Source organism: Xanthomonas vesicatoria ATCC 35937, from assembly GCF_001908725.1.
GTDB classification, from domain to species: domain Bacteria; phylum Pseudomonadota; class Gammaproteobacteria; order Xanthomonadales; family Xanthomonadaceae; genus Xanthomonas; species Xanthomonas vesicatoria.
Genome location: NZ_CP018725.1, coordinates 3,769,391 through 3,827,061, shown reverse-complemented (window position 1 = coordinate 3,827,061; position 57,671 = coordinate 3,769,391). Strand labels below are relative to the sequence as shown.

Annotated in this window: 45 protein-coding genes and 1 pseudogene (2 of these 46 running past the window's edge); 8 read left to right on the top strand and 38 right to left on the bottom strand. The window is 65.5% G+C overall.

The genetic code is table 11. The features are described from left to right. The 17 genes and pseudogenes from BJD12_RS16565 to BJD12_RS16490 form a co-directional block, all read right to left on the bottom strand. Positions 1–187: the 5' end (the start) of a glycosyltransferase family 2 protein gene (locus tag BJD12_RS16565; protein WP_039424824.1), read on the bottom strand. The gene continues 644 nt to the left of window position 1, outside the view; only the first 187 of its 831 coding nucleotides appear in the window; its start codon is at positions 185–187; its stop codon lies off the left edge, out of view. A 54-nt stretch (positions 188–241) separates the two neighbouring features. After that, entirely contained in the window at positions 242–385 is a 144-nt protein-coding gene (locus tag BJD12_RS24340) for a hypothetical protein (RefSeq protein WP_155616356.1), read from the bottom strand. Further along, positions 382–897 (bottom strand): hypothetical protein, encoded by a 516-nt coding sequence (locus BJD12_RS24335; protein WP_126936556.1) that lies wholly within the window; start codon positions 895–897, stop codon positions 382–384. Before BJD12_RS24335 ends, BJD12_RS24340 begins: the two co-directional genes overlap by 4 nt. 145 nt (positions 898–1,042) lie before the next feature. Next, positions 1,043–3,379, bottom strand: a complete 2,337-nt coding sequence (gene gspD / locus BJD12_RS16560; protein WP_005988791.1) for a type II secretion system secretin GspD — start codon at positions 3,377–3,379, stop codon at positions 1,043–1,045. Beyond that, positions 3,376–4,167, bottom strand: coding sequence for a type II secretion system protein XpsN (xpsN, locus tag BJD12_RS16555; protein WP_058563971.1), 792 nt, complete (start codon positions 4,165–4,167; stop codon positions 3,376–3,378). The genes gspD and xpsN overlap by 4 nt, the downstream gene beginning before the upstream one ends. After that, entirely contained in the window at positions 4,157–4,810 is a 654-nt protein-coding gene (gspM, locus tag BJD12_RS16550; protein ID WP_005988188.1) for a type II secretion system protein GspM, read from the bottom strand. The genes xpsN and gspM (BJD12_RS16550) overlap by 11 nt, the downstream gene beginning before the upstream one ends. Next, entirely contained in the window at positions 4,794–5,915 is a 1,122-nt protein-coding gene (locus tag BJD12_RS16545; protein ID WP_005988190.1) for a PilN domain-containing protein, read from the bottom strand. Before BJD12_RS16545 ends, gspM (BJD12_RS16550) begins: the two co-directional genes overlap by 17 nt. Beyond that, positions 5,912–6,763 carry a type II secretion system minor pseudopilin gene (locus BJD12_RS16540; RefSeq protein WP_005988191.1) on the bottom strand — a complete coding sequence of 284 codons (852 nt, stop codon included), beginning with the start codon at positions 6,761–6,763 and terminating at the stop codon, positions 5,912–5,914. The genes BJD12_RS16545 and BJD12_RS16540 overlap by 4 nt, the downstream gene beginning before the upstream one ends. After that, positions 6,760–7,395, bottom strand: coding sequence for a type II secretion system protein J (locus tag BJD12_RS16535; RefSeq protein WP_005988193.1), 636 nt, complete (start codon positions 7,393–7,395; stop codon positions 6,760–6,762). The genes BJD12_RS16540 and BJD12_RS16535 overlap by 4 nt, the downstream gene beginning before the upstream one ends. Beyond that, positions 7,392–7,808 (bottom strand): type II secretion system protein XpsI, encoded by a 417-nt coding sequence (gene xpsI / locus BJD12_RS16530; protein WP_005988195.1) that lies wholly within the window; start codon positions 7,806–7,808, stop codon positions 7,392–7,394. Before xpsI ends, BJD12_RS16535 begins: the two co-directional genes overlap by 4 nt. Further along, positions 7,805–8,311: a type II secretion system protein XpsH gene (gene xpsH / locus BJD12_RS16525; protein WP_042827591.1), complete on the bottom strand. Its 507-nt coding sequence runs from the start codon at positions 8,309–8,311 to the stop codon at positions 7,805–7,807. The genes xpsI and xpsH overlap by 4 nt, the downstream gene beginning before the upstream one ends. Before the next feature lie 9 nt (positions 8,312–8,320). After that, the gene (gene gspG, locus BJD12_RS16520; protein ID WP_039426219.1) at positions 8,321–8,752 is read right to left on the bottom strand and encodes a type II secretion system major pseudopilin GspG; all 432 of its coding nucleotides are present in this window, start codon (positions 8,750–8,752) and stop codon (positions 8,321–8,323) included. Between the two features lie 228 nt (positions 8,753–8,980). Further along, positions 8,981–10,198 (bottom strand): type II secretion system protein XpsF, encoded by a 1,218-nt coding sequence (xpsF, locus tag BJD12_RS16515; protein ID WP_005988200.1) that lies wholly within the window; start codon positions 10,196–10,198, stop codon positions 8,981–8,983. Positions 10,199–10,367: 169 nt separating this feature from the next. Continuing rightward, a complete protein-coding gene (gene gspE, locus BJD12_RS16510; RefSeq protein WP_005988202.1) occupies positions 10,368–12,095 on the bottom strand; it encodes a type II secretion system ATPase GspE in 1,728 nt (575 codons plus the stop codon). Between the two features lie 129 nt (positions 12,096–12,224). Then, positions 12,225–14,109, bottom strand: a pseudogene (locus BJD12_RS16500) (S8 family peptidase). A 228-nt stretch (positions 14,110–14,337) separates the two neighbouring features. Then, positions 14,338–20,442, bottom strand: a complete 6,105-nt coding sequence (locus tag BJD12_RS16495; protein WP_005988209.1) for an ESPR-type extended signal peptide-containing protein — start codon at positions 20,440–20,442, stop codon at positions 14,338–14,340. A 416-nt stretch (positions 20,443–20,858) separates the two neighbouring features. After that, complete coding sequence (locus tag BJD12_RS16490; RefSeq protein WP_042827593.1) at positions 20,859–21,368, bottom strand: hypothetical protein; 510 nt, start codon at positions 21,366–21,368, stop codon at positions 20,859–20,861. A 463-nt stretch (positions 21,369–21,831) separates the two neighbouring features. Here BJD12_RS16490 and BJD12_RS24330 point away from each other — a divergent pair, with 463 nt between their 5' ends. Continuing rightward, entirely contained in the window at positions 21,832–22,116 is a 285-nt protein-coding gene (locus BJD12_RS24330; protein WP_126936624.1) for a hypothetical protein, read from the top strand. A 197-nt stretch (positions 22,117–22,313) separates the two neighbouring features. On the opposite strand, the gene purL is transcribed toward BJD12_RS24330, so the two are convergent. Both purL and BJD12_RS16475 read right to left on the bottom strand, forming a co-directional pair. Further along, positions 22,314–26,354, bottom strand: coding sequence for a phosphoribosylformylglycinamidine synthase (purL, locus tag BJD12_RS16485; RefSeq protein ID WP_005995954.1), 4,041 nt, complete (start codon positions 26,352–26,354; stop codon positions 22,314–22,316). Positions 26,355–26,869: 515 nt separating this feature from the next. Further along, positions 26,870–27,673, bottom strand: a complete 804-nt coding sequence (locus BJD12_RS16475; protein ID WP_005995955.1) for a DsbC family protein — start codon at positions 27,671–27,673, stop codon at positions 26,870–26,872. 588 nt (positions 27,674–28,261) lie between these two features. On the opposite strand from BJD12_RS16475, the gene xerD reads away from it, so the two are divergent. Together xerD and BJD12_RS16465 are read left to right on the top strand one after the other, a co-directional pair. After that, on the top strand, positions 28,262–29,233 hold the full coding sequence (gene xerD, locus BJD12_RS16470) for a site-specific tyrosine recombinase XerD (protein ID WP_039425027.1): 972 nt from the start codon (positions 28,262–28,264) through the stop codon (positions 29,231–29,233). 370 nt (positions 29,234–29,603) lie between these two features. After that, complete coding sequence (locus BJD12_RS16465; RefSeq protein WP_005995957.1) at positions 29,604–30,065, top strand: RDD family protein; 462 nt, start codon at positions 29,604–29,606, stop codon at positions 30,063–30,065. Positions 30,066–30,195: 130 nt separating this feature from the next. Here BJD12_RS16465 and BJD12_RS16460 read toward each other — a convergent pair whose 3' ends face one another. From BJD12_RS16460 to lptF, 3 genes are read right to left on the bottom strand one after another with little or no spacing between them, the layout of a single operon-like run. After that, positions 30,196–30,495, bottom strand: a complete 300-nt coding sequence (locus BJD12_RS16460; protein ID WP_005995959.1) for a hypothetical protein — start codon at positions 30,493–30,495, stop codon at positions 30,196–30,198. Between the two features lie 5 nt (positions 30,496–30,500). Then, positions 30,501–31,607 carry an LPS export ABC transporter permease LptG gene (lptG, locus tag BJD12_RS16455; RefSeq protein ID WP_005995961.1) on the bottom strand — a complete coding sequence of 369 codons (1,107 nt, stop codon included), beginning with the start codon at positions 31,605–31,607 and terminating at the stop codon, positions 30,501–30,503. After that, positions 31,604–32,686, bottom strand: coding sequence for an LPS export ABC transporter permease LptF (gene lptF, locus BJD12_RS16450; protein ID WP_005995963.1), 1,083 nt, complete (start codon positions 32,684–32,686; stop codon positions 31,604–31,606). The genes lptG and lptF overlap by 4 nt, the downstream gene beginning before the upstream one ends. A gap of 107 nt (positions 32,687–32,793) precedes the next feature. On the opposite strand from lptF, the gene BJD12_RS16445 reads away from it, so the two are divergent. From BJD12_RS16445 to BJD12_RS16415, 5 genes are all read left to right on the top strand, one after another. Beyond that, a complete protein-coding gene (locus BJD12_RS16445) occupies positions 32,794–34,266 on the top strand; it encodes a leucyl aminopeptidase (protein ID WP_005995965.1) in 1,473 nt (490 codons plus the stop codon). Beyond that, complete coding sequence (locus tag BJD12_RS16440; protein WP_005995967.1) at positions 34,266–34,628, top strand: hypothetical protein; 363 nt, start codon at positions 34,266–34,268, stop codon at positions 34,626–34,628. Before BJD12_RS16445 ends, BJD12_RS16440 begins: the two co-directional genes overlap by 1 nt. A 7-nt stretch (positions 34,629–34,635) precedes the next feature. Beyond that, entirely contained in the window at positions 34,636–35,061 is a 426-nt protein-coding gene (locus BJD12_RS16435; RefSeq protein WP_005995970.1) for a DNA polymerase III subunit chi, read from the top strand. A gap of 118 nt (positions 35,062–35,179) precedes the next feature. Further along, positions 35,180–38,020 carry a valine--tRNA ligase gene (locus BJD12_RS16430; RefSeq protein WP_005995972.1) on the top strand — a complete coding sequence of 947 codons (2,841 nt, stop codon included), beginning with the start codon at positions 35,180–35,182 and terminating at the stop codon, positions 38,018–38,020. A 934-nt stretch (positions 38,021–38,954) separates the two neighbouring features. Continuing rightward, positions 38,955–40,223: a multifunctional CCA addition/repair protein gene (locus BJD12_RS16415; RefSeq protein WP_005995974.1), complete on the top strand. Its 1,269-nt coding sequence runs from the start codon at positions 38,955–38,957 to the stop codon at positions 40,221–40,223. Positions 40,224–40,482: 259 nt separating this feature from the next. On the opposite strand, the gene BJD12_RS16410 is transcribed toward BJD12_RS16415, so the two are convergent. The 16 genes from BJD12_RS16410 to gspF form a co-directional block, all read right to left on the bottom strand. Further along, positions 40,483–43,059 (bottom strand): TonB-dependent receptor, encoded by a 2,577-nt coding sequence (locus BJD12_RS16410; RefSeq protein ID WP_005995977.1) that lies wholly within the window; start codon positions 43,057–43,059, stop codon positions 40,483–40,485. 891 nt (positions 43,060–43,950) lie between these two features. Beyond that, a complete protein-coding gene (locus tag BJD12_RS16405; RefSeq protein ID WP_229003561.1) occupies positions 43,951–45,267 on the bottom strand; it encodes a S41 family peptidase in 1,317 nt (438 codons plus the stop codon). Between the two features lie 374 nt (positions 45,268–45,641). Further along, positions 45,642–46,796 (bottom strand): N-acetylglucosamine-6-phosphate deacetylase, encoded by a 1,155-nt coding sequence (gene nagA, locus BJD12_RS16400; RefSeq protein ID WP_005995980.1) that lies wholly within the window; start codon positions 46,794–46,796, stop codon positions 45,642–45,644. Between the two features lie 2 nt (positions 46,797–46,798). Beyond that, on the bottom strand, positions 46,799–47,827 hold the full coding sequence (locus BJD12_RS16395; protein WP_005995982.1) for an SIS domain-containing protein: 1,029 nt from the start codon (positions 47,825–47,827) through the stop codon (positions 46,799–46,801). Positions 47,828–47,833: 6 nt separating this feature from the next. Further along, on the bottom strand, positions 47,834–48,901 hold the full coding sequence (locus BJD12_RS16390) for a LacI family DNA-binding transcriptional regulator (RefSeq protein ID WP_042828462.1): 1,068 nt from the start codon (positions 48,899–48,901) through the stop codon (positions 47,834–47,836). 40 nt (positions 48,902–48,941) lie between these two features. Further along, entirely contained in the window at positions 48,942–50,216 is a 1,275-nt protein-coding gene (locus BJD12_RS16385; RefSeq protein ID WP_005995987.1) for a sugar MFS transporter, read from the bottom strand. Positions 50,217–50,259: 43 nt separating this feature from the next. Then, the gene (locus BJD12_RS16380) at positions 50,260–50,982 is read right to left on the bottom strand and encodes a GntR family transcriptional regulator (RefSeq protein ID WP_172797207.1); all 723 of its coding nucleotides are present in this window, start codon (positions 50,980–50,982) and stop codon (positions 50,260–50,262) included. A 387-nt stretch (positions 50,983–51,369) separates the two neighbouring features. After that, positions 51,370–52,092 (bottom strand): type II secretion system protein N, encoded by a 723-nt coding sequence (gspN, locus tag BJD12_RS16375; protein WP_005990404.1) that lies wholly within the window; start codon positions 52,090–52,092, stop codon positions 51,370–51,372. After that, positions 52,089–52,547, bottom strand: coding sequence for a type II secretion system protein GspM (gene gspM, locus BJD12_RS16370; protein ID WP_005990401.1), 459 nt, complete (start codon positions 52,545–52,547; stop codon positions 52,089–52,091). The genes gspN and gspM (BJD12_RS16370) overlap by 4 nt, the downstream gene beginning before the upstream one ends. After that, the gene (gene gspL / locus BJD12_RS16365; RefSeq protein WP_005990399.1) at positions 52,544–53,632 is read right to left on the bottom strand and encodes a type II secretion system protein GspL; all 1,089 of its coding nucleotides are present in this window, start codon (positions 53,630–53,632) and stop codon (positions 52,544–52,546) included. Before gspL ends, gspM (BJD12_RS16370) begins: the two co-directional genes overlap by 4 nt. Further along, positions 53,629–54,621 carry a type II secretion system minor pseudopilin GspK gene (gene gspK, locus BJD12_RS16360; RefSeq protein WP_005990397.1) on the bottom strand — a complete coding sequence of 331 codons (993 nt, stop codon included), beginning with the start codon at positions 54,619–54,621 and terminating at the stop codon, positions 53,629–53,631. Before gspK ends, gspL begins: the two co-directional genes overlap by 4 nt. After that, complete coding sequence (gspJ, locus tag BJD12_RS16355) at positions 54,618–55,220, bottom strand: type II secretion system minor pseudopilin GspJ (RefSeq protein WP_005990395.1); 603 nt, start codon at positions 55,218–55,220, stop codon at positions 54,618–54,620. Before gspJ ends, gspK begins: the two co-directional genes overlap by 4 nt. Beyond that, a complete protein-coding gene (gspI, locus tag BJD12_RS16350; RefSeq protein WP_005990394.1) occupies positions 55,217–55,594 on the bottom strand; it encodes a type II secretion system minor pseudopilin GspI in 378 nt (125 codons plus the stop codon). Before gspI ends, gspJ begins: the two co-directional genes overlap by 4 nt. Beyond that, a complete protein-coding gene (locus BJD12_RS16345) occupies positions 55,578–56,021 on the bottom strand; it encodes a GspH/FimT family pseudopilin (protein WP_005990391.1) in 444 nt (147 codons plus the stop codon). The genes gspI and BJD12_RS16345 overlap by 17 nt, the downstream gene beginning before the upstream one ends. A 66-nt stretch (positions 56,022–56,087) precedes the next feature. After that, on the bottom strand, positions 56,088–56,552 hold the full coding sequence (gene gspG / locus BJD12_RS16340) for a type II secretion system major pseudopilin GspG (protein ID WP_042827782.1): 465 nt from the start codon (positions 56,550–56,552) through the stop codon (positions 56,088–56,090). Between the two features lie 27 nt (positions 56,553–56,579). Then, positions 56,580–57,671: the 3' portion of a type II secretion system inner membrane protein GspF gene (gspF, locus tag BJD12_RS16335; RefSeq protein WP_042827784.1), read on the bottom strand. The gene runs 108 nt beyond the window's last position; 1,092 of the gene's 1,200 nt are visible here — the last part of the coding sequence; the start codon falls outside the window, past its right edge; it ends in the stop codon at positions 56,580–56,582.

Genomic DNA, 57,671 nt, shown 5'->3' with positions numbered 1-57,671 from the left:
TGTGATGCGCCTGCAGCTGCGTGCGTGCCAGCCAGTGTTCGATCACCGCGCGCCCGCGCGGGCCGGCCTGCGCATCGTCGGCCAGCCACACCCGCGTGCCTGCAGGTGTGGCCGCATCCAATGCACCCAGGCACGCGTCCAGCGCCTCGTCGTCGGTGCCGACCGGCACCAGCACGACGGGAAGAATTATGTCCGTAATCAGGCTTGCGAAACCTCAGACGCAGGCTCCGACCCTAGCCGGTCATCTAACATAAACATTATCCAGATAAACCTCAGAGGGAACAGCTGTGAGCTCACCAATGCTATTGACAAAACTTGAAGTGTAGCCAGAGAAAGTGAGCTCAACCTGCTTTCCGGCATACTTTGAAAAATCAATATCGCTCACCTGAACAAACCTAGGGCACGTCCGCGACGCTGAACAAGTCGATCCTCCTTGTTTGCACCATTATAACTAGCCAAAGATTCAACCTGCCCTGTAGCCAAATCACGCACGGTCACGTAAAGAGAACCATCCCTGAATGTTCTCGGCGTGTATGCATGCTGAAAAATATCGCCTATCTTGTAAGCAAAGCTTAATTTCGCAGCAACTGGAACCACAAACGTTTGAGACACTCGGCCGCATAAGTTAAAACCCCCAACATCACCCCTATTCCCCAGAGAAACGATCGCTACGTAGCCGTCGGCGGGCGACTCTGTCGCCCCGCCCAGGCGAGCCCCACCTTGCGTGTAACTTGCATTTGCACAGCTGGAAAATGCATCTGCCTGGACTGATGCAAAACTCCACGCCCAAGGACTACCAGGCCTGTCGAAGCTTCCATTGACAACTTGGCACAGCGCATTGAACGAGAAGAGCATGGTTATGAAAGCCACAACTAATGAATAACCTTTTTTATACATGGCACTACCCTCGCTGGAAGTGATGAGACCACAAAAAGTCTAATACCAATCAAAAAGCATTACGCCGCCACTTAATTTTCATCAAAATAATTATAAAAACAATGATGGTAGTCGCAAATTCATCAATTAATCATGATGGAATTACTCACTTACCGCTTGACTTATTCATAGGCGTCATTGATTCGAATCGACGACCATATTCATCCGTGAGGTTTCGTGCCTCCATGGGATTCCGGACAATACTAGGAGTCAGCAGAACTATCACTTCACTGCGCCTCTTATTTTGGGTCTTCTGCCCAAACAAAGAACCTAAAACTGGCAGCTTACTCAAGAACGGAACCCCTGCTGAGCCATCGCTAGTACTATCCTGAATTAGTCCAGCTAGCATAATGGTATCGCCACTCTGAATTGCCGCCTCTGTCTTAATACGACGAGTGTTAATATCCACATTGCATGCGGCCTGATTAACTGTCGCCGTTGCGGATGCGCAGGCAGTTGGCCTATCGCCTGGACTACTGACTTCCTGCACGATATCCAGAAACACCATGCCGTCTTTGGTGACGCGCGGACGTACTTTAAGGATCACGCCGGTGTCGATGTACTGCACCGAGGAGAAGCTGCTGTCGCTACCCAGGCCGGTATTGATCGAGGTGGAATTGATCGGAATGCGCGAGCCCACGTTGAGCGTCGCTTCTGCGTTGTTGCGCACGAACACCGACGGGGTCTGCAGCAAACGTACATTGGTCACAGTATCCAGCGCGCTGATGATTGCAGCAGCGTTTTTCCCAAGGAAACTCCAAGCAAGCCCACCGCTGCCAACTTTGCCGGCAATATCACCCCAGATGTTACGTCCAGCCGCATTTGCGAGGCCAGCACCAAGGCCGATGCCGGTTCCATTCGTTACGCCATTATCGGTCGCGGCGCCAGGTGCGTTGACCGCATTTTCGAAGTACCAGTTCACGCCGTAACGTAGCTCGCCGGTCAGATTGACCTCCGCAATCTGCGCTTCGATATGCACCTGCATCGGCATCACGTCGAGCTTTTCGATGACGTCGCGGATCGAGTTCCAGGATTGCGGCGTGGAGCGCACCAGCAAGGTGTTGGTTTCGGCCACCGCCGACACGCCGACCTTGTCGCCTTCCACTTCCAGCGTCACCGCGCCATTGCCGTTACTGCGCGGCGACAGCTGCAGGCTGCCGTTACCCAGGCCTCCGCTGCTGCCGCTGCTTCCACCAACGCCGCTGCTACCACCGAAACTGCTTCCCGAACCACTGCTATCGCCGTTTTCGCCGACGCTGCCACCGGTCATGCCCGAGCTGCCGCCCATGCTGCTGTCGCGATTACCGAGCGCGCCGCCAAGCACGCTGCTCTCGGCACCCGGCGCCAGCGAAGCGTTGGAGTCACCATTGTTGCTGCGCCCACCGAATACTTCCGACAACCGATCGGCAAGGTCCTTGGCCTTGATGTATTTCAACTCATACGAGAACAGCCGCACGCCGCCACCGGCGCTGTCGATGCGGTCCAGCCACTGCTGGATCTGGTCCAGATAACGCGGCTGCGGGGTGATCACCAGCACCGCGTTGGCGTTTTCCAGCGGCATGAAACGGAACATGCCGGCGCTGGGCGTCTTGCTCTGCTCGCCGAACACCTTTTCCAGATCGGCGCTGACCTTTTCGGCCTTGCCGGACTGGATCGGGAACACGCCCACCGACATGCCCGACAACCAGTCCACGTCGAAGATCTGCACGGTACGCAGATAGTTTTCCAACTCGGCGCGGGTACCGCCCAGCGTGATCACGTTGCGGGAATTGTCGGTGCCGACGATGGCATTCGGGCGCGCGTATGGCTCGAGCACCTTCTTCATTTCGCTGGCGGAAATGAACTTCAACGGCACCACGCGCACTTCGAAGCCGCGCGCGGCCGACGGCGATGCGGTGCTGGGCGCGACGGTGCCGGCCAGCGCCTGATCGGCCGGCACGATGTTGTAGCGGCCACCGCTGAACACCATGCGGGCGTTGTTCCAGCCCAGCACCATTTCCAGCAGATTCAAGGCCTGCGCCGGCGACACCGGATTGGGCGTGGCCAGGGTCACGGTGCCCTGTACGCCGGGTGCGACGACGTAGTTCTGCCCGAGCATGTCGCCCAGGATTGCCTTGACCACCGCCTGTACCGATTCGCCTTCGAAGTTGAAGGTGGCCGAGCCGCTGCTGGCCATGCCCAGCGTCGGTGCCGGCGCGCCGGCCGCGCCCTGGTTGATCATGGTGCCAGTGCCACGACGGATCACCGGGGTGGGCTTGGCGCTGGTATTGCCATTGCCTTCGGCACGCTGCTCGGCACTGGTCTGGGTGGCGCCGGCAGCGCCGACTTGTGGGTCCAGGCGCGCATCGCGGCGCACGTCCGGCGGCGGAGTGGTGGCGCAACCGGCCAGCAGGCCAATCAGCAGGGACACGGGGAACAGGCGCGGCGTCATGCGTTCACTCATTGGGTCTGACCGGGGGTAGAGCCGCTCTGGCGCTGCTGTTGCAGCTGGCGGCGTCGGGCTTCGATACGTTCGCGGATGGCACGCATCTGATCGTCGGAGGGGCGTGGGGCTTCCTGGGCACCGTCGCTGCGCTGCGGCGGCACCGTCGGCGGGGCTTGCCCGCCGGGCTGCTGCTGCGTCGGCGGGGTGGCAGGCTGTGGCGGGGGCGGTTGCGCAGCAGCTGCGGCGTCGGGCGACGGTAACGGCGGGGCCGCGCCCGCCGCACCACGCGAGGCGGCGTTGGCGGTGGGCGGTTGCCCACCCTGGCCGTTGAACACGTGCAGCTCCAGCGTCTGGGTGCCACCGGGGCCTTCGATGGTGGCACTGCGCGGCTGCAGGGCCAGCAGGCGCCAGCCCTTGACCGCGTCGCCACCCAGCTGCACGCGCACCGAATCCTGCGGGTCCAGGGTCAGCGTGGCCATCTTGAAGGTTTCGGTCAGCAGCACGCCGGTCAGGCGCACCGTCGAAGCCGCGCCGCTGCCGTCGTTGCCGGACAGGAAGAACGGATGCGGCAGGCGGTCTTCGGCGAACGCGGGATGGGCGGCGATCTCCGAATATTTTTCGAAGGCGCCCAGCCGTTCGGGTGCGGGCGCCGGCAGCGTGGGCAGGCGTTGCACCAGCGCCGGGTCGTCCGGCAGCAGTTCCACGCGCTTGCCCAGCCCGGCCACGGCCAGGATGCAGACCAGCAGCGCCCAGCCGACCACGGTGGCCAGCAACCAGGTGCGCAACCCGATCAGGTCAAGGCGCATTGCTGGCCTCCCCGGCGGCTGCGGCGGCGGGCGCGGCATCGGTGTTCAACGGCGCAGCGCTGGCGCCGGGCCGCAGGTAACCGGCCAGTTCGAAGGCGATATCCAGGCCGTTGCCGCTTTCGTTGGGCGAGAGTTGGTAGCGCTGCGCCATCACGTTGAGGTTATCCACGAAGAGCCGCGGGGTGCCGTTTTCCAGGCTGTACAACACCGAGGCCAGCTCCGGCGTGCCGCAACGCAGGCGCACCTGCACGGCCACGCGGGTGAAGCGGTCCTTGCTCTCCGGCTGCAGCGGCGAGCGGTTGCTGATGGCGCAGCTGCGGTTGCCGGGGCTGGCTTCCACCACCGCGCGTTCCAGCCGCTGCACCAGCCCGGCCGACGCCAGTTCGGCGGAGGTTTCCGGCAGGAAGCCGGGGCGGCTTTCCAGGGTTTGGCGCGCCTGGCGCAGCCGTTTGCTGACTTCCGGCGCCTGCTGTAATTGCACGCGCACGCGCAGCTCGCGTTCGCGCAGCGATTGCAGTTCGTCCTGCACGGCGATCATCGACTGGGTAAACCACGGGTGCACCAGCACCAGGTACGCCACGCCGAGCGCCAGCAGCAGCAGACCCAAAGCGATCCAGCGATCACGCTTAACGCTGCGTGGCATCGGCGGCCTCCTTCGCATCGGGGCCAGCTAACTCGGCGGTGATGGTGAAACGGTCGACATTGCGGCCGGCATCGCTCTGCAGCACACCGGTCAGCGATGGCGTACGCCACAGCGGCGAGCCTTCCAGGCGACGCACCAGCGACGAGGCTTCGTTGCTCAAGCCGATCAACTGCAATTGCCCGCCTTCGACCGAGAATTTTTCCAGATACGTGCCGCCCGGCAGACGCCGGCTCAGCTCGTCCCAGATTTCCACCGAGGTCGGACGCGTGGCGCGTTGCTTCTGGAAGAAGGTAGCGCCTTCGACCAAGTCCATGAGTTGCTGTCGTTCGGCGGCAACCTGGCGCGCGCGCGCGGCGTTGGCCTGCACCTGGGCGCGCAGGTCGTCGGCCGCCTGACGGCGATTATCCAGCAGCAGCCAGCCGGCCACGGCCAGCAACACCACGGCGGTGGCGGCGAGCAGCAGATTCCAGCGTTGCATCGGGTCGCTGCGCCGCAACCGGCGTGCCGGCGGCAGCAGGTTCACCCCCAACGAGGCGCCCTGCGTATCGGCTACATCGATGCCGGACAACGCGTTGGCCCAGGCATCGGGTACACCGGCCGGGCCATCGATCATGCGCCGTGGCACCACCACCAGTTCGGCATCGAGCTGGCCGTCCTCGCGTATATCGAGCACGCGTGCGTCGAAATACACCTGGTCGGCGGTGAACGGGGTCTGCCGGTCGATTTCGAACCGCGCCACGTCCTGCAGCCGCGCGGCGGCGGCGGCGGGCAGGCGCAACGGGCGCCGCAACGCATGCGCGGCCGGCAACAGCCAATGCCGCGGCAGGCCATCCAGTGCCGTCGGCAGCACGGCATTGACTTCCTGCGGCTGCACCGGCCACGGCAGGCTGGCGATCGCCTCGCGGGTCTGGTCGCGCTGTCGCAGCAACTGCAAGGTGTCGCCATCGAGCTGCAACAGCAACCGCGCCTGCGACAGGCCCAATTGCCATTGCCAGCGCTGCGGCAGCCACGCCAGCAGCGATTGCTGCCACCAACGCCAGAAGCCTCCGGCTCCCGGCATGGCGCGTACGCCGATACGACCCAAGGTATCCCGCCATGCGGTCATTGCACTGCTGCTCCCTCTTCCCAACGCAACACGGTGTAGGCCGATCCCGGAACTGCGGACGCGCTTGTCGACACGACCGCCCGCAATACAGCCTCGCGTCCCTGACTCAGTCGCGCCCGGCTCTCGATACTATAAGTGTCTGACCCACCGACCGTCGCCTCGCTGCCCGGCAAACCCAGCGGCGCGTCACGCTGCGCAAGCAGTTGCCGCGCATCCAGACCCATTGCGGTCAACACCGGGCCAGGCGCAAAACGCGCTTCGGGCCGCGAGCGGCCACTGTACAAGGTGATGTTGGGCAGCAACTTGCGATACAGCTCGCTGTCCATGCCCAGCACCAGCCGCAGTTCGCCCAGGGTCTCGAACGGGCTGTCCTTTGCGCCGTACGGCAAGCCGGCATCGGCGTAATCGCGGTCTTCTGCGCCACCGCCGGGTTGGCTCAGCGAATCGCCATCGCGCCAATCGACGATGGCACCGGCAATGCGCGTATCGCGGCCTTGTTCGCCGCCCACGGCACGCACCAACCCGGCCAACAGCGCCGGCTCGGCCATGTTCAGATCCACCTTGCCGCTTTCGTCAGTGATACGGATCTCCACCGTGGCGTCGTCCATCTGCCAACGATAGCGTCGGCCGTCTGCACGCCAGCGTGCCTGGGTGTCGGCGCTCTGCAAGCGGGACAGTGCGTATTCCAGGCCAGCGCGCGCATATTCCTGCGCCTGCGCGCCGTTGCGCAGCATCGTGCCCTGCAAGGCTTCCACGCGCGCGGTAAGCGCAAACGCGCCGATCATCGCAGTGAGCAAAGCGATCAACCACAACACCAACACCAAGGCGGCGCCACGGACCCGGCTCATTGCCCCGCTCCAGGATTGCTGGATTGCGGCAGCGCCACCACCAACGGCGGCCATGCCGCGTCGCCACTGCGGATCTCGATGCGCACCAGCAGCGGCAGGCGGTCGTGCCATTCCCACTGCGGCAGCCATGCGCTCAGGCGGCCGTTCTGCGGATCCATGCCACGGTAACGAAAGCTCACCTGCTGCACGCCTTGCGCCAGCGGCTCCGGCAGCAATGTATTGCCCTCTTCGATCGACTTGCCCGATTGCAGCATCGTCAACGCAATCTGCAAGGTGCGTTGTTCGCCATCGCCGACCACCGACAGATCGTGCAGATACGGGCCACCGCGCCCCAGATAATCCGGCACATCGGCGGCAAAGCGCATGCGCTGCGGTTCGCCGACGAACAACATCGGCTGCTGGCTTTGCGGGTCGATGCTCATCGCCAGCGGCAACGCAGCGGCCAGCCGGCGGCGCAGGAATTCTTCCACCGCCCGCACCCGCTCGCTGCGCTGGGCAATCGCCTCGCCGCGCTGGCTTACCGCGCTGGCCGAGCGCAGTGTGGCGAAGGCCAATGCCAGCCCGCCGACCAACAGCATCGTGGCCAGCAACACTTCGATCAGGGTGAAGCCTGCGCTGCGCGAACGGATCACAGCGCGCTGTCCTGCGCGGTGGCGGCCACCAGGCGCAAGGTGCGCCATTGCAGCATTTGATTCGGCGCCTCGCCCCAACGCACCACCAGGGTCAATTGCAGCAGTTTGTGCGCGCCGGGGGGCACCGGCGCCTGCGGGTTGCGCCGCGGTTCGTCGTAGGGGCGCACATCCATCGACCAACGGAAATGCCCGTTTTCGAAGGTGCCTTGTTGTTGTTCGGGCACCAGCGGCTTGTCCATGCCTTGCACTGCCAGCAGCGATTGCGCATGCAGCGTGGCACGCGTGCTGTCGTCGGCCGCACGCACCTGACGCGCCGCCCCGGACAACGACCCTAGCAACAGGCTCAATGCCAGCGCGAGCAAGGCAAAGGCGACAATCACTTCGATCAGCGTGTAACCGCGTTGACGCTTCATGGCGCGGGCGTCCGCAGCGGGCCGGAACGCACTTCGCCGGTGATCCAGCCCACATCCACGCGCCAGCGCGCGTCCTTGACCTGCAGATCGATGCGGCCGCCGGTGGAGGCGCCGTCGGGGAAGAACTGGATGGCGCCTTGGTCTTCCCGCGACTGCACCTGGCGCGCGCCGGTGAAGCGTACCTGCAGCGACGCCGGCAGATCGCCTTGATGGCCACCGGGCGCTTCCCAGCGGCGCTGCAGCGGGTCGATCAGGAAGCGCTGCGGCGTGCCGGTGGCGATCGCCTGGGTGCGCGTATAGCGCAGTTGCGATGCGATCGCCTTGCCGGCGGTACGCAGGCGCATGCCATCGATACCGCCATTCAATGCGGCCGCGGCCAGCACACCGGCCATCGCGATCAGCGCGATGACCAGCAGCATTTCAAGCAGCGAGGTGCCACGCGTGCGGGTGCGGCCAGGACCGACTCCATGCGGATGACGCAACGGCTGACACGCAACGCGCATGGCGAGGACTTATTGGTACTTGATGTCCGAGTCGTAGCTGCTACCACCCGGGCGACCATCCTTGCCCAGGCTGATCAGATCGAACGGCTGTCCATCGCCCGGCGCGCGGTACTCGATGGTGTGGCCCCAGGGGTCATTGAGTTCGGCCGGCTTGGCGTATGGGCCCAGCCAACCGCTGCTGCCGCCGGGCTGGGTGACCAGGTCATCGAGCTTGCTCGGCAGCTTGCCGGTGTCGAGCTGGAAGTTCTCGATCTTGCCGGCCAAGGTCTGGATCTGCGACTTGGCCAGATTGGCCTTGCCGCGATCGGCGCCACCCAGCACGCGACTCCCCACCAAGGTGAGCACCGCGCCGATCAGCACGATGACGATGATGATTTCCAGCAAGCTCATGCCGGCCTGGCCTGCGCGCGACGGACTACGGGTGATGGAACGCTTGATCATGAACGATTTCCTTGCACGTCGATGAAAGATGCTGCCGCAACTAGCTGACACAGCGGCCATTGCATGGGTTCCCGCGTAGGTGCCGAGCGGTCACCGGAATGTTGTGGTGAAGACGCCGCCCAAGTGAAAGCGCTGCGTGCGGTTAAGGGAGTGTACGAGCGATGCTTGCCGATGCCGAGTCCCGCTTGCGCACGCCTGCCAGGCGCGCCGTCGCGTTGCCTGCAACCCTCAGCCGATTGCATTGGTGAGGTCATACAGCGGTACCAGCACCGAAATGATGACAAGCCCCACCACCGACGCCAGGACCAGCGTAATCAGCGGCACCAACGCTGCCAGCGCACGGTCGATGGCCTGCGCGGTTTCCAGCTCGAACGTATCGGCGGTCTTGAGCAACATCGTGTCCAGCGCGCCGGATTCCTCGCCCACCTGGATCATCTGCAAGGCCAGCCGCGGAAAGCGCTTGCCGCGCGCCAGCGACATCGCCAGGCCATGCCCGTTCTTGACGTCGTCGGCAGCGTTGGCCACATCCTCGACCAGGGCCAGATTGGACATGACGTTGCGCGCAATGCCGATTGCCGCCAGCAACGGCACGCCGTTGCGCAACAAGGTGCCCAGAGTGCGCGTCAGCCGTGCGGTTTCCAGGCGGGCGATCAAGCTGCCGACCACTTTCTGGCGCAGCAACCATTCGTCCAGGGATGCACGGAACGCGGCATTGCGACGCTTGCGATCCAGCCACAGGCCGAGCACGCCGGGCACCACGATCAGCACCAGCCACCAGTCGCGCACCAGCAACCCCACGCTCAACACCGCCTGGGTGAACCACGGCAGCGCAACATCCAGGCTTTCGTACATCTGCGCGAATTGCGGCACCACGTAACCCAGCAGAAACAACAGCGCGCAACCGACCACCGCCAGCAGAATCGCCGGGTAGATCAATGCATTGATCACCTTGCCCTTGAGCGCGCGGCTGCGTTCCAGGTAATCGGCCAACCGTTGCAAGGTGTCCTGCATGCTGCCGCCGGCTTCGCCTGCACGCACCATGTTGATATACAGCTTGGAAAACAGCCCGTGCTGACGTTCCAACGCAGACGACAGCGGCGCACCGCCGCGCACGGTATCGCGGATGTCGCCGATCACGCGCCGGCTTTTCTCGTCTTCCGGCAAATCCATCAGGATCGACAACGCGCGATCCAGCGGTTGCCCGGCACCGATCAACGTCGATAGCTGCTGGGTGAATTGCACCAGCGCGGCATTGTCGAACGGCTTCTTGCGCAGCAGCATGCGCAGCGACGGCGAATCGTTTTCGCCGGTGGCCAGCCGCGTTTCTACCGGCAGATGGCCCTGTTCCTGCAGACGCAGCGCCACCTCGGCATCGCTGCCCGCCTCCATCTGGCCGTCCAGCATTTCGCCGTGGGCGTCCAGGGCTTTGTAACGGTAGAGGGGCATCAGGCTGGAAAGCCGGGATTGGGGAATCGGGAATCGGGAATCGGAAAAAGCAGGATGCCGCGCCGCGTTGGCACGACCGGGCACGCATGCGCGCGCCGTACTGCCAGTTTGTGGCTCTGGTAAACCTCAAATCCCGAGCATCCGATGCTCACTGTTGCCCCAGTGACGCTCACGCATCCTCCGTGACGCGCAGAACTTCCTCGATGGTGGTTTCCCCGCGCAGGGCCTTGGACAGGCCGTCTTCGTACATGGTGCGCATGCCGGCCTTACGCGCGAGCTGTTCGATCTCGCCCATGCCGGCGCGGCGCATCACCGCACGCCGCAGTTCGTCGTTCATCACCAGGAATTCGACGATGGTGGTGCGGCCGAGATAGCCGGTGGGTGCAGCGGCCGAAGGACGGGGGCGATACAGATAGATGTCGCCCTCGGGCTGCAGGCGGCGCAGGTTGAAGCGTTCGATTTCTTCCGGCGATGCGAGATAGCGCTCGGCATTGTCCAGATCGAGTTTGCGCACCAGACGCTGCGCCAGGATGCCGTTGATGGTGGAGGTCAGCAGATAGTCTTCCACGCCCATGTCCAGCAGGCGCGTGATACCGCCGGCGGCATTGTTGGTGTGCAGCGTGGACAGCACAAGGTGGCCGGTAAGGGCGGACTGGATCGCGATACGTGCGGTTTCCAGGTCGCGCATTTCGCCGATCATGATGATGTCCGGATCCTGACGCACGATGCTGCGCAGCGCGTTGGCGAAATCCAGCCCGATCTGCGGCTTGGCCTGGATCTGGTTGATGCCTTCGATCTGGTATTCCACCGGGTCTTCGACGGTGATGATTTTCACGTCTGAGGTATTGAGCTGGCTCAGCGCGGTATACAACGTGGTGGTCTTGCCCGAGCCGGTGGGGCCGGTGACCAGCATGATGCCGTGCGGCTGCTCCAGCACCTTGCGGAACTGCGGCAGAAAGTCTTCGGTAAAGCCCAGCTTGTAGAAGTCGAACACCACCGTTTCGCGGTCGAGCAGACGCATCACCACGCTCTCACCGTGCGCGGTGGGCACGGTGCTGACGCGCAGGTCCAGCTCCTTGCCCTGCACGCGCAACATGATGCGGCCGTCCTGCGGCAGGCGGCGCTCGGCGATATTGAGCTTGGCCATGATCTTGATGCGACTGATCACTGCGGCGGTGAGTTTGGCCGGCGGGCTTTCACCCTCCACCAGTACGCCGTCCACGCGATAACGCACCTTGAGGCGGCTTTCGAACGGTTCGATATGGATGTCCGAAGCGCGCAATTCCACCGCATGCTGGATCACCAGGTTCACCAGCCGAATCACCGGCGCTTCGGAGGCCAGATCACGCAGCGCTTCGATGTCGTCGCTGCTGTTGGCATCTCCATCGGCGGTCTCGACGATGGTGCCCATCGCACTGCGGCCCTGGCCGTACCAACGCTCGATCAGATCGTCGATTTCCGAACGCAGGCCAACCTGCAGGAACAACGCACAGCCGGTGGCAAGACGCACTGCATCGATGGCGTAATCGTCATATGGATCGGCAATCCACAGATCCAGCCGGCCATCGCGTTCGCCCACCGGGCATAGATGAAATTGTTTGAGGAAGCGCAGCGACAGGCCCTGCACTTCGGGAAGCATTTCTGGCGGTGTCTCGGTGAGTTGGCGCACATCCACCAATGGCAGGCCGAGCACATCGGCACAGGTCTCTGCATGATCGCGTTCGGACACCAGGCCAAGGCGGCCAAGCAGGGCCAGCAAGCCCATGCCGGATTCGGCCTGCAACTGACGTGCGCGCAGCAGGTCGGAGTCCTTCAGACGGCGGCGTTCAAGCAGCGCTTCGACGATGCGCGTTTCCGCGCTTCGATGCTCAATTGGATCGACGGCAACCGCGTTCACACTCGTCTCCACTGGTCCGGCGCCGACTGTAGCAGTTTGCCGCGACGATCAACCGCACGCATCTGAATCGTCCTGAAAAACAATGCCCCCGGTGATTGGCCGGGGGCATTGGTCACACTATTTCGCTACTTACTGTCGTGCAACGAGGGTCAGCTTCGCGTAATCGGACGCGCCTACCAACTTGATGTAGTAAGTGCCGGCCTTCGGGGCAGTGAAGCGGACGGTTTCGCTGTTGCCCGGACGCGTGGACTTGGCATCGAAGCTCGTGGCGCTGGGCTCGGCTTCATAGCTGACGTACACCGACACATCGCCGGTACCGCCGTAGGTCATGAAGCTCAGCACGGCACCGGCCTTGGCTTCGAAGCTGTACAGCGTGGAGCTGCCATAGGTGCCGCTCAGACCTGCCAGCGGCGCCTTGTTGGTCAGCGCGATGGCCGTTGGTGCGCAGCTCTCGGTGGCCGGATCGCATGGCTCCACCAGGACGGCTTCCAGCGCGGCCTTGGCGTCGACGATGCCGCTGCCGATCGGGGTGCTGGCCGGCGGGGCCACCGGGAAGCGGCGGCTGGTCTGCTTGAGCAACGCTTCGACCGCAGCCGGGGTCAGCGGGCCATCGCCCAGACCGATCGCCGCGCTCTGCACCAGGGCCACCACACCGGCCACGTGCGGGGACGCCATTGAGGTTCCGCCCATGCCCATATAGCTATAGCTGCCGGAGGTTGGGGGTGGTGGCGCCATCGTAGCCGGCCTGCCAGATATAGCCGCCCGGATTACCGTCCACGCTGCCGCCGCCACCGGGACCGGACAGGTCCACCTTGCTGCCGTAGTTGGAGTAGTAGGTAATGCCGCCGTTGATGCGGGTGGCGCCGACGGTGATGGTGTTGTTGCAGCTGGCCGGCGAATGGTTTGCCGCATCTTCGCCATCGTTGCCGGCCGCCACCACTACGGTGGTACCACGCGACACGGCACCGTTGATCGCGACCTGGGTGGCCGAATCACAGGCACCGCCGCCGCCCAAGCTCATATTGATGACCTCGGCCGGATTGGTGTTGGCGGGGACGCCTTCGACCGTGCCGCCGGATGCCCACACGATGGCGTCGGCGATGTCGGAGGTGTAACCACCGCAACGGCCGAGCACGCGCACCGGCAGGATGGTCGACTTGGGTGCGACACCGGCCATGCCGATACCGTTATTGGTCGCCTCAGCCACGGTGCCCGAGACATGGGTGCCGTGCCAGGAGCTTTCCTGCGCCACCGAGCCGTCGTAGCAGACGTTGTCGGCCTCTTCCCAATCGCCGTAATCCAGTGCGCCCGGGACGCGCGCGTCGGTCGGGCGACGCGAGACTTCGGCATCGGTGATGAAGTCGTAACCCTGCAGGAGATTGCCGGCAAAATCCGGATGGCCCGGCAGGATGCCGGTGTCCAGCACAGCAACCACCACGCCGGCACCCTGCGAGAGGTCCCATGCGGCCGGTGCGTTGATGCCGCCAGTGGGATTGCTAAGGTGCCACTGGTACTGCGCATACAGCGGGTCGTTGGGAACCAGCTGCGGGCTCACATCAGTGCCTGCGACGCTCTTCTTGATGTCCACCGGACGCAGCATGCGGTCGATATGCACGTCGGCCACGGACGGGTCGTTCTTCAGCTCGACCACCACCTTGTCCACCTGTGCGGCGGTCAGCGTGCTGGACAGCTTGATCAGGTCCGAGCCGATGCCGAGCTTGCGCACATACGTCGCCTTGGCGGCGGCTGCGCTGCTACGTGCGCCGGTGCTGGCGCCAACGCGGCCGACCGCGGCCTGCACCGCATTGAGCTTGCTGCTGCGATCGGTCGCAGCGGCGGTGTTGTCCTTGTAGCGCACGATCAGGCGGCTACTGAATTGAGCGCCGGCCGAAGCGGACTGGGTCGGCTCCTTGACCAGCAGTTTCGGTGCGGCAGCCAGGGTGCCGGAGGCACCAAGGGCCATCATCAAGATGGCGCCGGTCAGCGGGGTGAGGCGGAAGGTCTTGTCGATCACGGTGAAATCCTCTTCGTGTTTTTCGTGAATCAGGCTTGGAACGGGGTCGACAACACCGCGCAACCGTGAGCCGGCCTGCGGTAGTCGATCGATCGCTCCTGGTACGGCCATCACTCCATGCGAATCCGTTGGCTGGCCTAGCCACGGTCCTTGCCCGCCCCCTCAGGCCTTACCGCGGCGGCGCACATCGGCGCCGCCGCGTTTGACTCACTACGGTCCTGTCGGCAGTTACCAGCCGAAACCGGCACCCACGCCGATCGAGCTGTCGTCGCCGCTGAGCGCACCACCCACGGTCAACGTGGCGCGCGGGCTGATCGCACGCTGGTAGCCCACCGACAACGCCGACTCGCCGTTCTGGAAACCGACACCGGCACCGACGCGGTTCTGCGAGGCGATACCAGCCACGCTGGCGGACATGTTCAACATCGCCGAGCTCATGGCGCCCTGACGGTCCAGGCGACGGTTCTGCCGACGCAGACGGTCTTCGATATCGCCCTGGTAGCTTTCGAAGCTATCGGCCATCGCGCTGTAGCGGCTATCGGTGTAGCTGTTGGCGGCGGCAACGCCGCTGTCCAACTGGCCCTTGTTCACCGCGTCGGTGGCGCGCACACCGGCGGCCACATTAGCCACCTGACGCTCGCCGCCCACGCTGCCCACCGACACCGTGTTGGCGCGGTCGGCCACCGAACCCTGACCCAGTGCCACGGCGCCTTGTGCACTGGCACGTGCGCCCTGGCCAATGGCGGTGCCGGAGGCGGCGCTGACCTGCGCACCCTCGCCCATCGCCACCGCATTGGTCGCCACCGCTGCAATCTGCGTGTTGGCACCTACCGCCGTGCTGCCGTCGGCATTGACGCGTGCGTTGCTGCCGATCGCAGTGTCGTTGGGGCCATGCGCATAGGCGCTGCCGCCAATCGCGGTACCGGTGACGTGGTTGGCCACGGCCGCAGTGCCGACGGCCGTCGAGGTCGCTGCCGGCGTGATGCTGCCGACCACCGCTGCCGTCGGGGTGCCCTGCACGCTGGCAGTCGCGGTGGTGGTGCTGACGTTGCTTGCCACATCGCTTGCAGCAGGTGCGGCAACGGCTGGCACCGCAGCGGTACGCAGCGACACACTACGTGCGGCGGTGCTGGCCGTTGCGGTGCCACCACGTGCATCCAGTTCGGTGACCTTTGTATCCAATGCGGTCAGTGCAGCGCCCACGTTGTTGTAGCTGGCGCCCTGAATCACGTAAGTCGGTGCAACGAACACGCCTTGCGCACCGATCGCCGCACCACCACCCAGGAAGCTGGCGGCGTTGCTGAGCGACTGGAACAACTGACCTCCGTTGATCGCATCGGTGCTGGCATCGGCAATCGCGCCGGCGCCCACGTTGACGATGCGACGCGTCGCCGGACCACCGCGGCCATTGCCGCTACCCACCGACACTGTATTGGCGTCGTAGGTACGCGAGCCCGAGCCCAACGCCACCGAATCGGCACCGCTGGCACCTGCATTCGCACCCAAGGCCACTGCATTGCTGCCGCTTTCGCGCACGAAGGAGTTGTAGCCCAGTGCCACGCCGTTTTCGCCGATGGAATTGGTCTGACGGCCCATCGCCGTGCTGTTCACGCCGCTGGCGCTGCTGTCCACACCCATCGCGCTGGCGCCGGTGGCCGACGCGCTGCTGCCGGAGGCAATGGCGACGCTGCGTGCGCCGCTGGCGGCAGCACCGGAGCCGGCAGCCGTGCTGCGCTCGCCGGATGCCGTGGCCACTGCATCGCCGGTGGTCTTGAACTTGCTGCTGGTGTTCTGCACATCGGCCGACACCGCATCCAGCTGACCCTTGTTGACCGCATCGGTTGCGGTCTGGCCATCGCTGACATTGACAATGCGACGCGTTGCGGGACCACCGCGACCGTTGCCGCTACCGATAGACACGGTGTCGGCTTCGTAGGTGCGCGAGCCAGAGCCCAGGGCCACCGAATCGGCACCGGTCGCGCCGGCGTTGGCACCCAGAGCCACACCGTTGACCGCGCTCTGGCGAACAAACGAGTTGTAGCCCACCGAAACTGCATTTTCGCCGATCACATTGACCTGGCGGCCGACACCGGTGCTGTTGACGCCGGTGGCCGACGCATCCACGCCGATCACGCTGGCGCCGACCGCATCGGCGCGGCTGTTGCCGCCCAGTGCCAGCGTGTTGTTTGCCAACGCCGCAGCGCTTTGACCCAGCGCAGTGGCGTTGGTGCCGTCCGCGTACGAGTTCCAACCGATGGCGGTGGTGTAGTCCGCGGTGGCCCACGCACCTGCACCGAAGGCGGCTGCGCCGGTTCCAGAAGCACGCGCCGGAATGAAGCCGAAGAACGTGCTGCCGCCGACGGCAACGCTTTCGTCGCCGGTGGCTTCGCTGAACTCACCCACGGCCACTGCGCTGGCGCCGGAGGCCAGCGATGCAGCACCGACGGCGGTGCTGTAGTCGCTGGATGCCACCGCGCCGTAACCCAGTGCCGACGACAGCCGGCCGCTGGATTCGCTGTAGCCGCCAAATGCCGCGCTACCGACGTTGGACGCCGCGCTGCGGAAGCCCGCAGCGGTGGCCTGATTGTCCGATGCCACTGCCTCGCTGCCGAGCGCAGTGGTGTAGGTCGAAATCGCCTGTGCACCCGCACCGTTTGCCGTGGCACCGATATCGCTGGCCAGCGCATTGCTGCCGACCGCGCTGCTGCTTTCGGCGATTGCCTGGGCATTGTTGCCCACCGCCGCTGCGCCGGTTCCGCTCGCCACAGCACTGACGCCGACCGCAGTCGCGTTGTCGGCAACCGCCCTCGCGCCTGCGCCCAACGCGGTGGTGTCGGTACCGGTGGCAGCGGCGCCCTCGCCTGCGGCCAATGCGTCATCGCCTTCGACGTACGCACCAGCATCGCTGTCATCGCTGCCGCTGGCCTGGAAGTATTTGCTGGTGGCTGCACCGGCTTCGGCAACCGCGTTGAGCTGATCCAGATTTACCGCATCGGTGCCCTGCGTACCGGCTGCCACGTTGGTGATCTGACGCTCGTTGCCGGCGCTGCCGACGGACACCGCAAAGTCGCGGTCGGCCACCGAATCGGCGCCCAGTGCCACGCTGCTTTCACCGGTGGCCTCGGAGAAGTTGCCCAGTGCGGTACTGCTCAGGCCAGGTGCCCAGGCAGCGCCGCCAAGCGCGGTGGAATAGTCGCCAGAGGCTTCTGTCGGCAACAAGCCGAGCAGGGCACCGCCGACCGACACGCTGTTGTAGCCGCTGGCCACACTACCCTGGCCGGCCGCAACGCTGTAGGAGCCGGTCGCGGTCGCGTCGCTGCCCACCGCGAGCGTGCTGGAGCCGCTGGCGGTGCTGAAGTTACCCAGCGCGGTGCTATTGAAACCGCTCGCGGTGGAATACCCACCGACGGCGGTGGCGTAGTTGGCAGTCGCCTGTGCGCCGAAGCCAAGCGCCGCAGCGGTGGTGCCGTCGGCGACGCTTTCTGCACCGATTGCCGTGGCCGATTCGCCGCTGGCGCTCGCGAAGTAACCCATCGCGGTGGATTCGCTGCCCTGCGCTTCGCTCAGCGCACCGACTGCCAGCGCGCCATCGCCATACGCGCCTGCCGCTGCACCGAGCGCGGTGCTCTGCGCGCCGGCCGCTTCGCTCTCGCCACCCACGGCCACGGCGTAGTCGCCGCTGGCCTGGCTGAAGGCGCCGTTGGACACACTGCCGAAGCCGCTGGCTGCCGCGTTGTAACCGGCGGCATTGGCGTACTGCGCTGTTGCGCTGGCGCCGCTGCCGATGGCCACTGCGCCGATGGCAGTGGCATTGCTGCTGGCGCCGAACGCGCTGCTGTAATCCCCTTCGGCGGTGGCATTGGAACCGGCCGCCGTTGCATCTTCACCCTGTGCAACGGCAGTGCCGTCGCCGGTGCCTGCGTACAGGCGCGCGGTGGGTTCGGCAGTGCCGGCCACTGCATTGAGCTGATCCAGATTCACCGCATCGGTGCCTTCGGTACCGGCAGCGACATTGGTGATCTGGCGTTCGCCGCCGACGGTACCCACGGAGACCGTGTTGGCACGGTCGGCAACTGCGTTTACGCCAAGCGCAACGCTGTTGTTCACCGCAACTTGCGCGCCATCGCCGATCGCAACGCTATCGGTGCCTTCGACGAAAGTGTTTGCACCCAATGCAAGCGACTGGTCGCCGTAGGCGTTGGCCTGCGACCCAATCGCAACTGCACGATTGCCGCCGGTGAACGTGGTATTACCGATGGCAACCGATTCAGTACCGCCCGCGCCGACATTGAAACCGACCGCGACGCTGCCATCGCCATTTGCAGTGGTTTCCCCGCCGATGGCCGTGCTGCTATAGCCCCATGCCACGCTGGCAAAACCCAGCGCGGTGGATTCATCGCCATTGGCGATGCTTTCGAAACCGACCGCCGTCGCACCGCGACCGAAGGCCACGCTGGTGCTGCCAAGTGCGGTGCCGTAGAAGCCCGACGCGGTGCTGTCTGCGCCCAGCGCAGTGGCGTAACGATCGCTGGCGATGCTGTTGAAGCCGACCGCCGTTGCGTTGTTGACGTTGGCAACTGCACCGCTGCCCACGGCCGTGGTGTTGATGTCCGATGCAATGCTGCTGGAGCCCAACGCCGTGCTGTAATCGGCAAGGGCAGACGCATTGGACCCTGCCGCAACGCTGTCCACGCCGTCAGCAAGCGCAGCGCCTTCACCGGTGGCGACGAACGTGCGTGCGGTGGTGGATGCGACATCGGAGACGGCGGTGAGCTGATCGAGATTGACCGCGTCGGTGCCTTCGGTACCGGCAGCGACGCTGGTGATCTGGCGCTCTGCGCCGGCTGCGCCAACCGACACCGTGTCGGCGCGCGTGGCGACCGAATTGGCGCCCAGCGCCACCGAGTTGGCGCCGCGTGCGGTGCTGTAATACCCCAGCGCCGTACTCAGCTCGCCGCTGGCCCAGGATTCCGGGCCGACTGCCGTGGCGCCTTCGCCAGGTGCGTAGGCGAAGTAGCCCACTGCGGTGGCTTCGGTTCCCGATGCATCGCTCAGCGTGCCGACGGCAGTGGTGTAGGCGCCAGATGCGATCGCACCGGCGCCCAGCGCGGTGGCGGCTTCGCCGCTGGCCTGGGTCTGCACGAAGGCGCCCAGCCCGGGGATCAGATCCACCGGGCCGCCCACGGCCGTGCTGCTGGTGCCGCTGGCGCTGGTCTGGGTGCCCACCGCGGTGGCGTAATCGCCTGCCGCATTGGCTACCGCACCGAACGCGGAAGACTGCGCACCGGCGGCATACGCGCCGACGCCGAACGAGGACGCCGCGAAGCCATCGGCATTGGCGCTGGCACCGACTGCGGTCCCGCCAACGCCGGCGCTGGTGGCACCGGTGGTGACCGGCACGCCGCCGTTGGTGACCAACGGCTGGCCGTCTTCGTCGACCGCAGCGCCGCCCACGGCCACGCTGGCCGGGCCATTGGCCTGCGCGTTATGGCCGAACGCAGCGCTGTTCTGGCCGGAGGCGAGCGCGTTGGCACCGACGGCTGTCGCGTTCTCGGCGACGGCATTGGCGCCGGTGCCGAGCGCGGTGGTTGCGGTACCGACCGCATTGGCGGCATCGCCTGCGGCCAGTGCGCTATCGCCTTCGACATAGGCGCCGACGTTGTCGTCACCCGGGCTTGCCTTGAAGAACAGCGCGGTGTCTTCGGCCACATCGGCCACGTCGCGCAACTGCGCCACGTTGACCGCATCGGTGGCGTTGATGCCGGCACCGACATTGGTGATGCGACGCGTTGCCGGGCCACCGCGACCATTGCCGCTACCGACCGACACCACGTCGTCTTCGTGGGTGCGCGAGCCTGCGCCCAGCGCGACCGAATTGGCACCGGTGACGCCGGCATTGGCGCCCAGCGCCACGCCGTTGACGCCGGCCTGGCGCACGAAGCTGTTGTAGCCGATGGCCACGGCGTTTTCGCCGATGGCATTGGTCTGGCGACCGATCGCGCTGCTGTTTACGCCGCTGGCGCTGCTATCGGCACCGGTGGCGACCGCGCCGGTGGCGCTGGCCGTGCTGCCGGCACCGATAGCGGTCGCCTTGGCGGCCGGTGCGGAGGCACCGCGGCCGACTTCGACCGATTGCGCGCTGGCGGGGAGCGGTGTGACGAATCCGGCACCACCCAGTGCCAGGGTGATGGCGGCAGCCAATGCCAGGCTTTGGCGGCGGTCGATGAGCGAGGCTGGAGCTGCGGCTCCGGGGCTGTCACCGCTGGCCAATTCCGAGGCCACGGCCCACACACCCAATGATTTGTTCCAGACCTTGCGATAAATCCGATTCATCGACGCACGACTCCTGAGTTGTTGGACTGGTTTTTGGCGAGCGCCCACCCTTGGAAGGCCTTGCGGCCAAGCGATTGCCAGTGGTTGCTCGCGCTATGGGCCTTGCGGCGATGGGCGGCTTGCGCCTGCACCGTGGATAGTCAAAAAGTGAACGCTACCCAACCATATAACTGCGCGAAGTGTTAACACTCGTCAAATCAGGCGTCAAGTTTTTGACAGAAAGCGAAGAGAAGAGTGCTTTACGTCACACTTCTGCTTGCTTTTATTAGATTTTTGATAATTCTTTGGAAAACAGCGACCTAGATCATGTCTCTCAAGACATTCGAAAGCTGAATAGCCGTGTCCGTTGTGGACAAAAAAACCCACTGACGAGACGCCAGCGGGCTTGATTGCGCAAAAACGCAGCAGAAAGGACGTCAACAGGCGGGCCAGCGCCCCGCTTGCCAGCAATTGCTGCCTGGACGGCGTGCCAGGGTGGGTACCAAGCCCGGATGCGCCAAGGAAATGACGATCACTGCAGGTGCCGGTGGCAGGCGTCGACGCATTGGCGCGCCCACAGGCTTACGCGATCGAAGCCGGGGCCCTGCGGTGGTCAGCAGATCAACTGCCTTGGCGCCGCCACCGATCGCGGTGGAGGCAACTCCGGCAACGTGGCTGGTTGGCTCGCTGCTGCCGACGACAGAGCCGAACTCGTCGTGGTCGTGCGCCGTTGCAACGCCGCCAGCCACCACCGCAGGCGTGCCGATCGCTACCGCGTCGCGTCCAACTGCGGTCGCATCGCGCTCCAATGCCGGGCTGCCGGCTCCCAGCGCGATGGCGCGATCGGCAAGCGCCTTACTTGCCGTCCCCATGGCGATCGCATTGCGCCCGCCCACGAATGGAGGCCGGTCGGCATTGTCTTCGGCCGGCATCGCCGTATTCGGCATGTACGTCGACGCCGCAGCATGGGCAACCAGAACCTGTCGACGCACCTACGGCCGCCAGCGACTGCGCACACAGACGCTGACCATCGACCATGCTGCAGGGCTTTGTTGCGCCACGCGTCTGCGCCACGCCAGTGGCTGTGGTGCCACTACCCGCCAGCGTCATGCAGATGGCAGCTGCCAGCCCACTACCCGCATGCGGACCGCGCCGCACCTGCACGTTCGAGATAATCGGCTAATGCTTCGCCTTTACCGCAGAGGAAATGCCCCTCGGCATTGTCGATACCCTTCATTCCACACTTACTCCCCGTGATGGCCTGGCGTGTGAGGAGCGAGCACTGCACGCCTGATTGGCGTGCAGTCCCGTGAGATTTTTATCGAGCGCAACAACTTTCCTTCACGGCGCTTGACCGGAAAGAAGCAACCGTGAGTGCGCAACGGATGAGCGACGCGTCTTGAATTCATAATGCTCGATGCATTTTATAAAAAACCGCAACTAAATGGGAAGCGCATCACTCACCAAAAAAAAGGAGTTCCGACCCTACCAACCAGCAATGATAGTTACTGGAAACAAACCTTATTATTCTTATGGCACCTTGTTGCTTTTTGGCAGCCCGGGAGTCAAACCCCGCGCCGCGGCTTATCGATCTACGCGCGACAGCACGGTACGCGAGTCGCGCTGCCGATGAAGCAAGCGCACCAACCGGCACTGCATGGAAAGATGGACCACGGCGCGCCGGTAATCGGCTAGCCGGGGAATTGCACGCGTTTTTCAGCGAACGCCTCATTGCATGGCGATACACGACGTGCGATGCAGTGCAGACGCTTTGCGACGATGTGAGTCCGCACACCGGGACAAAAACAAAAAGGCCGTGTGCATCGCTGCACACGGCCGTCAGGGGGGGGCAGGCAATGCGCTCTCAGCGCACGCGGCTAGCGATCACCGACTCAACCGCACCACACCCGCGCGTTACGGAACATCCGCAGCCACGGCGAATCGTCGCCCCAGTCGGCCGGATGCCAACTCAGGTTCGCCGTGCGCGGCGTGCGCTCGGAATGCGGCATCAGGATGGTGGCGCGGCCATCGGTGCTGGTCAGCCCGGTGATGCCGTCCGGCGACCCGTTCGGGTTGAGCGGGTATTGCGATGCCACCGCACCGTTGCCGTCGATGAAACGCAGCGCCACGCGTGCGGCTGCCTGGTCCACGGCCGTGTCGAACTCCGCACGGCCTTCCCCATGCGCTACTGCCACCGGAATCCGCGAGCCGGCCATGCCGCGCAGGAAGATCGACGGCGACTCCACCACTTCCAGCAGCGCGGTACGCGCTTCGAACTGCTCGCTGCGATTGCGCAGGAAGCGCGGCCAGTGCCCGGCACCTGGAATGATGTCCTTGAGCTGGCTGAGCATCTGGCAACCATTGCACACACCCAACGCGAACGTATCGCTGCGCGCGAAGAACGCGGCGAATGCATCGTGCAATGCCGCGCGCTCCAGGATCGAGGTGGCCCAGCCACGGCCGGCGCCCAGCACGTCGCCGTAGCTGAAACCGCCACAGGCGGCGAAGCCGGAAAATTGCGCCAGATCCACGCGCCCTTCGATCAGGTCGCTCATGTGCACGTCGAATGCGCTGAAGCCGGCGCGTTCGAAGTTGTAGGCCATTTCGATCTGCCCGTTGACGCCCTGCTCGCGCAGGATCGCCACCTTGGGCCGCGCACCGGTCGCCACGAACGGCGCGGCCACGTCCTCGGACGGGTCGAACACCAACTTGGGACGCAAGCCGGGCGCCTGGAAATCGCGCGCCAGCGCGCGCTCTTCGTCGGCACTGTCCGGGTTGTCGCGCAGCTTCTGCATGGCGTGGGTCACCGACCACCAGGCATCGAACAACTCTTCCCAACGCCATTCCGCCAGCACGCGCCCCTGCCCGCTCACCCGCACGCGCGGCGCGCCGGTGGGACGCGCGATACGTTGCGCGCATTCGGTCAGTGCATGTCGCTCGACCAGATCGGCAAACGCGGCGCGATCTTCGCTGGCGATCTGCACCACTGCACCGAGTTCTTCATTGAACAGGCTGCGGAACGCATCGTCGCCCCACGCATCCAGCGTGATATCCAGGCCCTGACGCGAGGCAAAGGCCATCTCGCACAGCGCCGCAAACGCGCCGCCATCGCTGCGATCGTGATACGCCAGCAGCAACCCGCTCTCGCGCGCATCGCGGATCAATTCGAAGAAACTGCGCAGCCGTTGCGCATCTTCCAGGTCCGGCACTTCGCCGCCGAATGCCGGTAGGGCCGCATCATCGGCATATACCTGCGCTAATACCGAGCCGCCCAGGCGCTGCTTGCCGCCGCCCAGCCCGATCAACCACAACTCGCTTTCTTCGTCGTTGCGCAACAACGGCGTCAGCTGCGTGCGGACATCGCAGACCGGCGCAAAGGCGCTGATGATCAGCGAGACCGGAGAAACGCTTTTCAGCATTTCTCCGGGAATGGGGAATGGGGAATGGGGAATGGTGGAAGCGGAGGGCTGCGGCGTTTCGCCATTCCCAATTCCCGATTCCCCATTCCCGGCAACCCACTGCGCCTGCATCGACAGCGAGTCCTTGCCCACCGGCACGCTCAGCTCCAGCGCCGGGCACAACTCCATGCCGATCGCACGCACGGCGTCGTACAACAGGGCGTCTTCGCCAGCATGACCGGCGGCGGCCATCCAGTTGGCCGACAGCTTGATGCTGTCCAGCGACTGCACCGGCGCGGCACACAGGTTGGTGATCGCCTCACCGACGGCCATGCGTGCGGACGCAGCGGCGTTCAACAGCGCCAGCGGGGTGCGCTCGCCGATCGACATCGCCTCGCCTTCGAAGGTCTCGAAGCCGGCCAAAGTGATCGCGCAATCGGCCAGCGGCAGCTGCCACGGCCCGATCATCTGCTCGCGCGCGGTCAAGCCACCCACGCTGCGGTCGCCGATGGTGACCAGGAAGCTCTTGGACGCCACCGTGGGATGCGCCAGCACCCGCAACCCGGCCTGCTGCAGATCCAGCGTTGCGGTCTGCAACACCGGCCACTGCGGCGCCGGCGGATGCACCGCATCGCGATGCATCTTCGGCGCCTTGCCAAAGAGGACATCCATCGGCAGGTCGATCGGCAGCTGGGAATCGGGAGTGGGGAATGGGGAATGGGGAGAAGCGGCATCGGCAACCGGCAGCGCGCCATTCCCGATTCCCGATTCCCGATTCCCGGCGTCCAGGACGCCGTATCCCACCACCAGCCGCTCCTCGGCCGTGGCCACGCCGACGGCGGCAAACGGGCAGCGCTCGCGAGCGCAAATGTCGGCAAATTCCTGCAGACGCGCCTGCGGCACGCCCAGCACGTAGCGCTCCTGCGATTCGTTGCACCACAGCTCCAGCGGCGACAACGAGGGGTCGTCGCTGAGCACGCGGCCCAGGTCGATGATGCCGCCCACGCCGGAGTCGTGCAGCAACTCGGGGATGGCATTGGACAGCCCGCCCGCGCCCACGTCGTGGAACCAGCGGATCGGGTTGTCGATGCCCAGCGCCACGCAGCGGTCGATGACCTCCTGGCAGCGGCGCTCCATCTCCGGGTTTTCGCGCTGTACGCTGGCGAAATCCAGCGCCTCGGCGCTGTCGCCGGCGGCTACCGAACTGGCGGCACCGCCACCCAGGCCGATCAGCATCGCCGGGCCGCCCAGCACGATCACCGCATCGCCCGGCTGCAGGCGCAGCTTTTCGACCTGGTTGCGATCGATCGCGCCCAGGCCGCCGGCCAGCATGATCGGCTTGTCGTAGGCACGGGTCAGGCCCGGGCCTTCGGCCAGCTCGAAGCTGCGGAAATACCCGAGCAGGTTCGGGCGGCCGAATTCGTTGTTGAACGCGGCGCCGCCGAGCGGGCCATCGAGCATGATGTCCAACGCCGGGGCCATGCGCGGGTTCAGCGCGCGCGGCGCTTCCCACGGCTGCGGAAGGGTCGGAATGCGCAGATGCGAAACGCTGAAACCGGTCAGGCCGGCCTTGGGCTTGCCGCCACGACCGGTGGCGCCTTCGTCGCGGATCTCGCCACCGGCACCGGTGGCCGCACCGGGAAACGGCGCGATCGCGGTCGGGTGGTTATGCGTTTCCACCTTGATGGCGAATGCCGACGGCAGCACCGCTTCGCTGCGGTACTGGCCGGTCACCGGGTCCGGGCGATAGCGCGCGGCCGGCACACCTTCCACCACCGCCGCGTTGTCGCTGTAGGCCGACAAGGTGTTTTGTGGGGTCTGCTGGTGGGTGTGCTTGATCATGCGGAACAGCGAGCGTTCCTGCGGCTTGCCGTCGATGGTCCAGCTGGCGTTGAAGATCTTGTGCCGGCAGTGCTCGGAGTTGGCCTGCGCAAACATCATCAGCTCGACATCGGCCGGGTCGCGCCCCAGTTCGGCGAAGCGCTCGCGCAGGTAGTCGATCTCGTCCTGCGCCAGGGCCAGGCCCAGGTCGCGGTTGGCCTGTTCCAGCCCATCCAGCGGCACGCGCTGCAGATGGCCGGGGTCGGGCACGTTGAACAGGGCTTCGGCCGCTGCGGTCGACCCCAGCAGCGATTGCGTCATCGGGTCGTGCAGCAGCTTGGCTACGGCGGCCTGCATCGCTGCGTCGGCCGGCCAGCCGACCAGATCGATGCGGGTACCGCGCTCCACGCGCTGGATCGGCTGCCCGGCGCCGCGCACCAGTTCGGTGGCCTTGCTCGACCACGGCGACAGCGTGCCCAGACGCGGCACCACGTAGTGCGAGGACGCCTGTTCGTCACGCGGCGCGGGGTCCGCTTGCGCCTGCAGGATCCGCTGCAAGGTAGCCGGATCGGGCGACTGCCCGGCCTCGGCGCGGATGAAATACACGTGCCAGGCGCCGGTGATGCGCAGCGCAGGGACGAGGGTTTGCAGGCGGGTTTCGAGCCGAGCGCGGCGGAACGGCGAAAGGGCGGAAGCGCCCTCGAGGACCATCATGTCCGGGGAACCGTGTCAGAAACGGGGCTGCAGATTGTAACGGAGCCGATGGGTCGGCGTCGGTCGCGCGTGCGGCCGAAGGCAGGCGGCCAGCCAATCAGGCCGACGACCGCCGGCCCACTCTCGTTCGACGCGGCCATCGTGAACGGTGGACGGCCGAGCGAAGCGACCTGGCGACTGGCTGTCTGACCAACGCGTTGGCGATTGGCCGTATGGCTAACGCGCTGGTTGGCAGCGCTCTGCCGTGCCTGTCTTCCTCCGCACCGCCATCGTGGCCCTGCCACTGGCGCAGGCGCGACATCTGGCAGTGGCAACATCTGCGCGCCGGACGCAGCCGATCCACACCACCGCTTGCGCAAGCCGCAGCCGGACGCCACCCGGCCGCTCGATCCAGCCAGCCACGCCATCCCCCAAACGCAAAAGGCCGGAACGCAGACGCATCCCGGCCCTCTAATGAGCGTCCAGCCAGCGAGGGCCAGCGCCGACGCGGCGTCACACGACCGCGTCGATGTGGATCAGCGGCTGCCGCCCGCCGTGGTGACGGCGCGCTTTTCCAGCGCTTCGCGCAGCTGTGCCGGCGGCAGGTAACCGCCGAGCTGGGTGCCGTCCGGCGCAAAGATCGCCGGGGTGCCGTTGACGCCCAGGCGCTGGCCCAGCGTATATTCCATCGACACCGGGTTCTTGCAATCCTTGGAATTCACCGGCTGGCCCGACTTTGCCGCCGTCAAGGCCTGCTTGCGGTCGGCCGCGCACCACACGGCGATCATTTCCTTGTGGTCCTGGCTGCCCAGGCCCATCCGCGGGAAGGCCAGGTATTCGACCGCAATGCCCTGCTTGTTGAGCTCGCCGATCTCGCTGTGCAGCTTGCGGCAGTAGCCGCACTCCACGTCGGTGAACACGGTGACGGTGTACTTGGGATTGGCCGGCGCGAACACGATGCGGTCGGCCTTGGGTACGGTCTCCAGCTGCTTGCGACGGTACGCCAGCAGACCCGGGCTGGCGGCGAACTGCTTGTTCTGGATGTCGAACGGCTGCGCCTGGATCAGGTAACGGCCGTCATCGCTGACATACAGCACTTGCCCACCGACCACCACCTCGCGAAACCCGGGGAACGGCGCGGCGCCGATGTAATCCGGCTTGAAGTCCGGGTCCAGCGCCTTGAGGGCAGCGCCTACGCGCTGATCCACATTGCCGGTTGCAGCCGGGGCGGCAGCGGCAGCTGGCTTGGTGCCGGCGTTGCTTGCCGCAGGCTGCGACGATTGTGCGCAGGCGGTAAGGCTGAGCGCGCCCAGCAGCGCGGCAATGGCAAGACGATACATTCACGCATCCAGTCGAATCGGGGTGACTGGATTCTCGCACAGGGTGGATGAAGCCTGGCAGCGGCCGCGACAGTTTGTTCGCTCACTCGCCGCTGGGTTCGTGGTGCTCCTGGTTCAGACGACCGGCTTGTTGCGCTTGACACAGCCGATGCAGCGTTTTTTGGGGCGTTGGAACGCGTAGGTGGGGCTGGCATCCCGGCGACGGCCGTCGCGCCCGGGTGCGCGGCTACGTGGGTGATCCATGGCGCTGCAAGGTCAGACGTCGGGATTGTTAGGCGTGGCACTGCCAAGTCAGCGCTTAGAGCAGCGGGGTGCAGCGGTTTCCCAACCAACTGCCTCGCACCCGGGCGCGCGCCCTACGCATGCGATCTGGGCAGACATTCGCGTATAGCTGCATGTCGTCCTGCACGTGGTGCGCCACGGCCTGCCAGCCTGCCACCACGCGAGCGGGCAACATCAGGCGCTTTGTGCGACTGGCTTTGGGGCGCCAGACATTGCCCCCGATGCGGCAAGGCACGCGCTCGCCATACGTGGCTGATCACCCACATGGCGCATCGCACTATGCGTGGCACGTTCTATGCTGTGGGGATGCCAGCCAGCAGTCCCGCCGAACGTCGCCAACGTACCCAACAGCTGCCGCCGGTGCAGGCGGCCGATGCCGCCGCCATCGAGCGCTTTCTGGATCGCTTGTGGGCCGAGCAGGGCGTGGCGCGGCAGACGCTGGACAGTTACCGACGGGATCTGGAAGGGCTGGCACGCTGGCGCGATGGTGCCGGCGGCGGCTTGCTGGGTATCGATCGGTCGGTGTTGTTCGATTACCTGCGCTGGCGGACCGAAGCCAGATATTCGCCGCGCAGCAATGCCCGGCTATTGTCGACCTTGCGCGCCTTCTATGGCCTGTGCCTGCGCGATGGCGTGCGCAGCGACGATCCCACCGCCCTGCTCGACCCGCCCCGATTGCCGCGCTCGCTGCCCAAGGCGCTGACCGAAACACAGATCGACGCCTTGCTGGCGGCGCCGGATATCCAGACACCGCTTGGCCTGCGCGACCGCGCCATGCTTGAGTTGATGTACGCAGCCGGCCTGCGCGTCAGCGAGCTGGTGAACCTGCCGGCGGTGGGCGTCAACCTGCGCCAGGGCGTGCTGCGAGTGACCGGCAAGGGCAGCAAGGAACGCCTGGTGCCACTGGGCGAAGAGTCGCAGCATTGGCTGGAGCGCTATCTGCACGAGGCGCGCCCGCTGCTGGCCGATCACAAGGCCGTGGCAGCGGTGGACGGCCAGGTGCCGCTGTTCATCGATGCGGCCCGCCAGCCGCCCAGCCGCCAGCACTTCTGGGCCTTGGTCAAACGTTATGCGGCGGTCGCTGGCATCGACCCGGCAACGGTCAGCCCGCACGGCCTGCGGCACAGTTTTGCGACCCACCTGCTCAACCACGGTGCAGACCTGCGCGCGCTGCAGATGCTGCTGGGCCACAGCTCGCTGTCGACCACCCAGATCTACACGCTGGTGGCGAGGCAGCACCTGCAGAAGCTGCACGCCAAGCATCACCCACGCGGGTAACGAACTTTGCGGGGAGGCCCATCGCGCGCATAAATCCATCTGCGCACACAACCAACGTAGATGCCGCCTTGCCCCTCATCCGGCAAGGGATTTGTGGGGGGCAAACACGGTGCCCGATATGAGGACGCCGTAGACCAGATGCAGCCACTTGCGCATGGCGGCGCAGACGATCTGCTTGCCCTGTTTTGCGCGTGCATGCACACGCTGTTGAGCGTGGTAACCACCGGAGTGTGGCGCATGGCCACCAGCGCCACGTACCGGCCGCAGCCACTTTGCCGTTTCGCATCGCCGGTGTCGCAAGTTGCACCTTCGATATGCCGTTACTGCAGCGCGGCGTTGCCGGATCGCCAGCGCCCGCTATGCTCGCGCCATGACGTCGATCGCCGCATCCGATTCCCCACCGCCGGCCGCCCTGCTGCATTGGCGGCTGCTGTCCATGTGCTACGACGCCTGGCCGGTGCTGGCACTATGGATGCTGATGTCGGCCGGGTTTACGCTGGGCTTCACCCTGGCCGGGCATCCGGCACGCGAAAACATCGCACCATTCAGCGCCTGGCAGTGGCTGCTCTGGCTGTGCTGCTGGATCGCTGCCGGCGTGTACGCCACGCTGAGCTGGCGGCGCGGCGGCCAGACCCTGGGCATGCGCCCGTGGCGGTTGTCGCTGGTCGGGCCGCAAGCCACCTGGCGCGCGCTGTGGATCCGCTATGCGGTGGGCACGCTGTCGCTGGCGTTGGGCGGACTCGGATTCTGGTGGGCGTGGATCGATCGCGATCGTTTGACGTGGCATGACCGCGCCAGCGGCACCCGCCTGCAGCGCACACCGAAGCGCTGAACTGATCAGGCAGGCATTTTGCTGATCGCTAAGGCACGCGGCCCGAGCAAGGCCGTCATGCGAGGCACCCACCAGGCAACCGCTCGCGCGCTAGGCAATTCACATGCATCGAACCGAGACGAGCGCCGGCTCAATTCCTGCGTACCGAAGGGCGCTCGATCAGCCATTGCACGGCATAGCCGAACAAATACAGCACTGCCAGAAACGGCGGAACCAGCAGTAAATAGCCGGTCAACCAGGGCATACCGGTCAACCAGGCATCAGCATTCAGTGCATCAAGCGCGGCGAGCTGTGGTGTCAGCGGCAACTGCAGCAACACAAAATATCCCTTGGGGTCGCCACCAGCGCCGTTGGCCGCCCAGACGCACAACGCAGTCACGGCGACGTATAGCAGGCAAAGCACGGCCCCAAAGACGCTGAACCGACGCATCCGCGTCAACTACTTCGCCGCCGGAACAACCATGCCGACACGCCCAGCATCACCATCGGTGGCAGCGCATAGGCGATGCGGTAATCGAGCTTGAGCGCACCGGCCATACGGCCGAAGAACAGCTGCAGCAGCCAGAAGCCGAGGGCGAACAGGATGCCCAGAAACAGCCGCTTGCCCAGGCCGCCGCTGCGCAGCGAACCGAACGAGAACGGAATCGCTGCCATGCACAGTGCCAATACGTTGAGCGGGTAGAACCAGCGGCTCCAGTACTGGTCTTCGTAATCGCGCGCGTCCAGTCCGTTGCGTCGGCGGTACTCGATGCTCTGTTGCAGCTCGTGTGCGGAAAGATTGCGCGGCTTGGCCAGCCCAGACGCCAACGCCGCCGGGCTCAGCTGCGACTGCCATGGCAGTTCGGGGAAGGTTTCGCGCTGCACCGAGCGGTCCTGGAAAGTATCGCGACGCACCTGGCGCAGCGTCCATCGGCCGTCGCGGTGCTCGGCCACCGATGCGTAGGTCAGCTGTTGCAGCCTGCCGTTGGTATCCAGGTTGTAGAGGCGTACATCGTGCAAGCTCAGCGCGGTGCCGCCATTAGCGAGCAATTTCTCTTCACCGCCAAGCGCATTGAGGAAGGTATTTCCTTCACGCGCCCACAGGCCCGAGTAGCGAGCCATTGCCATGTCGCTGTTGTAGCGAGCACTGGTCTTGAGGGTATCTGCCTGGTTCTGCGCCCAGGGCCCGACGGTCTCGCCGCTGATCACCATGCTGGCGGTCAACAACGCCATCGCCGCCACCACCGAGGCCGACATGCGCTTGCGCGAGACGCCCAGCGCGCGCAAGGCAGTCAGCTCGGAGGTGGCCGCCAGCTGGCCCAGGCCCATCAGGGCGCCGATCACGGCGGCGGTGGGGAACAAGGTGTAGGCGCGACGCGGCACGGTGTAGGCCACAAAGGCCACCGCGTGACCAAAGCTGTAGCTGCCCTGGCCGATATTCTTGGCCTCGCTGGCGAAAGCGTTGACCAGATCCAGGCCCAACAGCACCGCCCAGGTCAGCAGCACGGTGAACAACACCACGCGGCCGACGTACCAATCATGGACCCGCGGGGTGAGCCTCATGCGTCTGCCCTCGGCCGACGCACGCGGCCATCGCGCGCATACGCCCAGACCGCCACCGCCAGCAGCGGCAGCGTCAGCCACCACAGGCCCAGCGCAGCCGGGGTCTTGCCGTTGGCGATCCACTGGGTGCCGACGATCATCAGATTGGTGCCCACCATGTAGGCCAGGAAGGCCAGCATGATCCGGCCGTAACGCTGTTGCCGCGGTGCGCTGCGCGACAGCGGCAAGGTCAGCAGGGCAAAGGCCAGCGCCAGCAGCGGCGGCGCCAGGCGCTCGTGCAGCTGCGCGCGTGCCGCCGGGCGTTCATCGGAGAGTAACTGCGTGGTCCACATCACTTCCGGGTCGTTGGCGTCGTGGGTCCGGGTGCGGTCGGGCAAGGCCACGTCATTGCTGGCGAACTTCATCAAGCGGTAGTCCAGGGTGTCGCCGGCGGCCGGGCCTTCGATGCGGTAGCCATCTTCCAGGCGCAGGTAGCGGTCGGTCTTGCCTTCGAAGAACATCGCGCCACGCTCGGCAGTGACTACGTCGAGGCGGTCGTCCTTCTGCCGCTGCATGAAGACCTTGCCCAGGTTCTTGCCATCTGCGGAGATCGTGGTCAGGTAGACCACGCCGCCGCCGGACAGCGGAGTGAACTTGCCCGACTCCAGGCCGGCCATCAGCACGCTGCGGTTGGCGTCTTCCAGCATGGTCTCGGCGGTGCGGCTGGCCCACGGGCCCAGCCACAGCGAGCACAGCCCGATGATGATCACCACCGGCACCACCAGCATCAGCATCGGCCGCAACATGCGCTTGGGGCCGACGCCGATGGCGGTGATGACCGCCATTTCTGAATCGCGGTACAGCCTTGCCAGCGCCAATAACAGGCCCAGCATCAACGCCAGCGGCAGGATGATCGGCAGATAGGCGACGAATTGCAGGCCCACCTGCGACAGCAGCAAGCGAGCGGGGATGCGGCCGTCGGCAATATTGCCGAGGATATCCACCAGGACGCCGCCGACGCTGACGACCAGCAGCACGATCAAGGTGGCCAGGAAGCTCTGGGTGAAATCGCTAAGCAGATATCGATCGAGCTTCGGCATAGGGTGGGCTTGTTTTAAACTCTCGGATTCGTTCGCGGCGTCGCCAGCCTAGTCAGGTTGGCGTAAACAGCCCGCGATTGTACGGATTTGCCTACGGAATCTGATCAATGGCCCTGCAATTCACCCTGAACCAAGACGCGCCGGCAAGCGCCGCCGTCGACTGCATCGTGGTTGGCGTGTTCGCCGACAAGACCCTTTCGCCCGCTGGCCAGGCACTGGACAGCGCCAGCCAGGGCCGCCTGACGGCCCTGGTGGCACGCGGCGACGTGGTTGCCAAAACCGGCAGCACCACCCTGGTCCACGACCTGCCCGGCGTGACCGCCCCACGCGTGCTGGTGGTCGGGCTGGGCGAGACCGGCAAATTCGGCGTGGCGCCCTACCTCAAGGCCATCGGCGATGCGACCCGCGCGCTGAAGACCGGCGCGGTCGGCACCGCCCTGCTCACCCTGACCGAACTCGCCGTCAAGGCCCGCGACGCGGCCTGGAATATCCGTCAGGCAGTCATCGTCAGCGACCATGCGGCCTATCGCTACACTGCCACGCTGGGCAAGAAGAAGGTCGACGAGACCGGCCTGACCACCCTGGCGATCGCCGGCGACGATGCCCGCGCGCTGGCCGTGGGCATCGCCACCGCCGAGGGCGTGGAGTTCGCCCGCGAGCTGGGCAACCTGCCGCCGAACTACTGCACCCCGGCCTACCTGGCCGACACCGCGGCCGCATTCGCCGGCAAGTACACCGGCGCCGAGGCCGAGATCCTGGACGAGGCGCAGATGGAGTCGCTGGGCATGGGCTCGCTGTTGTCGGTGGCGCGCGGCTCTGCCAACCGTCCACGGCTGATCGTGCTGAAGTGGAACGGCGGCGGCGACGCGCGCCCGTATGTGCTGGTCGGCAAGGGCATCACCTTCGATACCGGCGGCGTTAACCTCAAGACGCAGGGCGGCATCGAGGAAATGAAGTACGACATGTGTGGTGGCGCCAACGTCATCGGCACCTTCGTGGCCGCGGTCAAGGCCGAACTGCCGATCAACCTGGTGGTGGTGGTGCCGGCGGTGGAAAACGCCATCGACGGCAATGCCTACCGCCCCTCGGACGTGATCACCAGCATGTCCGGCAAGACCATCGAGGTCGGCAATACCGACGCCGAAGGTCGCCTGATCCTGTGCGATGCGCTGACCTACGCCGAGCGCTTCAACCCCGAAGCGCTGGTGGATGTGGCCACGCTGACCGGTGCCTGCATGGTGGCCCTGGGCCACCAGACCGCCGGCCTGATGAGCAAGCACGATGACCTGGCCAACGAGCTGCTGGCCGCAGGCGAGCACGTGTTCGACCGCGCCTGGCGCCTGCCGCTGTGGGACGAGTACCAGGGCCTGCTGGATTCCACCTTCGCCGACGTCTACAACATCGGCGGTCGCTGGGGCGGCGCAATCACCGCCGGCTGCTTCCTGTCGCGCTTCACCGAAAACCAGCGCTGGGCGCATCTGGACATCGCCGGCGTGGCCAGCGACGAAGGCAAGCGCGGCATGGCCACCGGTCGCCCGGTGGGTCTGCTGACCCAGTGGTTGCTGGATCGCGCCGCCTGATGTCGCCACGCGCTGCATTGGCCCTGATCGCCGGGTTCACCCTGGCGGACGGGGCCACCAGCGCGCTGCCTGGCTGGACCGGCCCTGCCAACGATCTGCTGCGATTTGCGGTATTGCTGGTGCTGATCTTCGTGTGGCTGGCGGCCGACAGCCGCCGGCAGGGCTTCCGCCGACCGATGTGGATCAACATCGGGATGGTGCTGGCCTGGCTGGTGTTCATCCCCATCTATCTGTATCGCTCGCGGCCGGTGGGCCGGCGCCTGCGCGCAATGGGCGGGTTCGTGCTGGCGATATTGGCTTCCGGCCTGCTGTTCATGCTCGGCGTGTTCATCGCTGAATCCGTTTTCCCTCCCGTTTCGTGACCTTCCCATGCCCCGTGCCGACTTTTACCTGATCGCCAAGCCGCGCTTCCTCGACGAACCGCTGCGGCTGGTCTGCGAGCTGGCGCGCAAGGCCAACGACGCCAACCTGTCCACGCTGATCCTGGCGCGCGATGCCGCGCAGGCAGAGGCGCTGGACGACCTGTTGTGGGCGTTCGACGACGAAGCCTACGTGCCGCACCAGATCGCCGGCACCGATGAGGAAGACGAACTGGCGCCGGTACTGATCGCCACGCCCGAGTTCGCCGCGCCCTCGAGACCGCTAGTGATCAACCTGCGCGACGACCCCTACCTGGGCGCCTGCGACCGCGTGCTGGAAGTGGTGCCCGCCGACCCCGCCGCCCGCGAACCACTGCGTGAACGCTGGAAACAGTACAAGGCCCTGGGCCTGGAACTGACCAAATACGACATGTGAATCGGGAATCGAGAATGGGGAATGGGGAGTCGAAACTTGGCTCCCTCCCATTGGACCGTCACCGATCAGCACCCCCGCTCTACCCATTCCCTATTCCCGACTCCCCATTCCCCGCCTTATGACCACCCTCGCCTCCAGCTACGACCCGTCCTCCTTCGAATCGCGCCTGTACGCGCAGTGGGAGGCGGCCGGTTATTTCGTGCCGTCCGGCAAGGGTGAGCCTTACACCGTGCTGCTGCCGCCGCCGAACGTGACTGGCACGCTGCACATGGGCCATGCGTTTCAGCAGACGCTGATGGATGCGCTGGTGCGCTACCACCGCATGCGCGGTTTCGACACGCTGTGGCAGGTAGGCACCGACCACGCCGGCATCGCTACCGAGATGGTGGTGTCGCGCAATCTGGCTCTGGAAGGCAACGGCGAAACGCGCGACTCGCTCGGGCGCGAAGGGTTCATCGCCAAAGTCTGGGAATGGAAGGCGCAGTCCGGCGACACGATCGAGCGCCAGATGCGTCGCCTGGGCACCTCCAGCGACTGGTCGCGCAGCACCTTCACCATGGACCCGCAACCGTCGGCCGCGGTCAACGAAGCCTTTGTGCGCTGGTACGAGCAGGGCCTGATCTATCGCGGCCAGCGGCTGGTCAACTGGGACCCGGTGCTGAAGACCGCCATTTCCGACCTGGAAGTGGAAAACGTCGAAGAAGACGGCTTTTTGTGGTCGATCCGCTACCCGCTGGCCGATGGCGCGACCTACGAGCACGTCGAGCACGATGCAGACGGCGTCGAGACCCTGCGCGAAACCCGCGATTACCTGGTGGTGGCCACCACGCGCCCGGAAACCATGCTGGGCGACACCGCCGTGATGGTGCACCCGGACGATGCGCGCTACGCGACGCTTCACAACGCACGCATCGTACTGCCACTGACCGGCCGCCAGGTCCCGGTGATCACCGACGACTATGTCGATCGCGCCTTCGGCACCGGCGTGGTCAAGGTCACGCCTGCGCATGATTTCAACGACTACCAGGTGGGTGTGCGGCACGACTTGCCGCTGATCAACCTGTTCACCGTCACCGCCACCATCAACGACAACGCACCGGAGCGCTACCGCGGCCTGGATCGCTACGACGCACGCAAGCTGGTGCTGTCGGAGTTGGAGGAGTTGGGCCTATTGGTTGAGACCAAGCCGCACAAACTGCAAGTGCCGCGCGGCGACCGCACCGGTCAGGTGATCGAGCCGTATCTCACCGACCAGTGGTTCGTCAAAATGGACGCACTGGCCAAGCGCGGCCTGGAGCTGGTGGAAAGCGGCCAGATCCAGTTCGTGCCGCCGAACTGGATCAACACCTATCGCCACTGGATGGAAAACATCCAGGATTGGTGCATCAGCCGCCAGCTGTGGTGGGGCCATCGCATTCCGGCGTGGTTCGACGAGGCCGGCAAGTGCTACGTCGGCCACGACGAAGCCGAGGTGCGCGCCAAGCACGGTTTGGGTGCGCAGATCGCCTTGCATCAGGACAGCGACGTGCTGGAGACCTGGTTCTCCTCGCAACTGTGGCCGTTCTCCACGCTGGGCTGGCCGGACGCCGATGCGATGGCCGAGCGCGGTTTCGCGCGCTACCTACCGTCGTCGGTGCTGGTCACCGGCTTCGACATCATCTTCTTCTGGGTGGCGCGCATGATCATGGCCACCGACAGCTTCACCGGCCAGGTGCCGTTCCGCGATGTCTACATCACCGGCCTGATCCGCGATGCGCAGGGCCAGAAGATGTCCAAGTCCAAGGGCAATGTGCTCGATCCGCTGGACATCATCGACGGCATCAGCATCGAAGATCTGGTGGCCAAGCGCACCACCGGGCTGATGAAGCCCAAGGATGCGCCAAAGATCGAGAAAGCCACGCGTCGCGAATTCCCCGATGGCATCATCGCCCACGGCGCCGATGCGCTGCGCTTCACCATCGCCGCACTCGCCACGCATGGCCGCGACATCAAGTTCGACCTGGGCCGCGCCGAGGGCTACAAGAATTTCTGCAACAAGCTGTGGAACGCCACGCGCTTCGTGTTGATGAACACCGAAGGCGCGCGCTTCACCGGCGTGCCGCAACCGCGTACCGAAGCGGAGAAGTGGATCCTGGCGCGGCTGGACAAGGTCACTGCGGAAACGCATGCGCACTACGCCAACTACCGCTTCGACCTGCTGACCCAGGCGTTGTACGAATTTGCCTGGAATGCGTTCTGCGATTGGTTCGTGGAGCTGGCAAAGCCTGCGCTCAACGGTGCAGTGCAGGACAACGACGCTGCGGTCAGCACACGCCACACCCTGCTGTACGTGCTCGAATCGTTGCTGCGCCTGCTGCACCCGCTCACCCCGTTCGTCACCGAGGAGCTGTGGCAACAGGTCGCTCCCCGCCTGGGCATCACGGCGGCAACGATCTCTCTGCAGACGTTCCCGCAGGTCGGCGATGTGGAGACCAGCAGCTATGCCAGCGCAGAGACCGATGTCGAATGGCTCAAGTCGATGGTGTCGGCATTGCGTCGCGTGCGCAGCGAGCTGAACGTACCGCCGTCCAAGCAGGTGCAGCTGTTGCTGCAGGCCGGCACCGCCGAGGACCGCACGCGCGTATCGCGCTTCGCATCGCAGCTGTCGTTTCTGCTGAAGCTGGACACCATCGACTGGCTGGACGCCGGCCATGACACCCCGCCGGCAGCGACCGCCATCGTGGGCGAGCTGACGCTGCTGGTGCCGCTGGAAGGCCTGGTCGATATGGAGGCCGAGCGCACCCGCCTGGACAAGGAGATCAAGCGCGTGGAAAGCGAAATCGGCAAGTGCAACGGCAAACTCGGCAATGCCACCTTCGTGCAGAACGCACCGGCGGCAGTCGTTGAGCAGGAGCGTGCGCGTTTGAACGACTGGACCGTGCAATTGACGGGCCTGCGGGAACAACGCGCCAAGATCTGACGCAGCGGATCGTCTCGGTGCGCCACAACTGCACGGTCACGCACCGTGCAAGCGGCCACCGACGTGACAGCAGCACCCGGTTGCGCACCTGGCGTATCGCTCAGCTCGACGAAGCACGAATTGCGTCCACGGTGCACACCGACATCGTCGCGGGTCCTTGCCACTCACCGTCGCGGGACCTTTGGCGGCAAGGATGCCGCCAAAGAGCTACATGGACGTACTTGCAGCGTGTCCCGCGATGGTGGGAGGACAAGGGCCCTGCAGCGAACACGCAGGTCGGTCGTCGCGACTTTGCATCCTCCAGCTGACATGAGCACGGCTCACAGTTTCGACGCGGCATGCTCCAGCTAGTCGAGTGCGCGATGCCCTCACCGCTTGCGGGACACGCTGTGAATCCATCCATGGACGCTCCGTGGCGGCATCCATGCCGCCACAGGGCCCCGCAAGCGGCAAGGACACCGCACCATGACGATGGTCGGCGCTTGGACGAGGAGCAGATTGCTACGCGGGTCGCGACGAGTGTGCTGCTGTGGATTGCTGCGTTATCACGTTCGACGCGTGTGGGCGCAGAACTGGCGAGATAGAGCTAGAACGCCCCATTGGTTCGCAGAGCGACGTTCTGCAGCGCTCACACATGCACACCGACCTTCGCGGCTCGCCTTTGCCCGCTTACCGTCACGGGACCTTTGGGGCATGGATGCCGCCAAAGAGCTACATGGACGTACTTGCAGCGTGTCCCGCGATGGCGGGCGAGCACGGGCCCTGCAGCCAACCCGCAGAATAGAGGCCTCACACATCGTCCGTCCATGCAATCGCTTGCAAACGCCAGCATCTAGGTGACCGACCCCACCTGGAACAACACGCAAGCCGTACACAACAAAGGACTTGCCGCGCATTGTTTCGACGCAAGCACCGCATCGGGCATCATGGCGCGATGAAGATCTATCTCGTTGGCGGCGCAGTCCGCGATGCCTTGCTTGGCCAAGCGGCCGGCGACCGCGACTGGGTGGTGGTGGGCGCGGACCAGGCGCAGATGCAGGCGCAGGGGTTCAAACCGGTGGGGAAGGACTTCCCGGTGTTCCTGCATCCGCGCAGCGGCGAGGAATATGCGTTGGCCCGCACCGAGCGCAAGTCCGGGCGCGGCTACCGCGGCTTTGTGGTGGATGCCGATCCGTCGGTGACGCTGGAAGAAGACCTGCTGCGCCGCGACTTCACCATCAACGCGATGGCGCGCGACGAAGACAGCGGCACGGTGATCGACCCGTACGGCGGTGCCCGCGACCTGCAGGCGCGCGTGCTGCGGCATGTGGGCCCGGCCTTTGTCGAAGACCCCGTGCGCGTCTTGCGTGCAGCGCGCTTTATGGCGCGGCTGGCGCCGCTAGGGTTCACCATCGCACCGGACACTGCCGCCCTGATGCGGGAGATGGCCGCCAGCGGCGAGCTGGACAGCCTTGTACCCGAGCGCGTGTGGCAGGAACTGCGCCGCGCCCTGACCTGCGCCCAGCCCTCCGCGTTCTTGCGCACATTGCACGACGCCGATGCGCTACGCGTCATCCTGCCCGAACTCGATGCGCTGTATGGCGTGCCCCAACGTGCCGAGTTTCACCCGGAAGTGGATACCGGGATCCATCAGGAGATGGTCAGCGACATGGCTGCGCGGCTGGCACCTGGCGATGCGCTGATCGGCTTTGCCGCGTTGAGCCACGACCTGGGCAAGGCGCTGACTCCTCCGGACCAATGGCCGCGCCACCTGATGCACGAACAGCGCGGCGTTGCCCCGCTGCAGGCGCTGTGCGAACGGCTCAAGGTGCCGCAGGACTATCGCCACCTCGCCGTCACCGCCTGCCGCGAGCACCTCAACATTCATCGCCTGGCGGAACTGCGTCACCGCACGGTGCACGAACTGCTGGTGCGCTGCGATGCATTTCGTCGGCCGGAGCGCATTGCGCAACTGGCGCTGGTTTGCGAGGCCGACAAGCGCGGCAGGCTGGGCAGCGAAGATGCCGCCTATCCACAAGGCGCCGAACTCAAACGCCTGCACGCCGCCGCGCTGGCGATCAATGCACGTGACCTGGCCGCCGAAGGCCTGCACGGCCCACAAATCGGCGAGGCCCTGACGAAGGCGCGCATCGCGGCGATTGCCGACGCGCGCAACCACAACCAGCAGGGCAGCGGCAGCGAAGATTCTTCTGCACGTTCCTGATCGCATCTTTGGTGCGCCGGCGTTAGCTGTGCACCTCAGCGACACGGGTGTCGCAGCCATGCGGCATCGCGGTTGCACGCCTCTTCTATCGCCATCTCGATCAAGCACGCATCTGAGCGGTCTCGCTCGCCTCGCTGTGCAGCCGGGCTCGGACGACCGGAACCTGATGGACATCCGAACGTGTCCAATCCAGGTGTTCTCGCACCCTGTCACCTGCTCCAGCCGCGAGCGGCTGCGTCGCGCAGCCGCTCGGCATTGCTCACATCTTGAAATTCAGGCTCAGCATGAAGGAGCGGCCGTTCTTGTAAATGTAGTACGGCTGGTTCTTGTTGCCGATGTAGCTGAAGTAGGTTTCGTCCAGCAGGTTGGTGGCTTCCAGCGCCACGCGTAGCCGCTCGGTGGCCTGATAGCCGAACGAGGCATCCACCTGGGTAAACGCATCGGTCATCTGCTGGCCATTGAGGCGACCGATCTGGGTGAAGTACTCCGAGCGCCAGCCCAGATTGACGCGCGCACTCCACTTGCCCTGCTCGTAGTACGGGCTGATGTTGTAGGCGTTGCGCGAGTTGTACGGCAGGCTGTAATCGCCATCGGTGTTGGAATCGGAATACGTGTAGTTGGCGACCACGCCGAAGCCGTTGCCGAAGTTGTGCTGCAGATTGAGCGCCACGCCTTGCACCTTGGCGTCGCCGGCATTGGTCGGCACCGAGGTCTGATAGGTGCTCGAGCCGCCGGTGGCGTTGTTGAAGAACACCCGATCCTGCACGGTGGTCAGGATGTAGTTGGAAATATCGCGCGAGAAGAACTCGCCGCTGAGCAGACTGCTGTCGGAGAAATACCATTCCACCGACGCACCGAGATTGGTCGACTCGTAGGGACTCAACCCAGGGTTGCCGGTAGACGCGGTCAACGTGGTGTCGTCGGTGGCGACGTACGGGGTCATGTTGGTGTAGCGCGGCCGCGCGATCACCTTGGAGGCGGCGAAACGCAGCATCAGGTCATCGCGCAGGTCGTAGGCGATATTGAAGGCCGGCAACCACTTGCCATAACTGCTGAGAAAATTCACCGGCGTGTAGCTGCCGCCCGGCGCGTAGCTGAAGCCATCGGTGGAGTCGCGCGTGTGCACATAGCGCACGCCGATGTTGCCGCGATAGCGCTCCCCGGAGAAGTTGGCCTGCAGGAACCAGGCACGGTTCTGCTCTTCGATGCTGTAGTTGCCGGCATAGCTGATCGGCAATCCGTCGTCGCCCTCCAGTCCGCCGATGTAGTGGCCGATGGCACCGCGATTGATGGTGGACCAGCGCTGCATGTCGGCGCTGGTCGATAGGCCGTCCAGATAACCGGACGGCGTGGTGCCTGGCGAGAAATCCGCCAAGGTGCTGACGTCGTTCGGATTCCAGGTGCGGCTGTGCGAGGATTGCCCGGTGGCGTGATTGGTGAGCTTGATGCCGGTGAGGAGTTGCGTAAATGGCCCCCACTCCACCGCATGATCGAAGTCCAGCTGCAGGTAGCGCTCTTTGTCGTACTGCGGGCTATGGCTGGCCGACGCGTTGTTGAGCTGCATCGCCGCCGCATTGGTGGGGTCGGTGCTGTAGTCCATCGCGGTGCGGCGCCCGTCGATGTTGTAGCTGTAGCCGGCAAGATTGCGGAACTGGATGCCGTAGATGCGCTCGGCACCGCCCTGCGAGCTGGTGTAGCCCACCTGGCTCGACGCATTCCAGCCGTCGCCATGCCAGTCGGCACGCAAGTGGATGCTGCCGGTGGTAACGTCGCTGTTGCGTAGGTAACCGTCCAGGAACGTGGTGGACTGATCGCCGAACGTACCGGAGGTGGCCACGCCGTTTTCGAAGCCCAATGCCTGTGCATCGCCCGGATTGGAACCCCAGTAGCCATAACGGCTCTGGTTGTAGTTGTCGAAGCTTTCCTTGACGTACAGGCCGGTCAGGTTGAGCTCGAAGTCGGCATCGGGTTTCCACTGCAGCGCTGCGCTGACGCCATCGCGTTTACGCGTCTGCTGAAACAGCGCAGTGTTGATCGAGGTGGGAAACACACCGGTGTTGTTGCCGACCACCGCAGGCGGAAATCCCGCGCCGGCGACATTGTCGTACCCGAAGATTTCCACGCCGTCGCGGCGCAGCACGCGCTGCGAATGCATCACCGAGGTGAGCACACCCAGGGTCTCGTCCTGATTCTTCCAGCTGTAGAGCGCCGATGCGTTGGGCTTGCCATCTTCGGACCGGTCGTTATAACCGTAGCTCACCGTCCCGGTCAGCGTATTGCGCTCCAGATCCAGCGGCTTGCGCGTGTGCACGATCACCGTGCCACCGATAGACCCTTCATCGATGCGCGCTTCCGGCGTCTTGTAGACCTCCATCAGCCCCACCACTTCTGGCGCCAGCGTGCTGTAGTTGAACGAGCGGCTGTCCGGGTCGTTGGGATCGCCGCCCCAACTGGTCGAGGCGATGGTCTGACCATTGAGCAGCACCCGATTGAGCGCCGGGTCGGTGCCGAGGATGCTGACCTTTTCGCCTTCGCCGAATTGACGGTCAACGGTAATTCCCGAGAGCCGCGACAGCGACTCGGCGACATTGGTGTCCGGAAACTTGCCGATGTCTTCGGCGCTGATTGCATCGACGATGGCATCGGCGTTGCGCTTGACGTTAAGCGCCTTGCCAAGGCTGGCCTGGTAACCCACCACCTTGATTTCGTCCAGCGTGGACACCGAAGGATTGGCTGGCGTCTGTTGCTGCGACGGCACGGCGGTGGACGGCTGTTGTACGGACGCAGGTTCGGAGTGTTGCTGCGCAGAGGCGGGAAGCGCCATCACGCCACTCATTGCGGCGCCACCAATCAGCAAGCCGCGCACCGCAGCGCTCAATCGTGTGCGTTGCGGCCAACGTCTGGCTGCAGCGTCATTCAAGGAAGCACGACGCGCACGCACTGGACTGGCTTTAACAGCCTTGGCAAATCGCGATGTAAAAGCAATCTGCGGCGCTGCGCAGAGACGATGGCGCGCGTCGATTGGCCGCGCGGAGGGTTGGCTTGTTGCGGAAACAGACAACGGGAACAGGCGGGGAAACAGCATTACGTAGACCTCGTGGCTGATACGTCAGGTCGCAACCGATGGGTTGCTCTAAAGCGCTGCGCGCGCCGTGCTGCCATCCGTCCCCTGTGCCGGATCGCAAGCAGTGATCCACGCGGCTCTACATGGCGCGCGGATCGAGACGCCAACCAATGCACGGCCGGCGCGGTGGTGTGTTCGGCTGGAACAAGCTCCTGTTCGCTGACAACGTTATCAGCGAAGGTGCCTTCCGACAGCCGCACTGTCAACCTGGCGTCGGAATCATCTATTTTTGTGCGAAATGCGCTGTTTCTGCTGCGGATAATGGAATGACAGCGTGATCTCTATCGCAGTCCCAGCGGTTTCAATGCAGACCAACGCGCCCGCGAGCTGACACCAACAGGCTGCGCAGCGAAATGTTGCAATGCAGGGTGCCGCGTTGGTGCAGTTGAAGCAGGAGCATCGCTATTGATGCACGCACGTGGATCTGCGCGCACGCATGCGCGGTGTTGCGCAATCGCAAGCGCGATTTCTGCGACATGGCGACATGCCCGCCACTCCACACAGATGCAGGACCTTGGTTAACTGCATCGTGGCCAGAGTGCTCGAGCGCCGCCCTCCGGCTAGAGCATATGCAACGCAATCACCGCTTGCACCTTGCGTATCTCACCGCAGTTCTAAGCACCGCTGCGTGCGCAGCCACTGCGCCGCCGCGTCGATGGCGTCTTCCTGCGGATCACTTGCGACATCCGGATGCAGTGCGCCATCCAGTTGTTGTGCATTGCGGTCCTGCGTGGCACTGCTGGCAATTGCAAGAACGCCACCACCGGGCAGATCCACCGAGCGATTGCCGGTGGTCTTCCCCGCGCTAGGCTGGCCAAAACTGCGCGTTGCCGGTCGCCCACGGAACGCGATGGCGACCATCTCTCCCGCGCTTGCCGTGTGTGGCCCGATCAGGACGGCCACCGCGCGCTCGGCTTGCGACGCGTGCGTGCCGGCAGCAGGCTTCGCGTGCCAGGGCATCTGCCGACCTGTTGAGTCGACGAAGTAGCCGAGCAACTGGTCACCCAGCAACGCATGCAACCCGTTGACCATCGGCCACATCGTGCCGCCGGTGTTCTGTCGCAGATCGACGATCCATCCACAGTGCGCTTGCGATGCCATGCCATCCAGCGCGGCGGCAAGCGCACGTTGATAGGCGCCCCTGACATCACCGGACGAGGTCATCAGGCCGGTCACCTCGACATAGCCCACATCCGGTTGCAGCAAGTGTGCCTGCACTGCAGGTCGCGCGGCAGCGCGCGCCTCCTCCTGGCGCCGCGCCGTGGGGCGTGTCAGGAAGCTGTGGCCGTCATCGAGCTCGGCGATCAGTGCGTCGATGGCGACATACGCGTCAGCTTCGCGCATGTCTGCGGCCTGCGCGCGCAGCTGTGGCTCGCGGGTAGCCCAATCGATGCGCGTGCGCTGCAATGCGTGGTCACGGATGGACGGGATGGCGACGTCGAGGATCGCAGCCGCCGATGCAGCGTCAACGCTGGCTTGCGCCGTCAGCCGCAAGCCGGTCACCTCGACCGCACCTTCGCCTCGCAGCACCACGCCGACGGCCAATCGATTTGCTTGCGAGGGAATCTGCATCGCAATGCGACGGTGTGCCTGAGCACTGCCACTCACCCGATCAGCCTGCGAGGTTTCGAATGCCAGGACCTTGCCCTGCGCATCAACTGCCCGCATCCACAGATTTGCACCCTGCATCGCTTGAGATGCGTGCAAAAGGCCGTCCAATGCCAGCGACTGACCACGCAGCGCGGTGGCATCGAGTTGCACGGCCACAGCGCCAAACGCCGCCGTGCGCTTGGCGCCGGCGGTCAGACGCAACCGGGCGCCCTCGGGCGTCTGCACATCGCCCTGTGCCGCCTCCAATTGGTAGTCCGTGCCGCCGGCAACCAGCCGCCAGGGCGCCGCCGCTGCAGCGGTCGCGTGCATGCAGAACAGTAACCATCCCACCAACCACCAGCGCATCCGTGCGTTGCTCATCGGTACTGCCTTGTCCTTAAGGTGATCGCGACTCTAGCAGCCACGGCGTGCCCCGGGTGGATGGCAACGCCAGCCATGCGCAGCGACTATGATTCAGGCGCTGATCCGCACGCAACGACCAGGGCACCGCAACCCGTCTGGACGGGTGCCCTGCAGGCATATCGCCGCTGCTGCCGCGACGGCAGTGCATGGACACCCATGCCGGCGAGCAAAGACACTACACCTCAGCATTAGGTTCGAACACACGACATGTCGTTGCCGGCTGCAGGCGCAGCCCATCGGCTACGCCGGCCTGACAGCACGCGCAACCATCATGCGTAGCGTCAGTCGCGCTGCCCGGCCACCCAGGTGTTCACTACCTGCACGTCGGCGTCCACCAGTACCAGATCGGCCTGGTAGCCGGGTGCGATGCGGCCCAGGCGCTCGCCCAGGCCGATGCATTGCGCCGGATACGTGGACGCCATGCGTGCAGCTTCGGCAAGATCCACGCCCAACCAGCGCACGCTGTTGCGCACGGCGGTGGCCATGTCCAGGGCGGAGCCGGCAAGCGCGCCGTCGGCATTGCGCACCACCCCATCCACTGCAGTGATGGTTTCGCCGTACAGGTCAAAGCTGGGGCTGTCGCTACCGACCATCGGCATCGCATCGGTGACCAGCAGCAGCTTGCCGCGCGGTTTGGCCGCCAGGGCCACGCGCAGGCTGGCCGGATGCACGTGCACGCCATCGACGATGACGCCACACCACACATTGGGATCTTCCAGCGCGGCGCCCACGGCGTTGGGCTCGCGCCCGGCCAGTTGCGACATGGCGTTGTAGAGGTGCGTAAAGCCGCTGACGCCTGCGGCGATGCCATCGCGCGCCTGCTCGTAAGTGGCTGCGGTGTGGCCGGCGAACACGATCGCCCCGCCCGCCACGAAGGCGCGGATGTCATCCAGTGGTACGCGCTCGGGGGCGAGCGTGATCAGGGTGACGCCGTTTTCCAGCGAAGTGTCGACGGCAATTTCCTGCGCATCCGGCACACGGAACTTGTGCGCGTCGTGCGTGCCCTTGCGTGCGGGGCTCAGGTACGGGCCTTCCAGATGGATGCCGAGCACGCCGGGCACGCCTTGCGCGATGGCGGCGCGCGTTGCCTCGATCGCTTCGGCCATCACTTCTGCGGTGTCGCTGATCAGCGTGGGCAGCAGGCCGGTGGTGCCGAAGCGGCGATGCGCTGCCGCAATGCTGGCCAGCGCCTGTGGGTCGCGTGCGTTGTTGAACAACACCCCGCCGCCGCCGTTGACCTGGATGTCGATGAAGCCGGGCAACAAGGTGGCACCGCCCAGGTCCACGCGCGTGTACGCCTGCGCAACGCGCACATCGTCGGCCGGTACGATCGCCTGGATCAGCGCACCATCCAGCAGCACGACCAGGCCATCCTGCAGGCCGTCATCGGTGAGTACGCGCGCGTTGCACAATGCCTGAGTGCGGGAAGCATCCATGTTCAAACGGTTTCCGTGACCTTGTTCAAATGCGGCGGCAAATCGGGATTATGGCCACGCTGCAGCGCCAGCGCATTGATCGCGCGATAGAAGCTCTGCACGGTCAGCAGCGGCGCGCACGCCGGGTGTGCGGCATCGGCAAGCGGCAGATCGCCATCGGGCGCGGCCAGCCACACCTGCGCGCCACGTGCGCGAAATTCTTCGGCCAACGCGCGCGTGCCGGCACCGGTTTCGTCGGGCTGCGCGAACACCAGCACCGGAAAGCCCGGGCCAACCAAGGCCATCGGCCCGTGCTTGACCTCGGCCGAGCTGTAGGCTTCGGCATGCAGGCCGCAGGTCTCCTTGAATTTCAGCGCGGCCTCCTGCGCCGCGCCCAGGCCCAGGCCACGGCCGAGCACGAACAGGTTATGCGCGGGCGTCAAACCGGCGGTCAGTGCGGACCAGTCGGCCTGCCAGGCGCTGCGCAACTGCTGCGGCAACGCGTCCACTGCGGCGAGCAGTGCGGGGTCGTTCTTCCACACGGCGCCCAGGTGCAGCACCGCCGCGAGCGAGGCGAGGTAGCTCTTGGTGGCGGCAACGCTTTTTTCCGGGCCGGCACCGAGCGCAATCACCACATCGGCCAGCTGTGCCAGCGGCGAATCTTCCACGTTGACCAGCGCTACCACACGCGCGCCCGCAGCCTTGGCGGCTTCGGCATTGCGCAGCAGATCGGGGCTCTTGCCCGATTGCGAAATCACGATGTACAGCGCGCCACGCAGCTGCAGCGGCGCGGCATACACCGACCCCACCGATGGCGATGCGGAAGCGGTGACGATTCCCAGCTGCGTCTCGAACAGGTACTTGGCATACGTTGCTGCGTGATCGGAGCTGCCGCGTGCGCAGGTCACCACGAACGGCGGCGGGGTGTCGCGCAACGACTGCGCAAGCGCCGAGATGGTGCCGGCGTTGCGCGCGAACTGTGCAGCGACCACATCGGCGGTCTGCGCCGCTTCGCGGAACATCAAGGTGTCGGTTTCGGTGGGGAGGCTCATCGTGGCTCAGGCGGATTCGGGGGGAAGGGGTTTGCCGGTGGACGCAGGCGCCGGCGCGGTGGAGCCGCGCACCACCAGTTGCGGTACGAAGCCGCGGTTCTGCAGTTGCGCAGGCTGGTCGTCATAGGCATCGCTGCGCAGCTGGCTGATCAGCAGGCGTGCGGCGTGCCGCGCGATGTCTTCGGTGGCCTGCTTGGCGGTGGTCAACGCCGGCCACGACTGCCGCGAGAACGGGCTGTCTTCGAAACCGGCGATCGACAATTGATACGGCACATTCATGCCGGTGGACTTGGCCGCTGCCAGCACGCCGGCGGCGATTTCGTCGTTGCTGCCGAAGATCGCAGTGGGCGGCTCGCGCAGCGACAACAGCCGACGCGCACCACGGAAGCCATCGTCGAAGGTGTAATCGCCGGGAATCACCAGGTGCTTGTCCAGGCTGATGCCGTAATCCTTCAACGCCGCTTCGTAGCCGGCGTAACGCTCGCCGCTGGAGCGATGCTGCGGGCCGCCCCACAAGAAGCCGATGCGTTGATGGCCGAGCTGGATCAGATGCTCGGTGATTTCATACGCGGCATCGCGGTCGTCGATATACACGCAGGGGCCGTCGCCGGGATCTTCGGTGGACGCGATGATGCGCACGCTCTTGATGCCGCGCGCGGCCAGGCCGGCCAGCAGCTCGGGGCGTTCGGACATCGGCGCGGTCAACACCACCCCGGCCAGACGCGAGCGCTGCACCCACTCGGCCAGTTCTTCGGCTAACAACGGCGAGGTGGAATCGCAGGGATGGATCTGCAATCCGAAGCCGGTTTCGCGGCACGCAGCCAGCACGCCGTTCTGGATGCCGATGATGTGATACGGATTGGGGTTGTCGTAGACCAGGCCGATCACGAACGGCGTGCCGCTGCGCAGGTTGCGCGCGGACGGATCGGGTTCGTAGTCGAGATCGGCGATGGCGCGCAGCACGCGCGCGCGCGTGGCCTGCATCACCGAGGGTTCGTTGTTGATCACCCGCGACACGGTCTTCAATGAGACCTTGGCGCGCTCGGCGACGTCTTTGATGGTGGGCCTGCGCATGGAGGTGCCTTGTTCGTCGGAACGCATCATGCCGCGTCGCTCACTTGGCCTGGGCCGGCAGGCCCACGCGATGACCGCGCAGCGAATAGAACAGGATGTACAGATAGCACGGCACCATCAGTGCAGCGAACACGACCTGGAAGTCGTAATGCTGTTTGAGAATGGCGAACAGCTGCGGAATGATCGCGCCGCCGGCAATGCCCATGACCAGCAATGCCGAGCCGATCTCGGTGAAGCGGCCAAGCCCGCGGATGGCCAGCGGAAAGATCGCCGGCCACATCATTGCGTTGGCAAAGCCGAGCGCGGCCACGAAGCCCACCGACACATAGCCATGGGTGAGCAGCGCGCCCAGCGAGAACAACACACCCAGCACCGCTGACACGCTCAGGTAGCGCGCCTGGGAAATGACGTTGGGGATCAGCACCAGGCCGGCGATGTAGCCCAGCAGCATCGCGCCCAGCGTGTAGGAGGTAAACAACTTGGTGCTGTCCAGTGGCAGGTTGAAGCCATGCCCGTAGGTGCCGATCGCATCGCCGGCCATCACTTCCACGCCCACATAGACGAACAGGCACAACACGCCCAGCCACAGATGCGGGAACTGGAAGATGCTGGATTTCTGCACGCCGGCAGCGCCGGGCGTTGCATTGGCTTCAGAGGCCTTGAGTTCGGGCAACGGCGAGAACAGCACGCCGATGGCCAGCAGCAACAACACGCCCGACATCACCAGATACGGTGCGTGGATCTTGGCGGCAAACGATGTGAGCAAGGTTTCCTTGGTCGCGGCATCGGCGCTGGCCACCTGCGCGGACAGGTCACCGATGCCGTGCAGCACCAGCGAGCCGATCAGGATCGGCGCCAGGATGCCGGCGATCTTGTTGCAGATGCCCATCAAGGCGATGCGGCGTGCGGCGCTTTCGATCGGCCCGAGGATGCTGATGTACGGGTTGATGGCGGTCTGCAGCAAGGCCAGGCCACTACCGATCACGAACAGTCCGCCCAGTGCGCCCGGATACCAGCGCTGGGTGGCGAACTGGCCAAAGCCCGCCGCACCCACTGCCATCACCACCAGGCTCAGCGCCAGGCCTTTCTTCATGCCGGTGCGCTTGAGAATCCACGACGACGGCAACGCCAGGAAGAAGTACGACAGGTAGAACACCATCAGCACCAGGAACGCGTTGACCTCGTTGAGATCGAACGCCAGCCGCACGAAGGTGATCAGCGGCCCGTTGATCCAGGTGAAAAAGCCGATGATGAAGAACAGCACGCCGACGATGGCGATCGAGACAACGGGATTTGCGGGCCTGGCAGTAGTCATGGATCGGCTGGCTCTGAGGTTGTCGTAGGGAATGCCGTTGGCGTCAGCGGCGCAGTTCGGCAACGAAGTCGTAGAAGTCGTTGTGGCAATAGGTGTCGGTCAATTCGATCGCGCTGCCATCGCGGGCGTAGCCCACGCGCACCACGTGCAGGATCGCCTCGCCGGTTTTCATGCGCAGATGTTCGGCCAGCCGCGCCGGCAGGTTGATCGCGCGGAAGTACTGCAAGGCGCGCACCACCGGGGTGCCCTGCGCATCGAGATAGCTATAAAGCGAATCGCCCACCTGCTGCGGGTCGGTGACGATGCGTTGCGGCAGCACCGCGTGCTCGTAGGCCATGACGCGGTCGTCGGCGCTGCGCAGGCGCGTCAGCGAGGCCACCGCCGCATCCGGCGACAGGCCCAGCCGCAAAATCTCTTCGCCATGAGCCGGGCGCAGGCGCCGCTCCAGCCAGCGCGTGCCCGGCTCGTAGCCTTTGATGCGCAGCGTCTCGCTGAAGCTGGTCAGGCCGCTGAGCTGGTGCTGGATCTGGGTAGTGACGAAGGTGCCGGCGCCCTGGCGACGCGAGACCAGACCTTGTTCGACCAGCACATCGACCGCCTGCCGCAGGGTGACCCGCGAGATCTGCAGACGCTCGCACAGCTGGCGCTCGGCCGGCAGCGCTTCGCCGGCCTTCCACTGGCCGCCACGGATAGCGTCGGTGAGCTTGCCGGCCAGCTGCAGGTACAGCGGGGTTGGCGCGGACGCGTCCAGGTGCAGGTCGTCCAATCGCTTGTCGGCGTCCGCCTTGGCCTTGGCCATTCGTTAGTCCCGCCCACCCGAATTCGATAGGTCCAATATAGTACCAATCGACGGCGACGCACCAGCCCTGTGCCGCGCCGGCACGCGTGGACTGGTCTGGTGGGTGCTGGCGTAGCTAGGGATTGGCCGATGGACGGCCGCGCGACGGTCGTACTCTGTATCGGGCGGGGCGCCTTATCGCCACAGGCATTGGCATGGTCTGGTGGCGACCGGCCAATGTGTGCCCGGGTAGATCAGACCAATTTTGCCCATGCAGGCGTCTTTAGCCGGGGAGCTCCGTTGCGCGGGCCGAAGTGTCGAGCATGCACAGCTGCAACAAACTTGCCCGACGTCGGCCAGCGCCAAGCGTCTGCGCTACCACTGCCCCTGGTCGACGCGCACCAGCCAGCGCTCCGGCGTCTGCACGAAGCCGAGCAATTGCAGGCCCAACTGCAGCGCGGTGTCGTTGCCGGGCTCGACCTGGGTGCGCCACTGCCAGCGGCCATCGTGCTGCACGCGCAGCTCGGCGCCGAGGCCGACGCCTTCGCGCAGGCCGCTATCGGGCGCCAGCGCCAGCACCAGCACCACGGCATCGTCCACGCATCGCGGGCTGCCGCGCAGCCGCAGCGGCAGCAGCCCGGCGGCTTCGCCACCTGCGTTGGGCAACACCTGCACGGCGACATCGCCGCCTGCCTGCGTACAACGGGTGGCGTCGAACACTGCCTGCACCTCGCGCAGGTCGATCGACAGATCCAGCATGCCCACCCCGCCCGGCTTGGGCAGCAATAAGCGACCGTTGGCCTGCTGCACACCCTGTCGCGCGCCCTGCAATGCCACCAGCTGCGCGGTGGCCGAGCGCAGCTGCACCTGGCGCTGCCCACGCAATAAAGGGAGCGGGCGCAGACGCACCCCGACATCGCCAAGGTCCATGCTGGTCCAGGTCACGCCACGCAGGGTGCCGTTCCAGATCGAGCCCTGCGCTTCCAGCGCGGCAAACGGCAGCGTGTCGACCGGCAGGACTAACCGCAACGGCAAGGTCGCGATGACGCCGATGACCAGCAGCGCGCTGCCCAGCACCAACCAACGCACTGCCCTCATAGCGCGATGCCCGGGAACGTGCAGCGCACCTGCAGTTGCCCGTCGCGGCGGGTGATTTCAAGCGCCGAAGGCGTCAGGCCATCGCGCTGGCGCAGCTGTTCCAGCCAGGCGAACAGGACGGGGCTGGTCACGGTATCGATCTGCACTGCAAGTGTCCCGGTCGGACTGCGCTGTTGGCGGGTGATGGTGATCGTGGCATCGCGCGCGCTTTGCGTGATGCGCGCCAGCGGAATGGCAGCCACTGTACCGCCGGGCTGGGCTGCACGTGCGATGAGCAGCGCTTGCGCAGCGTGGTCGTACCGTGCCTGCGCGCTACTGCGCCAGTGGCGCAGCGGCGTCAGCAGCGCATACCAGCCGATGAAGGCCGCGATGGCGATCACCATGACCGACAGCATGATGCGTTCGCGTGGTGCGCGAGTCTTCCACCACACCGGCATACGTTGCAACGTGCTCATCGTGGCGGCTCCAGTTCCAGTGCGGTGGCGAGTCTGTCGTCGCGGGGCTGGCCCACGCCTGCGCGCACCTGCCAACCGGCGCGGCTGAGCTGGGCGGTGACATGCTCCAGTTGCGCGGCGTCGCGGTGCAGCAAGGTGACGCGCAGCGGACCTCGTTGCTGGTAAGCGAGCGCGTCCAGTTCTGCGCCGGGCACTGCCTCGACTGCGGCAAATAACGCGGCCAGTTGCGGCGCGAATACGTTCTCCGAGGCGGCGGTCTGCCGGATGTTGTCTGCACCGGGCGTCACGACGGTCTTGCCCATCATTTGTGCGCTGCGCCGCTGCAGGAGCTGCGCGCCGATCTCGTAACGCAGGCCCTGCGCCACCATCAGACACACCGGCGACAGCACCAGCAGCGCAAGCAACCACACACGCGTGCGTGAGCTCAGCTGTGCGCGCTGCTGCGTTGGCGCGGCAAAATCTTGCTGGCGTAGATTGAGCGGCGCATCGGCAGCATGCCGTGCGAACTGCGCGATAGCGTGCGTTGGGTCCGACTCCGGCGGCAATGCCGGTGCGACCGGGAGCGATGCGACCAGCGCCTGCGCAAGCTGCGGCTCCAGGCTGCAGGCGATACGCGTGCCGCGCAACACCCAGCGGCCATCCCAATGCAGCAGCGTCGGCGGCTGATCCGGCGCCGCGTCGGGCAGCAGCAGACAGTCCGGCACCACCGCATCGGGCACGATACCCAGCCCTGCAGCACGGTCGAGCCATTGCCGCATCACCGCCCCATCCACTGCCGCCACCAGCCGCATGCCATCGCTCGCTGCGTGGTCGGCGATCACCACATGCAACGCCTGCGCAGCGCCCGCCAGATGCTCGGCCAGCTGCAGCCGCGCCGCAGCCAGCGATTGGGCGACGCTGCGCCCGGGCAAGGTCATCCAGCGCAGATGCACGTCCACACCCGGCACCACCAGCACGGTGTGCGTGATTTGCGCGGGGCGCGCATTCAATACATCTGGCGCCAGCACTTGGCCATGTGCATCCACGCATACGATGACGGGCTGCGTTGCGGCATCGGCCGGCAACAACACCAGGGTGCTACTCATTCGTCGGGGCTCCATTGGCGTGCCACCAGCCGCACGCGGCCGGCGGGGTCCTGTTGCAGCAATGCCTCCAACAGAACCTGCGCGCCGGCATGATCGACCTGGCTGTAGAGGGAAAAATAGGACGTGCGTAATTGGATCTGCTGAAACACTGCGTCCGGCAACGCCGCCTGCATGAGTGCGGGTTGCTTCCAGAACACCGCTGCCTCTCGCCAGCCGCCCGCCGGCCGTGCGGCGATAACGCGGCGTGCGGCCGGCAATTCCACCGCGCCTTCGGTCAAGGCCACCAGCACCGGCGCATCGTCGGTGCGTAGCGTGTTGACGTTGATCGGCGACAACCGCGCTTCGGGCAATGCACACACATACGGTTGCAGCTGCGCGATAAGCGCCGGCGTATAACCGGCGATGGCGCGCAACTCGCTGACGCCTGCCAGCAAGCTCGCACCGGTACGCAGCGGCACGGCGGCCTGGAGGTAGCGGTCGTCCTCGGCACCTTGCGTGCCCGGCTGGGTGTCGCTGTCGATCCAGTCCACCAGCGTATCGGTCAGCGCCTGCGCCTGTTGCGGGGCGATACCCAACGCGTCCAGCAACGCCAGGTATTGATTGGCGCCATCGTCGCTGCGCTGCCATTGCTCGGGTGCGCCCATCACCACGCTGTTGAGGTTGAAGCAGCCGCCGCGATCGCGCAGCCGCACGCTCACCATGCCATCGTCCAACGGGAAGGTGATCGGTTGGTCGTTCCAGCCGCCCTCCAGCGTGGTGCGCAGCGGGTCGCGCCTGGCCAACGCCTGCAAGCGTTGCCGCGCGACGGTTTCGCTGCCCAACGCATACCACTGCGCCTGCGTCATCGCCTCTGCATTGCCGCTGCGGCGCAGGCCGAAGCGCAGATCGTTCAACACCGCCACCATCAGCAGCGTCATCACCGCCACCAGCAACAACACCGTCAGCAACGCGACGCCGCGTTGGTGCGCAGGCACGTGCAGCGTTCTCATGTGCGCCCCTCCGGCAGCAGGAACAGCTGACGCACGCGGCCCCATTGCTCCAGATCCAGTTCCAGCGACAGCGCATCCGGCAGTGCTTCCAGCCCGCCGCTCCAGCCATCGCTCCACTGCGCGCGATAGTGGAACGCCACCTCGGCCGACCGCACACCGCGCAGCAGCACTTGCGGCGCCCCGGCCACTGCACCGTCCAGCGCCGGTCGCGCACTGCGCTCCAGGCGTCCATCGACGATGCGGTATTCGACGTATTGCAGCGACGCACGCGGCGCCTGATCCGGATTGCTCCAGCCGCGCCGCACAAACCCGAACAACGGGCCTTGGGTGCCGGGCGCACGTGCAAGTAACGCAGTGCGCGCGGCGCTCCCATCGCTGTTGCGGGTGCGCCGTACCGCAGCCTGTTGCAGATCGCTGCGCAGCAGGCCATGGGCCAGTTGAAGATCGCGTACCTGCTGCAGGCGCGCACGCACCGCATCGCGCTGATCGATGCTTTGCCGCATCACCACCACTGCGGAGGTGGCCACCAGCGCGAAAACCGCCAGCGCTACCAGCAGTTCGATCAGGGTGAAGCCCTGCATGCGGCGCGTGCGGCTCATTGCACGCTCCGCAATGTGCTCAGGCTGGCGATCTGCTGCGCTTGCCCTGCGGCGCGCACGCGCACCTCGATACGCACCATGCCAGCGCTTGCCGGCACCGCCTGACGCTGCCAGTCCCAACGACGGCCACCCAGTGTGTCCTGGCCTTGTGCAGGCGCCACTGCGGCATTGTCCGGCGCCAGCATCGCCTCGATCGCCTGATTTTCTGCAACCAACGCGGCCAGCGTGCGCTCTTCCAGCACCACCGCCGTGCGCGTGCTCTCGCCCGACAGATTCAACAACCCGACCACCGCCATGCCGAAGATGGCCAAGGCGACCATCAGCTCAAGCAGCGAAAAACCGGCACAGGCGCAGTGGTTATCGACGCGGCGCATCGACTCGCACCACACCGGCGGCATCCACCGTCACCTGCAACTGTTGCTGCCCATCGGCCAGCGCGATGCGTTGTGGCGTGGCCGCACCGGTCGGGTCGAAGCGCACGCTCAGCTGGGTGCCGCCAACCGGAAACTGCGCCTGCACGCCGGCCGGCCAGCGCGTGGCGGCGAACGGCGTCTCGTCCAGCGCAACCCACCGCTGTTGCGCCTGACGACGGAATGCATAACCGCCCGCATCGATGGTCACCTCGACCATGCGCAGGCTCAGGATCGCTTCGTCGCGGGCATTAGCCAGCGCGCTGGCCAGCCTGTCGGCCTGATCGTGCAGATCCTGCCGCGTGTCCGGCAAGGTCATCACCACCAGAGTGCTGGCAAGGACGGTGATCACCAGCACCGCCAGCAGCTCGAGCAGGGTGAAGCCGCGCATGCGTGCGCACCGGCTGCGCAACGCTGCGCACTGCCCCCCGGGTGCCACAGTCAGCACAGCGGCACCTCAGCGCCAGTTGCCGATGTCGGCATTGTCGGCATCGCCACCTTCGGCGCCGTCGGCACCGAACGAGTAGACATCGAAGCCACCGTTTCGGCCCGGGCGGCGGTAGTGATACGCGTGACCCCACGGGTCTTCCGGCAACCGGCGGATGTAACCGCCCTGCCGATAGCGCTCCGGCCGGGTCAGGCCGCTCGGTGGGTTGAGCAAGGCCTGCAAGCCCTGCTCGGTGGTCGGATAGGTGAGGTTGTCCAGGCGGTAGGTTTCCAGTGCCTGCTCCAGCACCGCGACATCCGCGCGTGCCTTTTCGACCATGGCGCGGTCCTGGCTGGGCATCACGTTGATCATCACCACGGTGGCCAGCAGGCCGATGATGACGATCACCACCATCAACTCGACCAGGGTGAAACCGCGCACGCCACTGCGCGAGACAGATGAGCCGGCGAGTGCACGACATTGGATGGACTGCATGTGGATCTCCGAAGAAAGCGGCCGCGCTCAGCCAAGCGCGAGGGTGTTGAATTGCAGGATGGGCAACAGGATCGACAGCACGATCACCGCCACCACGCCACCGAGCAGCACGATGATGGCCGGCTCCAGCAGGCTCATCGCCGCGGTGGTGAACGATTCGAACTCACGCTCCAGATAATCGGCGGCGCGTTCCAGCATCGGCGCCAGGCGCCCGCCTTTTTCGCCGCTGGAGGCCATGTACAACAGCGTGGGCGGGAACACGCCGGCGCGCTTCATCGCCGCGGCCAGACTGCCGCCCTCGCGGATGGCGGTGACCATGCTGTCGGTGGCCAGCCGCAATGCGCGGTTGTCCACGGTGCGTGCGGCGATCATCAACCCTTCCATCAGCGGCAGGCCGCTGTTGACCATGATCGCCAGCGTGCGCGCCATACGCGCGGCATGCAGGTCGCGGATCAACCGGCCAAGCAACGGCGCACGCAGGAGCGCGCGATCTGCGGCCAGCCGCAGTGCCGGGCGTTTGAGCAGCCGCAGCGCAGCGATCACGGCAATCACCAACGCAACCAGAAGCGGAATGCTGGCATGCAGCAGGAAATTCGACACCGCGATCACCGCGCGCGTCAGCCATGGCAGGGCGCGCCCCATCGAATCGAACTGGTCCACCACCTTGGGCACGACGAAGGTCATCAATACGATCACCACCGCCCCGGCCGTCAACGCCAGCGCGGCCGGGTAGACCAAGGCGGACTGCAGCTTGCTGCGCACCTGCGCCTGCCGCTCGAGCAGATCGGCCAAGCGCTCGAGCACCTGCGGCAAGGCGCCGGCGCTTTCGCCTGCGGCCACCATGGCGCGATACAACGGCGGAAATGCATTGCCCTGGCGCGCCATCGCATCGGACAAGCGGAAGCCTTCCACCACCAAGCCATGCGTCTGGCTGGTGACGCGGCGCACGCCGCGCCGTTCCGATTGCGTACCGATGGTGCGCAGGGCTTCTTCCAACGGCGCGGTTTCCACCAGCGTCGACAGTTGGCGCGTGAACAACACCAGATCCTTGCCGCTGAAGCGAGCCGCACGCACGGCCGTGGTTGCAGCGGCCGCGGCGTCGATGCGCACCGGCACCCA

What these genes read in the sequence shown, in the direction of transcription:
- gspG (WP_039426219.1), bottom strand. Translation starts at nt 8,752, where the DNA reads ATGATCAAGCGTTCCATCACCCGTAGTCCGTCGCGCGCAGGCCAGGCC.
- xerD (WP_039425027.1), top strand. Translation starts at nt 28,262, where the DNA reads ATGCCAGCCAGCAGTCCCGCCGAACGTCGCCAACGTACCCAACAGCTG.
- BJD12_RS16415 (WP_005995974.1), top strand. Translation starts at nt 38,955, where the DNA reads ATGAAGATCTATCTCGTTGGCGGCGCAGTCCGCGATGCCTTGCTTGGC.
- gspM (WP_005990401.1), bottom strand. Translation starts at nt 52,547, where the DNA reads ATGAGCACGTTGCAACGTATGCCGGTGTGGTGGAAGACTCGCGCACCA.
- BJD12_RS16405 (WP_229003561.1), bottom strand. Translation starts at nt 45,267, where the DNA reads ATGCACGCGACCGCTGCAGCGGCGGCGCCCTGGCGGCTGGTTGCCGGC.
- BJD12_RS16545 (WP_005988190.1), bottom strand. Translation starts at nt 5,915, where the DNA reads ATGACCGCATGGCGGGATACCTTGGGTCGTATCGGCGTACGCGCCATG.
- BJD12_RS16395 (WP_005995982.1), bottom strand. Translation starts at nt 47,827, where the DNA reads ATGAGCCTCCCCACCGAAACCGACACCTTGATGTTCCGCGAAGCGGCG.
- BJD12_RS16465 (WP_005995957.1), top strand. Translation starts at nt 29,604, where the DNA reads ATGACGTCGATCGCCGCATCCGATTCCCCACCGCCGGCCGCCCTGCTG.
- gspJ (WP_005990395.1), bottom strand. Translation starts at nt 55,220, where the DNA reads ATGAGCCGCACGCGCCGCATGCAGGGCTTCACCCTGATCGAACTGCTG.
- lptG (WP_005995961.1), bottom strand. Translation starts at nt 31,607, where the DNA reads ATGAGGCTCACCCCGCGGGTCCATGATTGGTACGTCGGCCGCGTGGTG.
- BJD12_RS16540 (WP_005988191.1), bottom strand. Translation starts at nt 6,763, where the DNA reads ATGAGCCGGGTCCGTGGCGCCGCCTTGGTGTTGGTGTTGTGGTTGATC.
- BJD12_RS24330 (WP_126936624.1), top strand. Translation starts at nt 21,832, where the DNA reads ATGCTCGATGCATTTTATAAAAAACCGCAACTAAATGGGAAGCGCATC.
- BJD12_RS16410 (WP_005995977.1), bottom strand. Translation starts at nt 43,059, where the DNA reads ATGAGTGGCGTGATGGCGCTTCCCGCCTCTGCGCAGCAACACTCCGAA.
- gspN (WP_005990404.1), bottom strand. Translation starts at nt 52,092, where the DNA reads ATGAGGGCAGTGCGTTGGTTGGTGCTGGGCAGCGCGCTGCTGGTCATC.
- xpsF (WP_005988200.1), bottom strand. Translation starts at nt 10,198, where the DNA reads ATGCCCCTCTACCGTTACAAAGCCCTGGACGCCCACGGCGAAATGCTG.
- BJD12_RS24335 (WP_126936556.1), bottom strand. Translation starts at nt 897, where the DNA reads ATGTATAAAAAAGGTTATTCATTAGTTGTGGCTTTCATAACCATGCTC.
- BJD12_RS16440 (WP_005995967.1), top strand. Translation starts at nt 34,266, where the DNA reads ATGTCGCCACGCGCTGCATTGGCCCTGATCGCCGGGTTCACCCTGGCG.
- gspL (WP_005990399.1), bottom strand. Translation starts at nt 53,632, where the DNA reads ATGAGTAGCACCCTGGTGTTGTTGCCGGCCGATGCCGCAACGCAGCCC.
- nagA (WP_005995980.1), bottom strand. Translation starts at nt 46,796, where the DNA reads ATGGATGCTTCCCGCACTCAGGCATTGTGCAACGCGCGCGTACTCACC.
- xpsI (WP_005988195.1), bottom strand. Translation starts at nt 7,808, where the DNA reads ATGAAGCGTCAACGCGGTTACACGCTGATCGAAGTGATTGTCGCCTTT.
- BJD12_RS16490 (WP_042827593.1), bottom strand. Translation starts at nt 21,368, where the DNA reads ATGCCGAATACGGCGATGCCGGCCGAAGACAATGCCGACCGGCCTCCA.
- BJD12_RS16430 (WP_005995972.1), top strand. Translation starts at nt 35,180, where the DNA reads ATGACCACCCTCGCCTCCAGCTACGACCCGTCCTCCTTCGAATCGCGC.
- gspI (WP_005990394.1), bottom strand. Translation starts at nt 55,594, where the DNA reads ATGCGCCGCGTCGATAACCACTGCGCCTGTGCCGGTTTTTCGCTGCTT.
- BJD12_RS16460 (WP_005995959.1), bottom strand. Translation starts at nt 30,495, where the DNA reads ATGCGTCGGTTCAGCGTCTTTGGGGCCGTGCTTTGCCTGCTATACGTC.
- BJD12_RS16475 (WP_005995955.1), bottom strand. Translation starts at nt 27,673, where the DNA reads ATGTATCGTCTTGCCATTGCCGCGCTGCTGGGCGCGCTCAGCCTTACC.
- BJD12_RS16385 (WP_005995987.1), bottom strand. Translation starts at nt 50,216, where the DNA reads ATGACTACTGCCAGGCCCGCAAATCCCGTTGTCTCGATCGCCATCGTC.
- xpsH (WP_042827591.1), bottom strand. Translation starts at nt 8,311, where the DNA reads ATGCGCGTTGCGTGTCAGCCGTTGCGTCATCCGCATGGAGTCGGTCCT.
- BJD12_RS16495 (WP_005988209.1), bottom strand. Translation starts at nt 20,442, where the DNA reads ATGAATCGGATTTATCGCAAGGTCTGGAACAAATCATTGGGTGTGTGG.
- xpsN (WP_058563971.1), bottom strand. Translation starts at nt 4,167, where the DNA reads ATGCGCCTTGACCTGATCGGGTTGCGCACCTGGTTGCTGGCCACCGTG.
- purL (WP_005995954.1), bottom strand. Translation starts at nt 26,354, where the DNA reads ATGATGGTCCTCGAGGGCGCTTCCGCCCTTTCGCCGTTCCGCCGCGCT.
- lptF (WP_005995963.1), bottom strand. Translation starts at nt 32,686, where the DNA reads ATGCCGAAGCTCGATCGATATCTGCTTAGCGATTTCACCCAGAGCTTC.
- gspK (WP_005990397.1), bottom strand. Translation starts at nt 54,621, where the DNA reads ATGAGAACGCTGCACGTGCCTGCGCACCAACGCGGCGTCGCGTTGCTG.
- BJD12_RS16390 (WP_042828462.1), bottom strand. Translation starts at nt 48,901, where the DNA reads ATGCGCAGGCCCACCATCAAAGACGTCGCCGAGCGCGCCAAGGTCTCA.
- gspD (WP_005988791.1), bottom strand. Translation starts at nt 3,379, where the DNA reads ATGAGTGAACGCATGACGCCGCGCCTGTTCCCCGTGTCCCTGCTGATT.
- gspM (WP_005988188.1), bottom strand. Translation starts at nt 4,810, where the DNA reads ATGCCACGCAGCGTTAAGCGTGATCGCTGGATCGCTTTGGGTCTGCTG.
- BJD12_RS16345 (WP_005990391.1), bottom strand. Translation starts at nt 56,021, where the DNA reads ATGCGCGGCTTCACCCTGCTCGAGCTGCTGGCGGTGCTGGTGATCACC.
- BJD12_RS16445 (WP_005995965.1), top strand. Translation starts at nt 32,794, where the DNA reads ATGGCCCTGCAATTCACCCTGAACCAAGACGCGCCGGCAAGCGCCGCC.
- BJD12_RS16435 (WP_005995970.1), top strand. Translation starts at nt 34,636, where the DNA reads ATGCCCCGTGCCGACTTTTACCTGATCGCCAAGCCGCGCTTCCTCGAC.
- gspG (WP_042827782.1), bottom strand. Translation starts at nt 56,552, where the DNA reads ATGCAGTCCATCCAATGTCGTGCACTCGCCGGCTCATCTGTCTCGCGC.